Annotated in this window: 39 protein-coding genes and 2 pseudogenes; 25 read left to right on the top strand and 16 right to left on the bottom strand. The window is 61.9% G+C overall.

All coding sequences use genetic code 11. The features are described from left to right. Positions 1 to 302: 302 nt before the first annotated feature. Positions 303 to 620, top strand: a complete 318-nt coding sequence (locus ACPCUW_RS33420; RefSeq protein ID WP_423429295.1) for a hypothetical protein — start codon at positions 303 to 305, stop codon at positions 618 to 620. 393 nt (positions 621 to 1,013) lie between these two features. Here ACPCUW_RS33420 and ACPCUW_RS33425 read toward each other — a convergent pair whose 3' ends face one another. Next, on the bottom strand, positions 1,014 to 1,442 hold the full coding sequence (locus tag ACPCUW_RS33425) for a DoxX family protein (protein ID WP_423429296.1): 429 nt from the start codon (positions 1,440 to 1,442) through the stop codon (positions 1,014 to 1,016). A gap of 908 nt (positions 1,443 to 2,350) precedes the next feature. Between ACPCUW_RS33425 and ACPCUW_RS33430 the strand changes: the two genes are divergently transcribed. The 8 genes from ACPCUW_RS33430 (at position 2,351) to hisS (ending at position 10,839) form a co-directional block, all read left to right on the top strand. Further along, positions 2,351 to 3,376: a tyrosine-type recombinase/integrase gene (locus tag ACPCUW_RS33430; RefSeq protein ID WP_423429298.1), complete on the top strand. Its 1,026-nt coding sequence runs from the start codon at positions 2,351 to 2,353 to the stop codon at positions 3,374 to 3,376. A gap of 396 nt (positions 3,377 to 3,772) precedes the next feature. Continuing rightward, a complete protein-coding gene (locus ACPCUW_RS33435) occupies positions 3,773 to 4,243 on the top strand; it encodes a PqqD family protein (RefSeq protein ID WP_423429300.1) in 471 nt (156 codons plus the stop codon). Beyond that, on the top strand, positions 4,243 to 5,409 hold the full coding sequence (locus ACPCUW_RS33440; protein WP_423429301.1) for a radical SAM/SPASM domain-containing protein: 1,167 nt from the start codon (positions 4,243 to 4,245) through the stop codon (positions 5,407 to 5,409). Before ACPCUW_RS33435 ends, ACPCUW_RS33440 begins: the two co-directional genes overlap by 1 nt. An 11-nt stretch (positions 5,410 to 5,420) precedes the next feature. Then, positions 5,421 to 6,800 (top strand): B12-binding domain-containing radical SAM protein, encoded by a 1,380-nt coding sequence (locus ACPCUW_RS33445; protein ID WP_423429303.1) that lies wholly within the window; start codon positions 5,421 to 5,423, stop codon positions 6,798 to 6,800. Beyond that, entirely contained in the window at positions 6,797 to 7,813 is a 1,017-nt protein-coding gene (locus ACPCUW_RS33450; protein WP_423429344.1) for a Gfo/Idh/MocA family protein, read from the top strand. Before ACPCUW_RS33445 ends, ACPCUW_RS33450 begins: the two co-directional genes overlap by 4 nt. Before the next feature lie 19 nt (positions 7,814 to 7,832). After that, the gene (locus ACPCUW_RS33455; RefSeq protein ID WP_423429305.1) at positions 7,833 to 8,546 is read left to right on the top strand and encodes a 2OG-Fe(II) oxygenase; all 714 of its coding nucleotides are present in this window, start codon (positions 7,833 to 7,835) and stop codon (positions 8,544 to 8,546) included. Next, a complete protein-coding gene (locus ACPCUW_RS33460; RefSeq protein ID WP_423429307.1) occupies positions 8,543 to 9,433 on the top strand; it encodes a phytanoyl-CoA dioxygenase family protein in 891 nt (296 codons plus the stop codon). Before ACPCUW_RS33455 ends, ACPCUW_RS33460 begins: the two co-directional genes overlap by 4 nt. 122 nt (positions 9,434 to 9,555) lie before the next feature. Continuing rightward, the gene (gene hisS, locus ACPCUW_RS33465) at positions 9,556 to 10,839 is read left to right on the top strand and encodes a histidine--tRNA ligase (protein ID WP_423429309.1); all 1,284 of its coding nucleotides are present in this window, start codon (positions 9,556 to 9,558) and stop codon (positions 10,837 to 10,839) included. A 13-nt stretch (positions 10,840 to 10,852) separates the two neighbouring features. On the opposite strand, the gene ACPCUW_RS33470 is transcribed toward hisS, so the two are convergent. From ACPCUW_RS33470 to ACPCUW_RS33480, 3 genes are read right to left on the bottom strand one after another with little or no spacing between them, the layout of a single operon-like run. Continuing rightward, on the bottom strand, positions 10,853 to 12,256 hold the full coding sequence (locus ACPCUW_RS33470; RefSeq protein WP_423429310.1) for a helix-turn-helix domain-containing protein: 1,404 nt from the start codon (positions 12,254 to 12,256) through the stop codon (positions 10,853 to 10,855). A gap of 42 nt (positions 12,257 to 12,298) precedes the next feature. Continuing rightward, positions 12,299 to 12,757: a PPC domain-containing DNA-binding protein gene (locus tag ACPCUW_RS33475; protein ID WP_423429311.1), complete on the bottom strand. Its 459-nt coding sequence runs from the start codon at positions 12,755 to 12,757 to the stop codon at positions 12,299 to 12,301. Then, positions 12,757 to 13,803 (bottom strand): asparaginase, encoded by a 1,047-nt coding sequence (locus ACPCUW_RS33480; RefSeq protein WP_423429312.1) that lies wholly within the window; start codon positions 13,801 to 13,803, stop codon positions 12,757 to 12,759. Before ACPCUW_RS33480 ends, ACPCUW_RS33475 begins: the two co-directional genes overlap by 1 nt. A 700-nt stretch (positions 13,804 to 14,503) precedes the next feature. Between ACPCUW_RS33480 and queC the strand changes: the two genes are divergently transcribed. The 8 genes from queC to dbpB (ACPCUW_RS33520) are packed head-to-tail and all read left to right on the top strand — an operon-like array spanning position 14,504 to position 21,525. Continuing rightward, on the top strand, positions 14,504 to 15,259 hold the full coding sequence (gene queC / locus ACPCUW_RS33485) for a 7-cyano-7-deazaguanine synthase QueC (RefSeq protein ID WP_423429314.1): 756 nt from the start codon (positions 14,504 to 14,506) through the stop codon (positions 15,257 to 15,259). 8 nt (positions 15,260 to 15,267) lie between these two features. Beyond that, positions 15,268 to 15,906, top strand: a complete 639-nt coding sequence (gene queE, locus ACPCUW_RS33490; RefSeq protein ID WP_423429315.1) for a 7-carboxy-7-deazaguanine synthase — start codon at positions 15,268 to 15,270, stop codon at positions 15,904 to 15,906. Further along, a complete protein-coding gene (gene queD / locus ACPCUW_RS33495; protein WP_423429345.1) occupies positions 15,906 to 16,262 on the top strand; it encodes a 6-carboxytetrahydropterin synthase QueD in 357 nt (118 codons plus the stop codon). Before queE ends, queD begins: the two co-directional genes overlap by 1 nt. After that, the gene (folE2, locus tag ACPCUW_RS33500; protein ID WP_423429317.1) at positions 16,262 to 17,059 is read left to right on the top strand and encodes a GTP cyclohydrolase FolE2; all 798 of its coding nucleotides are present in this window, start codon (positions 16,262 to 16,264) and stop codon (positions 17,057 to 17,059) included. The genes queD and folE2 overlap by 1 nt, the downstream gene beginning before the upstream one ends. 2 nt (positions 17,060 to 17,061) lie before the next feature. Next, on the top strand, positions 17,062 to 18,021 hold the full coding sequence (locus tag ACPCUW_RS33505) for a hypothetical protein (protein WP_423429318.1): 960 nt from the start codon (positions 17,062 to 17,064) through the stop codon (positions 18,019 to 18,021). Beyond that, positions 18,021 to 19,169, top strand: coding sequence for a DGQHR domain-containing protein DpdB (dbpB, locus tag ACPCUW_RS33510; protein WP_423429319.1), 1,149 nt, complete (start codon positions 18,021 to 18,023; stop codon positions 19,167 to 19,169). Before ACPCUW_RS33505 ends, dbpB (ACPCUW_RS33510) begins: the two co-directional genes overlap by 1 nt. Then, a complete protein-coding gene (dpdA, locus tag ACPCUW_RS33515) occupies positions 19,166 to 20,401 on the top strand; it encodes a tRNA-guanine transglycosylase DpdA (RefSeq protein ID WP_423429320.1) in 1,236 nt (411 codons plus the stop codon). Before dbpB (ACPCUW_RS33510) ends, dpdA begins: the two co-directional genes overlap by 4 nt. Continuing rightward, a complete protein-coding gene (gene dbpB, locus ACPCUW_RS33520; RefSeq protein WP_423429321.1) occupies positions 20,401 to 21,525 on the top strand; it encodes a DGQHR domain-containing protein DpdB in 1,125 nt (374 codons plus the stop codon). Before dpdA ends, dbpB (ACPCUW_RS33520) begins: the two co-directional genes overlap by 1 nt. Positions 21,526 to 21,598: 73 nt before the next feature. Here dbpB (ACPCUW_RS33520) and dpdD read toward each other — a convergent pair whose 3' ends face one another. The 8 genes from dpdD to dpdE are packed head-to-tail and all read right to left on the bottom strand — an operon-like array spanning position 21,599 to position 39,102. Continuing rightward, positions 21,599 to 23,629 carry a protein DpdD gene (dpdD, locus tag ACPCUW_RS33525; protein ID WP_423429322.1) on the bottom strand — a complete coding sequence of 677 codons (2,031 nt, stop codon included), beginning with the start codon at positions 23,627 to 23,629 and terminating at the stop codon, positions 21,599 to 21,601. Then, positions 23,626 to 24,153 carry a phospholipase D-like domain-containing protein DpdK gene (gene dpdK, locus ACPCUW_RS33530; protein ID WP_423429323.1) on the bottom strand — a complete coding sequence of 176 codons (528 nt, stop codon included), beginning with the start codon at positions 24,151 to 24,153 and terminating at the stop codon, positions 23,626 to 23,628. The genes dpdD and dpdK overlap by 4 nt, the downstream gene beginning before the upstream one ends. Next, positions 24,150 to 28,625, bottom strand: coding sequence for a protein DpdJ (gene dpdJ / locus ACPCUW_RS33535; protein WP_423429324.1), 4,476 nt, complete (start codon positions 28,623 to 28,625; stop codon positions 24,150 to 24,152). The genes dpdK and dpdJ overlap by 4 nt, the downstream gene beginning before the upstream one ends. Beyond that, complete coding sequence (locus ACPCUW_RS33540; protein ID WP_423429325.1) at positions 28,622 to 29,284, bottom strand: hypothetical protein; 663 nt, start codon at positions 29,282 to 29,284, stop codon at positions 28,622 to 28,624. The genes dpdJ and ACPCUW_RS33540 overlap by 4 nt, the downstream gene beginning before the upstream one ends. Before the next feature lie 7 nt (positions 29,285 to 29,291). Further along, positions 29,292 to 32,396, bottom strand: a complete 3,105-nt coding sequence (gene dpdH, locus ACPCUW_RS33545) for a protein DpdH (RefSeq protein WP_423429327.1) — start codon at positions 32,394 to 32,396, stop codon at positions 29,292 to 29,294. Then, the gene (dpdG, locus tag ACPCUW_RS33550; RefSeq protein ID WP_423429329.1) at positions 32,326 to 33,231 is read right to left on the bottom strand and encodes a protein DpdG; all 906 of its coding nucleotides are present in this window, start codon (positions 33,229 to 33,231) and stop codon (positions 32,326 to 32,328) included. The genes dpdH and dpdG overlap by 71 nt, the downstream gene beginning before the upstream one ends. After that, positions 33,231 to 35,831 (bottom strand): protein DpdF, encoded by a 2,601-nt coding sequence (dpdF, locus tag ACPCUW_RS33555; RefSeq protein WP_423429330.1) that lies wholly within the window; start codon positions 35,829 to 35,831, stop codon positions 33,231 to 33,233. The genes dpdG and dpdF overlap by 1 nt, the downstream gene beginning before the upstream one ends. After that, positions 35,818 to 39,102 (bottom strand): protein DpdE, encoded by a 3,285-nt coding sequence (dpdE, locus tag ACPCUW_RS33560; RefSeq protein WP_423429332.1) that lies wholly within the window; start codon positions 39,100 to 39,102, stop codon positions 35,818 to 35,820. Before dpdE ends, dpdF begins: the two co-directional genes overlap by 14 nt. Before the next feature lie 888 nt (positions 39,103 to 39,990). Between dpdE and ACPCUW_RS33565 the strand changes: the two genes are divergently transcribed. Continuing rightward, the gene (locus ACPCUW_RS33565) at positions 39,991 to 40,173 is read left to right on the top strand and encodes a hypothetical protein (RefSeq protein WP_423429333.1); all 183 of its coding nucleotides are present in this window, start codon (positions 39,991 to 39,993) and stop codon (positions 40,171 to 40,173) included. Positions 40,174 to 40,339: 166 nt separating this feature from the next. Here ACPCUW_RS33565 and ACPCUW_RS33570 read toward each other — a convergent pair whose 3' ends face one another. Beyond that, positions 40,340 to 40,531: a hypothetical protein gene (locus tag ACPCUW_RS33570; RefSeq protein WP_423429334.1), complete on the bottom strand. Its 192-nt coding sequence runs from the start codon at positions 40,529 to 40,531 to the stop codon at positions 40,340 to 40,342. Between the two features lie 651 nt (positions 40,532 to 41,182). Continuing rightward, complete coding sequence (locus tag ACPCUW_RS33575) at positions 41,183 to 41,584, bottom strand: DUF732 domain-containing protein (protein ID WP_423429336.1); 402 nt, start codon at positions 41,582 to 41,584, stop codon at positions 41,183 to 41,185. 299 nt (positions 41,585 to 41,883) lie between these two features. Between ACPCUW_RS33575 and ACPCUW_RS33580 the strand changes: the two genes are divergently transcribed. Genes ACPCUW_RS33580 through ACPCUW_RS33595 form a run of 4 tightly spaced genes read left to right on the top strand, consistent with a single transcriptional unit; the run spans position 41,884 to position 44,349 of the window. Further along, entirely contained in the window at positions 41,884 to 42,237 is a 354-nt protein-coding gene (locus tag ACPCUW_RS33580; RefSeq protein WP_423429337.1) for a WXG100 family type VII secretion target, read from the top strand. Between the two features lie 31 nt (positions 42,238 to 42,268). Continuing rightward, positions 42,269 to 42,565, top strand: a complete 297-nt coding sequence (locus ACPCUW_RS33585; protein WP_423429338.1) for a WXG100 family type VII secretion target — start codon at positions 42,269 to 42,271, stop codon at positions 42,563 to 42,565. 1 nt (position 42,566) lies between these two features. Then, on the top strand, positions 42,567 to 44,072 hold the full coding sequence (locus ACPCUW_RS33590; protein ID WP_423429340.1) for an ADP-ribosyltransferase: 1,506 nt from the start codon (positions 42,567 to 42,569) through the stop codon (positions 44,070 to 44,072). 22 nt (positions 44,073 to 44,094) lie between these two features. After that, the gene (locus tag ACPCUW_RS33595; protein ID WP_423429342.1) at positions 44,095 to 44,349 is read left to right on the top strand and encodes a hypothetical protein; all 255 of its coding nucleotides are present in this window, start codon (positions 44,095 to 44,097) and stop codon (positions 44,347 to 44,349) included. A gap of 106 nt (positions 44,350 to 44,455) precedes the next feature. Here ACPCUW_RS33595 and ACPCUW_RS33600 read toward each other — a convergent pair whose 3' ends face one another. Then, positions 44,456 to 46,534 carry a hypothetical protein gene (locus ACPCUW_RS33600; protein WP_423429347.1) on the bottom strand — a complete coding sequence of 693 codons (2,079 nt, stop codon included), beginning with the start codon at positions 46,532 to 46,534 and terminating at the stop codon, positions 44,456 to 44,458. 111 nt (positions 46,535 to 46,645) lie between these two features. After that, positions 46,646 to 46,792, bottom strand: a pseudogene (locus ACPCUW_RS33605) (DUF4236 domain-containing protein); the annotation flags it as partial. 668 nt (positions 46,793 to 47,460) lie between these two features. Here ACPCUW_RS33605 and ACPCUW_RS33610 point away from each other — a divergent pair. The 3 genes and pseudogenes from ACPCUW_RS33610 to ACPCUW_RS33620 all read left to right on the top strand — a co-directional run. Next, positions 47,461 to 47,703 (top strand): annotated as a pseudogene (locus ACPCUW_RS33610) (amphi-Trp domain-containing protein); the annotation flags it as partial. Between the two features lie 1,495 nt (positions 47,704 to 49,198). Continuing rightward, on the top strand, positions 49,199 to 49,960 hold the full coding sequence (locus tag ACPCUW_RS33615) for a class I SAM-dependent methyltransferase (protein WP_423429348.1): 762 nt from the start codon (positions 49,199 to 49,201) through the stop codon (positions 49,958 to 49,960). Positions 49,961 to 50,015: 55 nt separating this feature from the next. Further along, the coding region (locus tag ACPCUW_RS33620) for an amino acid adenylation domain-containing protein (RefSeq protein ID WP_423429343.1) at positions 50,016 to 54,437 on the top strand (4,422 nt) is incomplete at its 3' end.

A 54,437-nucleotide genomic window follows, 5' to 3' on the forward strand; every position in this document is an offset into this window, starting at 1 on the left:
GTCAGTCTTCAGGCGGAAGCGACAAACGGCTCGGTACAAGAACCACGCTGATGGAGTCCGAGCACTATGGAAGTCGAATTTCCATGTACTTAACGCTCTTCGCGAGGGCGACTATGACGGGTTGGGGCCTCTTCGCAGCCAACTCATACGGGTCCAGGCTTGGCTTCTGAACCAACCTTCGGCGACATCGGAGCGGCTGTGCCGCGCCGATCCGACCGGAGTCGACCCTTGCCTATCCGACGATGCATGACGGTCGTTACTTCACAGCACGCCTTGGACCGCAGCGTTGCCGTAGTCACCCAGTGCTCGCCGACACGACCCGGCCCCTGAGTGACCGACTCCTCGACGCGTTCGACGAGTGGACCGGTCGCTATATCGGCGCGATGAGCCGCGAAGCGACCACCGTCGCGAGGAATACGCCGACCTGCTCGTACCCGCCATCGCCGAGTTCACCGGTGCTACTTGACGCCGCCCTACCCGAGTCACCGAACACGGCGCGCCGATCGGCGGGCGATCACGCAGACCTTGATCAGCACGTCCTCCTGAATGAAACACAGGTCTCGACCCGCGCAGCCTTCCTGGAGCGCCTGGTTATCACCGTCGACCTGATCATCGACTGACCGCACCCGCCAGCAGTCGGCAGCCAGCGCAACGTCAACACGAATGGCCCCAACGCACTCAATTGCCGCATATCGTCCGAACGGGGCGCGAGATCGACTGCCGCGCTGAACATCCTGTACCAGCTCCCATGACCGTGCCGGACGAGCGAAAAGAGGACTCGCCCGCGCACGGCTCAGGCCCGCGCGTATGGGCTGGGGCACCACACACCGCCCGCCGCGAAACAACAACTGTCATCACATGGTTCGGAGGGTCGCGGGGCGGGCGGCCCGGCCCCGGGCCCCGCGACTCCGATGGGACGGCCCGACCAACCCGACCGGACCGCCCCCGTAACGCACAACGCGGCTACCGGCGGCTGGGTGCCGACGGTAGCCGGGCGGGCGTTTATGCGCGGGTCATCGCTTGATCAGCGCGCCCAAGGCGGTGATCGAGCCCCGGCGTTCGTAGGCGATCCAGGCGAAGATCGCGGTGAGCACCAGCGGGAACGGGGCCAATTCCGGCGTGCCGGCCAGGAACGCGTTGAAGCCGGCGGCGAGGAAGGTGACGATCGCCAGACCGATCGCGGCAGCCGCGGTCAGCCGGGGCACCATGAGCCCGATCCCGCCCGCGACCTCGGCGAGACCGATGAACACCAGCAGCGCCAACGGAATCGAGAAAGCGGTGGCGTTGTTTTCCATCAGAGTCTGCGGGATCACGAGCTTCGGGCCGCCGGAGGCGATCATGAAGAACAGACCGAGCACGACCTGCAGAGTCCACAGAACGCGGTTGCGGATCTTGCCGGGGCGGACGGCGGCCGTGGTCCGGGTGGCGGTGATGGCGGTCATTTCTTGTTCCTTCTGGGTCGGTCGCGCCGGGTTGGTAGCGCGTTCAGCAGTACGGACGGGGGCGGTCCGGAAAACTCATCGCGGCGGTCGAAAGAATCTTCACCGCGCCGTCGGGACCGGATGTGCGCTGTGTTTCCGGCCAGAGCTGCCCCTCGGATTCGAACGATCCCGATCAGGACGCACCAAATGCCGCATACCGGTAGCCCTGAACCGCAGCATTCGCCTCGACGGCGCGGACCCGGCTGGTTGAAGGTTGACCGAAAGATAGTGGCACGGCAGGAAGGCCTCCATCGGTGATGAGGTTCCCGCATAAAGAGGCCAGGTCAGTCAAGATCGCGCATACCACTTTCTCTGCCGCTGTGAAAGTGTCACAATTAACCAGAGCTGGCGCACGCGAGGACTCGATCACTGGAATCTGAATCGAGGCTCATTGTGGCGCATACTCCAAGTTTCGACGGCGGGCAGCGACTGGCCGGTCTCGACATCTCGGCCACCCAGACGAATCACGTCACCCACCAAGCTCAAGGGCTACCTCTCCCGTCCCTGAGGCAATCACCCGTCGATCATCGGCTGGGGCCGTATATCGCGGTGTCGAAAGTCAGCCCCGGCGGCAGACTGGCCATTGCGGGCCCAGTTCGCCATCTGGAATGGACACCAGGGCAGCGGCTTTCGACAACGCTGAATGATGATTACATCGAGATTCGAACAGCAAGCGATGAGGAAGTCGCCCTTCGAGTAGATCGAAGCCTCCACCTCTACCTGCCGGCGTCCCTGCGACACGCGGCGGGTATTCGGTCAGGCGACACAGTGCTCGCGGCCGTGCTCGGCCCTGGCCGCCTCAGGATTTACCCATCGATGAAGCTTCAAGCCTTGCTAGTTTTAGGCGCAGAGCACAATCAAGCGCAGCGATGAAGGAAACCGATGTCGAGGCCGCTCGAATCGTGCTGCAACACCTCGGCGTTCGTCCCGAGGACCTCGTGAACGGCGGCGCAACCTCGACAACCATACCCACCTTCGGCGACTACATCCCGCGACTCCGCACCGCGGTACCAGCCGGAACATCGCGGGCCTACGCGAGTTACTGGACGCGCATCGAAATCCTCTGGTCCGACCGCCGGCTCGACGAACCGACCGCCTCCGAACTCAAACAGTTGGTCGAGACCGCCAGAACTCAGGCGATCGTGCGACGCAATTCCCGGGGCGGCCGCTCCGCTGCCGAGCACATGGTCGCCGCCATCCGCTGCCTCTACCGCCACGCCCACGACGATGGCTATCTCGCTTCAACTGACAGCCCAGCAACAACATTGGCCAAACCGCGACGGGCACCGAGCCCGCGCGGCGCCCTCACCGACCAACAACTCTCACAAATCATCCGGATCGCTGAAACCACCGGCAATGACCCAGAACTCGACGCCCTCATCCTGCGCCTGCACATCGAAACAGCCTGTCGCCGCGGAGGCGCACTCGCTTTGCGCCACAGAGACATCGACCCCGACCACTGTCTGCTCTGGCTACGCGAAAAAGACCAATCCGACCGCTGGCAACCCATCTCCCCCACCCTCACCAACGCATTACTGGCCCACTCCACCCGTGGCACTGATCCCGAAGACCAACTATTGCGCTACCGCACCGGCAAACCAATCACCGGAAGACGATACGACCACCTCTGGAACCGCATCGGACGACACCTACCCTGGGTACGCACGCAACAAATCACCGCCCACTGGCTCCGCCACACCACACTCACCTGGGTCGAACGCAACTTCGGCTACGCCATCGCCCGCGCATACGCCGGCCATTTCGGAGAAGCGGGGAACGCCGGCACAACAATCACCTACATTCGCGCCACACTTGCCGAAACAGCCATGGCCTTATCTACGTTGACCGGCGAACCGCACCCCCTTGTCTCGGACGGACAGATGTCCGAAAGTTGAGGGTTGCTCAAGCGTGGTTAAGTCTTAGCGGATTACGCCAGAGCCGTGAGTCCCCCATCTACGCGAGCATCGACTACCGGACATGAGCTGGGTTCGAGCACCACCGGTCAACACAGTTGAACTGATGGGTTCGGACGGATTCGACCGGGCCATGGCGCTATACAGACGACTGATCCAGGACTACTGCCGCGCCTCCTGTGGCTTCGTCGAAGCTTTCGTGACTCTGCGGACATTTCTCCCGCAGACATGTAGACGCAAGGCTTCGCTTGTGATCGATCATGCGGACAGCACGGTTGTCCGCATGGCGGCGTCCAGATCCCGTTGACCGCAGAGCCTATGCGCTGGAACCTGAATTGTGTTGTGCAGCAACGCACAACGCGATGGGCGGAAGGGAGGTTGACCGATGGCTCAATCGAAGCGCCCGTGGCGCCGGCCGCAGTGGCGGGCTCGGAACGTCCGGACTCACTGCTGATTCCGGCCAGTAGGCCGGTGCCCAGTCGGCGACGCGAATGGACACCGGCTTCGGCGGTCCACCATTTCCAATCTGTCAGTCGGACGAGAAGGCATGCGATGAATACGAGAAATGACGAAACGGTGGTTGTTGCGCTCTTGCCGCATGCGGTCGCCCGGGTGACGAATTCGAGCCTGACAATGCTGTTCGACCGCGCGAAGGGTGTGATGTACGAGCTGAACGAGACCGCGTCCGAGGTGGTGAAACTATTGGCGGAAAAGGCACTTCCACTGCCGAAGATCGTGGATCACCTGTGCGGGGAGTTCGACGGACCACGTGACGAGATCGAGGCGGATGTCATGAGCTTCGTCGAGGACTTCCGCGAGGCGGGCCTGCTCACAATCGGGCGGCCGTGATGCAGTACAACCAGATACTCGTCCGACCGGAAGACTTCCAACTGCCGGAGCATCCGATCCCGATCCTGGTGCAGCTGGGACTGACGTACCGCTGCAACCTCAAGTGCAGCCACTGCTACGCCCTATACCGACGGGACCGCGACGAATTCACGCTGCCGGAGGTCGAGGCCCTCGCGGACCAACTCTACCGCGCCGGTAGCGCCAGCCTGGTGTACTCCCACGGGGAGAACATGATTCGCCGCGACTTCCACGATGCAGCGGGACTGTTCCGGGACCGCGACTTCTACCAAACCCTCATGCTGAACGGCTTCTACATCCGCTCAGCCGTGGATGCCCGACGGCTGGTCGACGCGGGTATCAATCGGACGATGGTGTCCATCGACAGCATCGACCCTGAGACGCACGACAAGGTCCGCGGCAAGGCCGGCGCGTTCGACGTCGCAGTCAGCGCACTGCGGCGGCTGAAGGACCAGGGAATGACTACGGTCGGGTTCTCCACGACCATCGACACACACAACTACGACCAGGTCGAGCGAATCGTCGACTTCGCGTTGAGCATCGGTGTCGACGCGATCAGCTTCATGCAGAACCGGTACAACATCCACGGAGTCTTCGACCGCTCCGTCTGGCCGGTCTACCGCGAGACCTCGCGACGGTTGTATCAGCTGATCCTCGATCACCAAGGCGCTCTGGACATCTACACCCACGACCCGTTCATGCTGACCTTGCTCGACGATCGGCTGACCGACCGAAGCACCCGGGAGACATTCATCGGTTCGAACCTGTGCAACGTCGGCACGAGCATGGTGTCGATCGACCCGGTCGGCAACGTATCCGGTTGCAACTTCATCGAGGAGTCCATCGGCAACGTTCGGCAGGAGCCTTTCGCCGCCATCTGGGACAGCCTCGTCGCCCGCTACAGCGACCGTACCGACCCACCATCAGGGCCATGCGGTTCGTGCTCCGCCCTCGCCGGATGCATGGGCGGCTGCAAGGCGTTCCACTACAACGGCAAGTACGACGAGCGGTGCGGTGCGCAACGGTTCACCGACTCGGACCCTCATCACCTCGGTACCGAACACCGGACGATCCCCGCCGTCGAACCCAACCGTGAGCCAGGCGTTTTCGTAGGCCTTCCCCGGCTGCGAGCGGAGGTTCGACCGTGAAGGTGCTCTTCGTGAACCCCCATTACACCCACGACCCGCAGACCCTGCTGCTGCATCCTCCACTCGGCTACGCCTACATGTCCCGCGCGTTGAAGCGCGCCGGCCACGAGGTGGTCCACCTGGATCTGCCGTTCGAGGGCAACAGCCCCGCCGCGCTGATTCCGCGTCTGGACGAGCTGCGGCCGGATCTTGTGGGTGTCACCTCGGTAGCCCAGAGCTATTTCCACGCTCTGGAAATCGCCCGCACGGTACGTGCCTGGAATCCCACCACCCCGGTGGTATTCGGCGGGCCCCACGTGTCTTTCATCTCCAGCGAGTGCCTGACCCGGCACGACTGCGTCGACTACGTGCTCCTGTTCGACGCCGAGGACAGTATCGTCGGTCTCGCCGCCGCGGTCGAGGCGGGAGCGGACACCGCGGGGTTGGCGAAAGTGCCCGGTCTGGCGTTTCGTGACGGGACCCGTGTCCGAGTGACGCCACCCGAACCTCCAGAGATGGAACTGGACCGGTACGGACTTCCGGACCGGGACATCTTCGACATGCGCAACTACCTCGATTACGACTACGAGACGGTGGTGATGACCGCCCGTGGTTGCCCCAGCCGGTGCACCTTCTGCTCGACGACGATCGCGGGACGTGCGGCGAGATGGAACAGTCCGGCTCACGTCGTCGACGAGATGGAAATTGTTGCCAGGATGGGGTTTTCGTCAATCTTCTTCGGAGACGACACCTTCTCCGGCGATCCGCGCCGCGCGGTGGCGATCTGCGAGGAGATTCAACGCCGGGGGGTGTCGATTCCGTGGACCAGCAACATGCGAGCCCAGGACGCCCGCCCCCAGGTCATCGACGCGATGCGCAAGGCCGGCGCGTACCGGGTCTTCGTCGGCTTCGAGTCGATTCAGGAGCAGACGCTGCGGCTGGTGAAGAAGGGTACGTCGCCGGCCCGGTTGTACAAGACCGCCGCCCGGATCATGGATTCCGGCCTCGAGCTGCATGCGTCGTTCATAGTGGGCGCTCCAGGCGACACTCCTGAGACCCTCTCGGCCACTATGGATTTCGTCCGCCTGGTCAACCCAACCGTCGCGACCTTCAACGTCATGGAACCACGGCCCGGCACCGACGTATTCAGCAACCCGAGCAAGTACGGGATCACGATCCCGGACCGCTACTGGTACGAGACGACCAGCTGGCTCGACATGCCGGTCTGCCACAACGACGAGATGTCGGCACGCGACATCCGCGACTGGGTGTCGCGCTGCTACGACGAGTTCTGCAGCCCCGACTTCCGCTCTACCTCTCACCTGCGCCGACTGACACCGGTGAAGGAACAGTGGGACGACGCCGCCGAGCAGGTCCAACGTCACCTTCCGCTGATCAGGACCGCGTCATGACCCTACGAATCGGACTTGTCGGGGCCGGGCTCGCCGCGCATTCCCACGCCCTCGACATCGTCACCAACCCCGAGATGGAGCTGGTCGGCGTCACGTCGGGCGGAACCAAGTCAGCGGAGGCCTTGGCCGACACCTTCGGCAGCACCGTGTACGCCGACCTCGCCACCTTGCTCGCCGTCGCGCGTCTCGACGCACTGGTCGTGGCGGTGCCGCACCGACTGACCCTCGACATCGCCGAGCAGGTGCCGCCACAGCTGGCGTGCCTGACCGAGAAGCCGATCGCGACCACCAGAGCGGACATCCGCCGGCTTGCCGCGCTGGAGAAGTCACGGTCGAGGATGTTGGCCCCCTTCAACCGCCGATACCAGCCCCATGCCAGGTGGCTGGCCGATGCCCTGTCACACGAGGCGATCGGCACACTCGACCGCGTCGACGCCATCTGGTCCGGCCCCTTCGGAGCCCGGTACGCGGAATCAGCCCAGACCTTCCGGTCCACGGCCAGCCGACGTGAGGGTGTCCTGGTCGATAACGCCAGCCACGCACTGGATCTCGTCGCGATGGTGGTTCCCCGTTCGGTCTCGGCCGGTCTCGACCACCCCACCCAGATGAAGTCCATTATCGAATTCAATCCGCGTGGCGCCGAAGTAAAGGCTGATCTGGCCTTCCGAGTCGGTCAAGTGGCCGTTGATCTGAAAGTCTCGGATCAAGCCGACCACCCCGATTGCGGTTCGTGGCGAGTCGAATTCCACGGCGACCGTGGCACAGCATCCATCGACGAGACGAGCGCGATCCTCCAACCACTGAACGGCGAGCCGATATCCGAGCTCGCGGGTGAGATGGCCCGTCCCGTCGCTGACCTGATTCGGCTGGTCGAAGGCCGACCGCCTTGGGGAGCCTCGCTTACTTCCGCCGTTGCGGTGAGCAAGGTGGTCGTCGCGGCCCACGACGCCGCAACACCTCCCTGGAAGCGGCCCCGCGGCAAGGCGCTCGGCCGACTCAACGGATCTTGCTGATTGGAAAGGGAGATTTACGATGATTTTCGCCAATCCCGAGCTCCGCAACCTACCGCCAGGTGCTGGTCAATGGTCGATCGAGCACACGCTCCGGCTCGGCGGAGAATTCGCCGCGGTGCGGATCCTCAACTTCCTGCCTAGCGAGCACGCACGGTCATTGGCAGACCACCTGACCGCCGACATCGTGTACGAGCGCGATGAGATCGGCGACACCAAACGCGCCAACCGCGCTTCGCGGTCCGGGGAGATGCCCAACAGCCCGCTCGTCACGACATCTCCGGCATCGCCTCCCGCCCTCGCCGGACTGAACTTTCTGACCAGCCCCGACTGGCTCGAACGATTGAGCAGGTGGTTCGGCGAGCCGATACAGGTACTGCGCCCACCGACGCCATACCGGCTCGACGCAGGAGACTATGTCGATCCTCACGATGACTGCCCGGCACCGGAATACACACTGTCGGTGAGCCTGAACCTCACCAACGGCTGGCGTCCGTCCGACGGCGGCGAGACCCTCGTCGGCCTGGTCGACCGTGTCGAGGAATACGACCATCCCGAGTGGTTCATGCCGCTGAACCGGTGGCATATCAGTGACGAGCGGCACGTGGTAGCGCCGACATTCAACTCCGCACTGCTGCTGCCGCTTTCGCCGCGCCGCGCCCACGCGGTGCGAACCGTCACCCACAGGCCCCGGTACTCGATCACCACCCTCTACGGTTCGGTGGCCAGCCGATGATCACCGACCTGCTGACCGAGACTGAGCGCGAGCAGTGGAACAGTCAGGGCTACTTGCACATTCGCCAAGCGCTCAGCTCCGCAGAGGTGATCGGGCTGCGGTCGGCGTTGACCGACGTGCGGTCACAGTTTTCCAGCGGGAAGGTCTCCAACTGGAGCGACGTCTTCGACGCCGGTAACGACCGGGACCTCAGCATCGCCAACAGCTTGAAATGGTGCGCCGACCTGGATCCTCTGGTCGACCATCCAGGGGTGTTCGGGAAGATCCTCGGCCTCATGGGCCCGTATCTACAGCTGCTGGGATCGGAGATCTTCTTCCGCTACCCCCACGGCGACCCGTTGGTGGCGTTCCACACCGACCAGGGGCCATCGCTGCGGCATGCGATGCCTGTCGACCGCGAGATCCAAATCAAAGCCCAGTTCTTCCTCACCGACCTCCATGAGCCGGACTCCGGCAACTTCGCGGTCGTTCCGGGGTCGCAAGATCGTCGATTTCCCGGAAAGATCGAATACCGCGACGTGCGGGACAGCGTGCAGATCATCGCTGCTGCGGGTGACGTCGTGCTGTTCCCGCTGTCACTCGGCCACGGCGTCGCCCCCAACATCACCAGCGACACACGCATCAGCGTGGTGCTGCGCTATGGCCAACTCTTCTGCCGCCCGGTCGACTACTGGACTTCGCCGGACTCCATAATCCTCGACCGCCAAACGCCGCGCCGCCGACGACTACTCGGCGACCTCGGGGCCCGCAGCCGGCCAGGCGACGTCTACGGCGTGGTCCCGGATCAGCTCGACTTGGTCTACGGCAACGAATGGAGGCACAGCGACGAAGCACGTGCCGAATTCGAGGCCGCGCGGCGAGCTCAACGCGCCTATGAGGTCTTCTGAGCCCTATAGCGCCACGGCAACACCGAAAGCCACGGCGGAGCCTATGGCCTTTAGCATGGTCCTGTCGTCATCGGCGGCCTCTGCCGCTTCTCATCCGATACCTACCGTGAAGGAATCCCCTCGTGAAGGCCGACAACAGCCCCGCCCGCGGAATGCGTGACCTGCTCCCCCAAGAGGTCGCGACCCGGGACCATGTGCTGTCGGCGATCACCGAGATCTACCGGAACTTCGGGTACCGCCGAATCGAGACTCCAGCGCTAGAGGACATCACCCGTCTGCAGGGTGGACAAGGCGGGGAGAACGAGAAACTCATCTACCAAGTCCTGCGGCGCGGCCTGCCATTGGAAGTCGGCGCCGGTCCAGTTGCCGATTTGGTGGACCTCGGCCTCCGGTTCGACCTCACTGTGCCGCTGACCCGCTTCTACGGCAACAATCACGCCCAGCTGCCGACACCGTTCCGCTCCCTGCAGGTCGGACCCGTATGGCGCGCCGAGCGCCCCCAGAAGGGCCGTTACCGGCAGTTCTATCAGTGCGACATCGACATGATCGGCGAGCCAACAGTTTTGGCCGAGGCTGAGCTGATCGAAGCCACCACCGCGGCGCTGAATGCCGTCGGGCTCGACAACATGACCGTCCGACTGTCGGACCGCCGGTTCCTGTCCGCGCTGGCTGACGATGCGAAGCTCCCCGAAGCCAGCCGGGACCGGTTCTTCATCACCCTGGACAAACTGGACAAGATCGGATGGGAGGGTGTCCGCGGGGAACTCGCGGAGCTCGGGTTGCCGCAGCTCGCGATTTCCCGGGCGCTGGACGTGATCGACCGTCTACAGGACGTCGAGGCCGGGAAACTCGTCGACACCCTCGCCGACGCGCTTCCGGGCCTCGCTGAACATGTCCTCGAGGACATGGCGGCGACGGCCGGCAGTCTGGACAGCCTGTCGCTCGTGCGATCGGTCGAATGGCGATTCGACCCGACCCTCGTCCGTGGCATGGGGTACTACACCGGCCAGATCTTCGAGATTTCCCACGCCGGCATGTCGAGTTCCGTGGCCGGCGGCGGCCGATACGACAAGCTGATCGGCCGGACACTCGGCAAGGATGTTCCCGCGTGTGGCTTCTCAATCGGTTTTGAACGCATCATCGGTCTCGTCGGAAGCCGTGATTCCCGTGACGCACTCGCTGTCCTCTACGACGCCGACGTATCGGTCGCTGACGCCTTGGCCGTGGCTCGCGACATTCGTTCCGCCGGAAGGCGCGTCGAAGTCATTCCTCGCAGCGGAAAACTCGGTGCTCAACTGAAGCGCCTAGAGAGCGCCGACTTCGGTTCGTTCGTCGGCGTCCGGAAGGAATCAGGAGCCACCGTGCGCGACGACGAACGGGCCCTGCGAGGTCCAACAGGCGAATAGAGCCGAGCGCCGATCACTTACCGCAATAGGCGATGAACTGACATGCCCGATCCGCGCCGGCCAAGGACAACAGGCGGCTCCGAGGGCGGATGAACGGTGTCAGACCCACCTGTGCGAGCGCGCCGCACCGGGAAACCAGCCACAGCCAGTCGATCGACAGGAACTCCGAGAGCGTGCGCAAACGCTGTCGGGGGTCCAGAGCGCGGAGGATGCTGTGATGGCTGGAATCCCTTATTACTGAACTGAATTCGCCGACTGCCCCACCTTCCCGCATGATGTCGACATGCCAGAGCTCGTCGCCACGGACCCAGTTCGCGACAATCGCGTGATCGTCTCGGTCGAGCACGAAGCCGGGAACGACCGCGAACTCGGCGTCGGTGGTGACTTCGACGCGGATGCCGAACGACTCCATCAACGCGACGGTCAGCAGCAGCAGGACGCGGTCCGGCATCGAGTCCGTGATCGGGGTGGGCAGACAGAAGGTTCGTGACGGCGCGGCCGCTCCTGTTACCAACACCGATGTCCGCTGCAGGTAGGCGAACTTGTGGGCGAACAGTAGCCAGCCACTGGTTTCCTCGCCGCTTCGCTCGGCAGTCCAATACTGCGGCGTGCTCGAGAGGACGCCCGCGTTGCGCAGAATATGGCTCGCGCAGAAGCTGGAGCCCAACCACATCTGCGAGACCGCCGACAGCTCCGAGCCTGCGTCTCGGACCGCGACTGTGCCCGACCGAGTGCCCACGGTGTCGGCGAGCACACTGTCGTCCTCGAGCAGCGCATCGTCGAGATTTGTGATCGCCCACAATAATCCGAGTGTCAGATCGTCGAGTTCGTATGCGATGGGCACGCGAACAGGGTCCGCCTGCGCGAACGGAGGCAGCCGGCGCCGAGTCGTGTCCACGCCGAAGAATCGCGGTCGATCCGGGCCATGCACAGCTGTGACGATCAGTCGGCGTGCCAGCCGCCCTACCGACTGCGGCCGTGTGCCAATGATCTCGGTCGCAACTACCTGACCGTCGACCAGTTGAGCCGGAAGAACGACCGCCGGGGTCATCGCGCCGTCGAAGTATCGGCCCGCGGGCGTCTCGATGACGATTTCCTGGCTCGCACGCGATACTTCACGCGCCCATCGCACGGCCGTCAGCGATGCCTTCGCCATTGTCTCCGGCGCTCTCAACAACTCGGCCAAACGAACCAGATCTCCGTGCGCGCAGAGAATCACGTCAAGTCGCGCGACCAAGTCGAGCGCCGGACTCCGTTCGGCCTTCTCAATCTTGCCGATGAGGTCACCGCTGACGTGAACAGCCCTGCCCAACGCGGCCAGCGACAGGCCACGATCGTTACGAGCGTCTCGCAACCGGGACCCGAACATCGCCGCTGGCGACGTCGTCGGATCGAGCTTCTTAGGAGCCTGCCCCACGGTTACGATTATCGACCACTCGCGCCACAGCGGCCAACGCGATCATCGGAAGCGAAGCAGCGGAACGTTGTACAGCTCGGGATCCGAAACCCGCTCCATGGCAGGCTGTTTCACCTCGATGACCAGCATCTCGGTCAGGAACAGGACACGGGCGCCGAGCAAATGGCTGGTGTAACCGACCGCCGCCTGCTCCTTCAGACCAACAGCGACATGAATATGCGGCTTGACCACCCCCGCGTCGGGATCCCAGGCCAGCGTGCCGCCACCGAATGCCTCGACATTGCGCAGATGGACCTTCGTCCATACGGGCGCCAGTGGGTCGTCGAGACGGTCACACGCCCCGACCAAATCAACCTCGGCGAATCCGGCGATGAACGAAGGAATGTACCCGGCGCGTACGTCGTTTTCTCGGCAGAAGTCAGCGAGGGCCCCGAAGAAGTCATCTCCGTGGTCGAAGGCGACTCCGAAAGTCCGGCCGAGTTGAAGTTGTTGTGCCCGCATCAGCTTCCCTCCTCGGACGTCACAGGCCATGGCCACATCTCGGCGTCCTCGTAACCGCCCGCGACCGCGAACGCCCGACGGATCGCCTCCATGTCGTGTCCGCCGGCCACCAGTGTGGCCAACAAGATCCGGGCTTTGAGTGGGTCAAGGAAGCCAGCGGGAATCAAGCCGCGGCTGATCAGATCGCGTTCGGAGCCCTGGAAGCCGTAGGTGGATCGCAGGACCGGACCGCTCCCGGTCCGTGACGTCAGGACCACAGGTATCCGGGCGGCCAAGCCGTCAAGTGCCGCAGCAATGTTCATCGGAACATGCCCTACACCCATTCCCGCCACGATCAGCCCGGCGGCGCCTTCGGACACTGCGCGCAGGCTGACATCGTCGTCGCCGAGGGTGGCTGTGTACAGCGGGATCCGAAGACCGTCCGCGAGCTTGGTCGGCACGACCAAGCGCCGCCCAGCGGAGTTGACCACTCGGGGCTGCCCTTCGACCACGTATCCCACTGGGCCACTGTGGATCGATACGAACGTCGATGTTGCGGTGGAATGTGTTTTACGCACCTGGCGGGCCGAATGGATCGTGTCATCCATGGCGACCAAACAGCCCAGACCGCGCACTGTTGGCGCGGCGGCGGTCTGGACCGCGGCCAGAAGGTTCGCTGGCCCGTCCGCGCCCGCCAACGTCGGGTTTCGCATGGCTCCGGTGACCACAACCGGCCGGTCACCGGCGTACAGCAGGTCCAGCAGGTAAGCCGTCTCCTCGATCGTGTCAGTGCCTTGGGTGACGACGAAACCCGACATCCACTCCGGTTGGGATGAGATCTCATCCGACAGTGCTTGGACATCGGTGAAACTCAACGACGCCCCGGGCAACTGCCGGAACTGGACCACATCGACCACGATTCCGGTGGCGTCGAGCCCCGGAACCGCCGCGACGAGATCCTCAGCCGTCAGCGACGGCGCTACGCCCCCGGCGTCTGTCGCGGTCATCGCGATCGTGCCGCCGAGAGCGAACACGGCAACGCGCTGGTTTGGAGTGGCTGTTGACACAAGCTCACGATATCGACTGGCAGGCAGGAAGACCGCAGGGATGCCGCCCGGTGCCCCGCCGAGGCCCGAATTCTGACAATGCGCATGTCAGGGCAGCAAGTCCGGGAAACGGAGTCCGAAACGATAGACCCGGACGAGCTTGGATTGACTCCAACAACTGGAGGTTGATGGTCGTCATCACAAATGGCCGAGTGTGCGGTCGGCGAGATGTCATCGGTCGAGGTCGGCGCCAAGCGCGACGCCGCTTCCACCCCGGTCGCGGACATCCGAGTCGTCGCCCCGGAGTACCAGCCGGCAGTCCGAAGGTTCAGGATGCGCCGTCCCAGCTAACATCAATTGCGTTGACATAGAACACGTCTCCTTGTGTCTATGTCGATCGCCGGCGCCACCCGACGAGACTTTCTCCCGAATCGCCGCACATCACCGGAAGTCTTGGTCGATCAAGCAGCCTTGCCCTCTTGCCGTGGCTAGAAACTGCTCCTATCCACCAAGCAAGTTTGCGCGCAGTTTCTGGAGACACGTGCACCGCATCGCTGTTCTGTACAAGTAGAACCCAGGTCAAGCGCCTGACGGCTTCGAGTTCAGCGAGACGGTGAGCCAGTCTGGGCGGGATGCGTACGGCTACGCTAGCCAGCCTTTCGAGGAGCTCAAGGCCGCGGCAATGTTGCAGCGACTGTTCTGGAAAACTACGCTCACCAGGTTGGCGAATGACGAAGCAGTTTCCTCTAGTTACAAGCGATGGGAAGACGCGGTGACCACAGATAAGCGCAAGGCGGTCGTTCTGCTCAGTGGTGGGCTCGATTCGACGACGGTCCTCGCGATAGCTCAGCAGCAGGGGTTCGAGACCTACGCACTTAGCTTCCGGTACGGGCAGCGGCACACCGAGGAACTCGAGGCCGCGAAGCTCGTTGCCGCGAAACTGGGCGCTGCACAGCACGTGATAGCCGATATTAACCTGGCCATCTTCGGCGGCTCTGCGTTGACTGACCGTGCCCTTGACGTACCGCACTACGACCACGTCGACGACATGGGCTCTGGCATCCCGATTACCTATGTGCCAGCGCGCAATACGGTCTTTCTCTCATTTGCCCTCGCCTGGGCCGAGACCCTGGGATCCTCTGACGTTTTCATCGGTGTGAACGCACTCGACTACAGCGGCTACCCCGACTGTCGGCCCGAGTACATCGAGGCCTACGAGCGCATGGCCAACCTGGCCACAAAGGCGGGCGTTGAGGGCACGCAACGGCTCAAGATCCACACACCGCTGATCGACCTGACGAAAGCTCAGACGATCGAGCGAGGGCTTGAACTGGGCGTGGACTACGCCTGGACTCACAGTTGCTACGACCCGGTCGATGGGCGCGCCTGCGAGACCTGCGACTCGTGCCTGCTGCGGGGCCGTGGCTTCGCTGAACTCGGCATGGTTGATCCCTCCTTCACTTCTCACAAGGCCTGATCCCGCATATGTATCGGGTGAAGGAGATTTTCTACACGCTTCAAGGCGAAGGAAGCCACGCGGGGCGACCGTCCGTGTTTTGTCGATTCACGAGCTGCAATCTGTGGACTGGACTGGAGAAGGATCGCCATCGAGCGATCTGCCAATTCTGCGACACCGACTTCGTCGGCACGGATGGGCCTGGCGGAGGACGATTCCGGACTGCGCAAGACCTCGCGGCGGCAGTAGCGAAGACCTGGGAGGGGCGCCCCCATCCGCGCAGCCGCCCCTATGTCGTCTGCACCGGCGGCGAGCCCTTGCTGCAGTTGGACCAGGCGGCGGTGGACGCTCTCCACGCAGAGGGATTCCAAGTCGCGATCGAGACGAACGGCACTCGCAAAGCCCCTGCCGGAATCGACTGGGTGTGCGTGAGCCCCAAAGCGGGCGCCGAGGTCGTGTTGACCTCGGGCGACGACCTCAAGTTGGTCTACCCACAAAAGGATGCGCAGCCAGAACAGTTCGAACACCTCGACTTCACGCGCTTCCTGCTACAGCCGATGGATGGCCCAGACGTGCTGTCCAACACGCAGGCAGCGATTGGCTATTGCCTCGAACACCCGCAGTGGCAACTGAGCGTCCAGACGCACAAGACATTGGGGATCCGTTGATCGAGATTTTCCGCGAGTTCACGTTCGAAGCGGCACACCGGCTTCCGAACGTGCCCGAGGGCCACAAGTGCGCCCGCCTGCACGGTCACAGCTACCGCGTCCAGGTTCATCTCCAGGGGGACATCGACCCTGATTCGGGCTGGTTCATGGACTTCGGCGACCTCAAAGCCGCCTTCAAGCCGATCGAGGAACAACTCGATCACTACTACCTCAACGACATCGAGGGGCTGGAGAACCCCACCAGCGAGGTACTCGCGAGGTGGATCTGGACGCGCCTGGTCGACCAATTGCCTTTGGCCGCAATCCAAGTGCGCGAGACATGCACCTCTGGTTGCATCTACCGCGGGGAGGACTAATGCTCCAGGACGTACAGGCTGCTCCCGATGTGCGAGGCATCCCACTCGATGAAGTAGGTATCGAGGGCCTTCGATACCCGGTACTGATCTCGAACGGGCAGGGCGACAAGCGCGAGACCGTGGCCACCGCGAACATGTCGGTGAGCCTTGAATCCGGGGTCAAAGGCGCACATCTCAGCCGCTTCATCGAGGTGCTCCACAGTTGGCGTGAGCAACTGGGCTCGTCGAGCGCCATCGGAATCGCCGACGACCTTCGGCAACGCATGGGAAGCGCTCGTGCTCGTGTGCACATGGACTTTCCCTACTTCCTCGAGCGATCGGCTCCTGTTACCGGTGCGCCGGCTTTCGTCGAATACAACTGTGCCGTATCGGCGGTCAGCGAACCCGAAAGCACCAGCCTCACGATGCAGGTCGTGGTCCCGGTCACGAGCGTGTGTCCGTGCAGTAAGGCGATCAGCGATCGGGGCGCGCACAACCAGCGAGGCTGGATCACCATCGATGTCCGCCCAGCCCAGTATCCGACCGACCTGTGGTTCGATGAACTCATCGACATCGCCGAGGGCGCTGGCTCATCGCCGGTGTATGCGCTGCTGAAACGGCCTGACGAGCGCCACGTGACGATCGCAGGATATGACAACCCCGTCTTCGTCGAAGACATGGTCCGCAATGTTGCCCAGTCGCTCGCAAACTCGGATCGTATCGGGGACTACCGTGTGCGAGCTGTCAATGACGAGAGCATTCACAATCACGCCGCTTTCGCCGAACTTGCCTGGACCAGCCCCGCAGGCAGCCTCTAGACATGGACAACCTCGCAGTCCCCCGGGACCGGACCGTTCACATCGTGGTGACGTGCGCCAACCGTAAACGCCAGGTTGTACCGCAACGCCTACGACTTCAGAATCTGCACGTCGAAGGACCGGAGGAGCGTTGCACTGCGTGGCTCGAGCGGCTCTCTGCAGGTTCACCGACGACTTCCGCGACAGATATGTATGCAGGTGAGCATTGGCAGGTGGCCAGGAATCTGCCCGAAGCTGTTGGCCCATCTGCCAATCTCTGGGTCAGTTCGGCCGGCTATGGCTTAATCCCAGCTGCCGCTCCGATCCATGCCTACGCAGCGACCTTCGCCAGCGGCCAGCCCGATTCGGTAGCAACAACTTCCGACGCCGCGCGGCGTTGGTGGCTTAATCTGTCGAACTGGGAAGGACCGTGCGCCGGTGAACCGCGGTCCTTCGTAGCACTCGCCGAGCGCAACCCCAACTCGGTAATCATCGCAGTTATGTCGGACGCGTATCTGCGTGCGTGTTCTCATGACCTCGTGAACGCGGCGTCGCGGTTGACGGACGCCGAGAACATCTCGGTATTCGGGCCGCCCGGAAACTGCTCGGAGATCGACGACCTGATTGTTCCGGTAACTGCGGCTCTACGGCCAGCAGTTGGCGGTAGCCTGCAGGCTCTGAATGTGCGCGCTGCCGACCTTGTTCTCCGAACAGCACGTAAGACCGGCGCCTCGTTACGTCGATCGTTGCTCGTCAAGCTGATCTCGGATGCCACCGCAGCAGCGCCTGAAGATGCAGGACGTCGCCCGGCCGGCATGAGGCTCGTCGATGAAGATGTTCGAGTTTTCATACGAGAGCACATCGCCGGCGGACCGATATCGGCGACGAAACTGCTGCGGCTGCTTAGGGATTCGGGCCTGTCATGTGAGCAGACTCGTTTCAAGACTCTCTATACCGAAGTGTCCAGTGAGGTGCTGTTCTGATGGCGTCGCCCAGAGTGACCCCCACACGAGAAGTCCGCGCGCTCCGGATCGTTCAGGCCAAGGACTATCCACTGTACATCTTCATGCTCCGAGCGAAAGAGATCTTGGACTTCGCTGACATCTCGCGCGTCAGTCGTGATGAGGCAGGGAAGCTAATCGGCTATCAGCGACCGCAGGTACGCAAGCATATCCAGGAAATTGTGGAGTATCTGGATAGTGACGTTCCGATCTTCCCTAACCCGATCATCATGGCGTTGTCCCCTGGTGTGGTATTCAGGAGTACCCGGGGCGGCAACCGCCATGCTGACGACGGGATCTCCGATACCGGCAGGTTAACCATCCCACTGCCGGAAGTGGGCAAGGTCAAACCAGCTTGGATCGTCGATGGCCAGCAGCGGGCCTTGGCCCTTTCCCACGCCCAGCGTAAGGATTTCCCTGTTCCAATTACGGCGTTCATCGCTGACACCGTCAATCTCCAGCGCGACCAGTTCGTCCGCATCAACAATACGAAGCCTCTCCCCCGAGGACTGGTCACCGAACTACTGCCGGAAGTCGATAGTCCGCTCCCGGCCCGTCTCGCAATCCGGCAGGCACCCTCAAAGCTTTGCGATGTCCTGAACACGGACAAGTCCTCACCTTTCCTGGGCATGATCAAGCGTGCCTCGATGTCTGGGAACAAGCCGACTCATGCCGTTGTCACCGACACCGGGATCGTGGAAATGATTCAGGAGAGCCTTACATCATCGTCGGGGTGCTTGTACCCGTATAGAGATATCGGTCGAGGCGAAACCGACTTCGACAGCATCATCAAAGCGCTGATCATCTATTGGTCAGCCGTTCGCGACGCCTTTCCGGAGGCATGGGGAAAGCCTCCGGAGAAGAGCCGGCTCATGCACGGGGCCGGGATCCGCGCGATGGGACGTCTCATGGACCGAATCCTGGGAACCGTAGATCCACTGCGAGAGGATGCCCCGGAACGGATCCGCCAGCACCTTGCTCTCGTCGTTCCCTATTGCCACTGGACCACAGGTACCTGGAACGACCTCGGGCACAACTGGAACGAGATCGAGAACGTACCGAAACATGTTCAAGAACTCTCCAACTTTCTGATTCGCACCTATCACTCGACACGTAGGGAACTCATGTGAAGTTCTTCTTTCCTGACAGTCAGGACATGGTCAGCCCAACTTATGACTTCATCAACGATGAGTACTCTCCTTTCCGGGTGCGTCAGCGGGACGATAAATATGCCCACGAGGTGCTGAGTCCGGCACCCTACGATGGGATATTGGTCAGCAAGGCCATCGTCGACGGCTCCATGAAAGGTGCCGGAAAATATTCGTTGCCTCAGCGGGAACGACTATACCGACTCGGCATAAAGAAATATTTCCGCTTGCCCGACGGCGTCAAGTCTCTCGGCGACTGCGGAGCCTTCAACTATATTGACGAGGAAATTCCTCCGTACACTGTGGACGAAGTCCTGGATTTCTATGAAGGCTGCGGATTCGACGCCGGGATCAGCGTAGATCACATCATCTTCGGCTACGACGCCGATATTTCCGATGCCGATGTGAACCCGGCGTGGGTTGAACGCCGGCAGATATCTCTCAGTTACGCCGAGAAATTCCTAGCAGCCGTCGAGTCGCGGGGGCGAAATATCGAGCCGGTCGGATCCGCGCAGGGCTGGAGCCCAGCAAGCTACGCCGACAGTGTGCAGCGCCTCCAGCAGATGGGCTATCAGAGGATTGCCCTGGGAGGCATGGTGCCTTTAAAGACCGATGAGATCCTTGCCTGCCTCGAGGAGATCGATGGAGTTCGTGACCCAGGGACCGAGTTCCACTTGTTAGGAATAACACGGGTGACGTCGATGGAAAAATTCGCCCGGCTTGGCGTGACGAGTTTCGACAGCACGTCACCGTTCAAACAAGCGTTCATGGATGACCGGGACAACTACCACACAGCGTACGACACCTTCCCGGCCATTCGCGTCCAGCAGTCGGACGGAAATCCTGCGCTCAAGCGGCGAATACTCTCCGGCGCCGTCTGCCAGAACACGGTGAAGGCTGCTGAACGCGAGTGCCTCAAGCAATTGCGCGCCTTCGACAAGGATGCCGCATCCGTGGAGGAGGTCTTGTCGGCACTCGCCGAATACGAGCCTCTTGTCGACCCGAAGAAGAAGTCACGACTGCCGGGATATCGGCGAACACTAGAAGCCAAGCCGTGGAAATCCTGTCGATGCACACTTTGCCAAAAACATGGGATAGAGATTGTCATTTTCCGCGGTACCGAGCGTAACAAGAGTCGCGGATTTCACAACTTGTCGGTGCTCAGTGAGAGAATGCACAACATAGCCGTCCGACCGTCCGTCAAGGAGAGATAATGGCCGACCGCTACACGCTTCGCCTTCCTGCGCTGGAGGTCCGGCAGGGGAATCGCCGCATCTACTGCTTTGCGGTAGACGGAAAACGGCTTCACGAATTCGCCGCAGTTTCCCGTATTCGCCGCGGTGCAGAGGAAGCTCTTCACGGGTATCAGCGTCCCGAGGTCGCGAGTCATATTCGAGCGATCAAACGTTATCTTGAGTCGGATGAGGCGATGCTTCCGAACGCGGTGGTCCTCGCGTTCGACAAGCGAGTCAGTTTCGAGCCCTCGACAGGTTCGTCGCCGGCTGTCCACTACTCCACTCCTGGCGAGTTGGTGGTCCCGATCGACGAGACGCTCGCCGAACAGGACAAGCCGGCGTGGCTGGTGGACGGCCAGCAGCGCAGTGCGGCGATCCGGGATGCCGATATCGGCGAGTTTCCCGTAGCCGCGGTGGCGTTCATTGCCGATGACGAGGCTGAGCAGCGTTCGCAGTTCATTCTCGTGAACAACACTAAGCCGCTTCCCAAAGGCTTGGTCAACGAGCTGCTGCCCGACACCACGGGCCATCTTCCCCCTGTCTACGCTCGACGGCGGCTGCCTGCCGAGATCATGACCCGGCTCAACGGCACGATCAGGGGCCCGTTCTATCGGATCATCGCTACGCCGACTGCTCCCGACGGGTACATCAAGGACAACAGCGTTCTGAAGATGATCGAGCACAGCTTGTATGAGGGCGCTCTCTATCAGTATCGCAATCCTGCAGACGGGACAGGCGATATCGACAAGATGCTCGCGCACCTCAACACCTTCTGGGGTTTGGTTCGAGACACGTTCCCCGAGGCGTGGAGGCTCGACCCCCGTAATTCCCGGCTCACGCACGGTGTGGGCATCCAGTCCATGGGTTTCGTCATGGATCACCTCACCGAGCATCTGGCCTACGACGAAGTCGACTCAGAAGTCGTCTGCGGCGCCATGAAGCGGATCGAAAGTATAGCCAGTTGGACCAAGGGTGTCTGGGCCTTCAGCGAGAGCGGCGAGAGGAAATGGAACGGCCTGCAGAACACGCCGAGTGATATTCGCCTGCTGACGAACTACCTGCTACAGGTTGTCGACAACCAAGTGCCGGTACCGCTCTACTGAACCATTATCGCGGCCGGTGGCGGACTCCGGCGCCGCACGCATTCCATGCGGCGCCGAAGTCGATACCCCACGGCTATCTGAGTTTGCCCAGGCTCAGAAGTCCTGCCACCGCGGCGCGCAGTAGTGAGGCGGATCCACTCCCATCCGCGTAAGCGATCTCTGAGTCCTTGGCATTCTCGGTGATGAACCCGGTGGCCGCGTGCTTCGCACATCGAGTCGCGAGGACCACGACATCGGCGTTTCGCGACTTCTCTCGGAGCGCTGCGCTCCCCACTCTGTCGTGGGACAGCGATATGCGCAAATCCGGAATCATTCGCTTCAACTCTGCGGAGGTTCGCGAGAGAACAGCTTCATCGAGCGAATACAACAATACATGAACGTCTGAAAGCGACTCGAATGGATGGCCGTTCTCGGGGTCTTCCTCCTGGACCCATTCGAGCGGCACATCGAGTTCCCGAGAGAGTTGACGGGCAAAGGAGAATACCGCTGGCTCAAGTCTGCGTTGATAGCGATTAAGCGGTTCCAGCAATGCAATAGCAAGGCTCAGTCTTGCGTTTTCGTCTGGACATGCGGCGAGTACGAGACGATCCGCGAAGTCCAACACTGCGACTGCGTTTTCCGGAGATACCCATTGAGTACTGGACTCTCGCAGTTCGTCCAATACGGCGCGGTAAATACTTGGAACTGGGGAGGATCGGAAGAGTATCTCTATCAACGCATGGATGGTGATTAAATCGCCCGGGAATAGCTTGTCAGAAGCAAGAGCGTAGGTGATGAATTCCCGGACGGTCAATGGCGCAGACTGTCCATACCCCACGGCATCGATTATCGTCCCGACTAGTTCCCACACCTGGCGCCAAGAATTATCATCGAGATTGTCAAGTATCCGCGACAGAGCTATATCGGACTCGGCTGGCGAGGGCCAGGACCGCCAACTTTCATCACGAAGTACCGCAGCAGCGAGTTGAGTGCCTTGGACCGCGCCTTCGAACAACTCAACCCAAGACTCAGGTGCTCGCAGGGGCGTTGAGTCCGATATGGGCTCTCCATCGACATCGCCGTTGCCAGGCGGCAGCGGTTCCGTTTCGAAACCGGAAGTTTCGGACGGTGCCGATAACTCCATCGCCCCTCGCAGCAAAATATCAGGTATTGCATCCGTTCGCGCATCCACCTCCAAGTCCGAGAGAATTCTGTCGATGCTTTGTGTATCGCGCCGACCAACCGCTGCAGTAAGTAAGGCAATCACAGCCTCATTTCCAAGAGGACGGATGTCGCTGAAGGTCGGTAGAGGTATCCCGGAATTGCATAGCTGATCTATCGCACCCTGCAAGTCGCCCCTGCTTAGGGATTCCGCGAGGAGTGCCGCGTGAACGGCATTGAGCACCGCTTCTTTGACAGGGAGTGGAGGATCCTGTCGCAGCACATTATTCAAGCCCGCGAAGGAAATTAGTTCCTGGCTCATACCAAGTCGGTCGAGGCGCTTGATCCGCAAATGGGCAAGGTTCGTGGCTGTAATTCTACCCTGGGAAGCTATCTGATCGAGGATTGTTTTAGACGACCCAGCGCCGCCTGCCGCTAATGATGCATCAAATTCTGCAATCAAGCGCCCGAGGGGCCTGACACCATTCCAAATCCTCACATTTCGACGTGCGAGGGTCTGCTGCATCAGGCCGAGTGCCTTTCGCAAGTTCGCGCGATGTATTCTATTTGAACTTGTATGAAGAATAAATGTAGTGTCGGCTCCGCCGAAATCGATGACCGCCGCGTCGATTGGGTCAGCCGGATCCAGGCTGGCTGGAACCGAGTCGCCTCTGGTGCAGTAGGTTGGCCCGACGAAGGCTCCGATGAGTTCTCGGATTTGAGTTGCCTGTGTCGGTGACTCAGCGATCACGTACATCGCGAATGTGTCGGCATTCTGCGAGAAGCGGGGCAATATGACCGGCGAATCGTCGCCCCTGCGAAGGCTATCCAGGAATGGCATCACGATACTGGCGTATCGCGGATCACCTGCGTCATTGCCATTGCTCAGGAACGCCTGGATGAAGCCTTCAATACGAGCGGCCTCGGTTATGCGTTCGGTGGCGGTCTTGTCGCCGACAGTCACGCCGGTTCCTTCCATCGTTCCGTGAAGTCCAGGTGGGCTTGGGCTATCTCGGGATCGTCGATCTTGTAGGTGACGGACTCCTCGTTGTCACCCAGTCCGCTGATGGTGAAGTTCATCGAGCCTGTGAGCATCCAGTTGCGGCCGCACAGTGTCTTCTCGTGGATCTTGTCGTCGAAGTGGAGGTCGAGTTGGCGCTCGGGATCCGTCAAAGCGCGCTCCAGGTGCGCAGCGAAGATCCGATTGTGAGCGTTGTCTCTAGTGACGACATGGATACGTGCGCCAGCGTCGGCGATGAGGCTCAGTATCTGAGATAGCCGACAGACAGCGGGTGGATTGTCGCCGAGCAGTGTGTCGAAGGCGCCCTGGGTGTTGTCGATTACTTCGATATCGGTGATCCATCCCGATACGAGCCAAACTGAGTCGCCAGGGTGCGCCAACTCAACGAGGAGAGCAGTACTGAGCATCGAGTCGGCTCGCAAGCGCATCCGATTGCCGGTCCGGACCGTACGTGTAAGGCCGGTCACTGAATTGCCTCCCGCAGTTCAACCTTCACCCTGTACTCGTGTCCGAACCGTGCAACCGCTCCAATCTCGCCGTAGATGCGCAGCACGTCGCGATCTATCGGTAGAACCGGAATACGACCGATCGCATCGCTGAGGCTACGCCGGTCACTGACAGGGCAGGTCAACTCGATCGCACCGGTTTCGGCCAGTATCTGCTGGTACCTCTTCTCCCAACCAACCTCGGTGACATCGATGGCCGGCAGGTTTTCATCATGTGCGGCCGCTACCAAGAGACGGTCGATCATGGGTGGACGTTCGTAGCCGATATACGGCTGATAGTGCTCCAAGTGATGGCCGCGTGCTTGCGCCCCCCTCGGCCACATCATGCTGAAAGCCTGATCTGCCGTCAGGGCCTTTCCAGTGAGTTGAAGCTTGCCTATTCCTACGGCGTAGGCGACGACACGGGCATCGACTTCGAATCCGAGACGTTCTTCGAGTGCTTTCCACTCCTCTAGTAGGCTCAAGGTTGCGGCGTCAGTTTTAGGGTTGCTGCCTGGCCGCAGTAGCCGTGTCGAGACTGCAGCGACAGCTCCATGTCTGGGCGGACCATCCAACTCGGCCCACGCCGTACGGAGTTGATAGAGGGCCAGGCGAGCATCTTCGGCGGACTCGGCTGCGCGCAACGCTTCCATCGCCTGAGCGGGTTTCCCAGCGGGCCGGTCGACGACGATGTCCCGCAGTAGTCGCGTGATGGTCGAGTCGATGTACTCGTATTCGTTGGGTTGCAGCGCGCCGGAAACGAGGGACCAGAAGCGCCGCGGGTCCGCGGTGTAGAAGCTGACGACCTGCTCAATGACGCCAAGACCGCCAATGGTGGTCTCGGACAGCCACACGGTGTCGAACTGTTCGTCATCGAGCCCAGGCACCACGTCGATGATCAGATCTGCCTCCTGAGCATCTGGGCAGGCCCGAAGGGTCGCCGCGAGGATGGCTGCTGCGAGCGAATCCCGATATGCCCGCCGAGCCAAGTCTTGAGTTCGCAAGGCGACGTGCGGATCGGTAAGGAGCCGGCCCGCCCGGTCAAGTGCCTCGACTACGTTCTCATGGTGGCTGAGTTCGCTCAGCTTTGTGACAAGGCGCCTGGTTGTTTGGGTGTCTGCCGATTCGTCTCGATACAGAACCTGCAGGATCGTCTCCAGGTCGCGGCTCCAGGAGCCGTGCCGGAGCGCTGTCCACACTTGTTCAGGAGATTTCGTTCCATCCAGTCCGGCGAGCGAGAACGCAGTGATGTAAATAAGGGCCAGCCAGTTGCGCTGGAATGAGTTGCTGACCTCCGCGAGCCTAGGATCCTCCGACACTGCACGGAAGAATGCTTGGGAACGCCACTGCGGCGACGACAAATAGCTCTGTATGGCTGAAGACTCCAGGTCGAGCGGCGCCAAATCGACACGCATTGCATCCACCGTCAGTTGGAAGCCCATCGCGGCTGGGCTACCCCCATAGGTGTATCGCACTCTCCGTTGTTCACTCGGGACACGAGGAGAGCTGAAGGAGATATCGCAATCGGCGCCATACGTCATTCGTCGAACATCGACGGGATTCCCCGCAGCATGGGTGTTGAAGCTCAATCCTATTATTCGGTGTCGCCATGATGACGGGTCCGGGATATCCGCATCATTTCGCAAACCGCTCGGCGCGACGATCTGGGTTCCCCAAAGAGGCACGCCTTGGGAGCGATCGCTGATCCTCCTATCAGGTTCTTGGAGGTTCAGTCGATAGGGCCGAAGCACCACATAGTCACCCGGGGAAGTGGCGGACAGTTTCCAGGTGCCCTCGAGATGTGCCTCAGGTATCAGATCCTCGCTCAGTTCCAATAGATCGCTGTCATCGGGTAGCGCGATCCATGTTCGATGTTCATCGCGTTCGTACCCATAACGCTTGCTCACTCGGCCAGGGACAGCTTCGCGCAGAGCTCGTGCGATAGGCATGCGCGTTTCATCATTCCGCCTAGTCTCGAACGGTAGTTCGAATGTCACCTCCGGGACATTCAAGGGTTCGAAAAGCGTGCCGGTCACAAACTCAGGAAGCATCGTGCGCGGTGTCGCGCCGGGATCGGTCCGGAGTGGTTGCCATTCGGAGCGGAGACGGCGCAGGGCCGTAGGAATAACCGCCAGGAGAATCGATCGCGGCTGCTCCCACATCAACGCCTGTACCTCGTCAGAATCGATCTGGAGTGCCGATTGCAGATGCCGGCGCAAGGAGTCTTGAAGTTGTGTACTGCTGAGCAATTCTTCGAGCCGGTCGGCGAGCCAACGAGAAGCATCGGGGTTCAATGGCCTTCCCCCGTCATTTGGGGCAGTCAATAGATCATGACGCAAGTCGACCCCATGATGCACACGTTGCAGGTCGCGCGCGATCCAGTCCAACACCGCCTGGGCGGCTTGGATTTTCAGCACGTACCGATTGTGGATTGGCAAATTCTGAGCGGTGATCTCCGGTGAGAACAGGGAGTCATAGCCTTGGTAGCTCAGCCGATCGCGCCCATAGTCAGACAGCGTCACGATCGTGATGGGGCGGGTTCCACGCACACGTCCTGCTCGGCCGCGGCGCTGAATGAAGGCTGCGGCGTTATGGGGCGACCTGTGCTGGAGCACTAGACCCACCCGAGGGTCATTGACTCCGACTTCGAGCGAGGCCGTGGCCACGGTGAGATCTGCACGTCGATCGACGCCGGCGTCCTGCGACGAGGTGCGGCCGATTCGAAGCGCACCCATTCTTAGACGCGGATCCAAATATCGTCCGATCTTGTCGGACATATCCCACGATTGGCCATCCTCGTAACGCTCGTCATGCTGTGGCAGGTCTCGTGAGCGGAGGCCTGCCAGGACCGGCCCGCGCACCTGACCAGCCCGGGTCTGCTTGCCTTCAGCATCTCGGAGGTTGTCGTAGAAACGGTTGGTCACATCGAGATCGTCAGTGAACAGGAACCCTGTGGAGCCAAAGAGGGGCTGTTCGGTGTTGTTCGTATCGAGTACTCGGCCGAACAGCATGGCCGTCTGGATCGAGGTTGAGAGAAGACTCGCCCCAGACACTGGGTCGCCGCGGAGGGCGATGGCGTACTCCCTGCCGTCCTCTTCCATGTCAGCGGGACTTGGCTCGATATACTCGACTGTTCGACGCGGCAAACCGGTCAGTTGAGCGAAGAACCGAGTGGCGTCCTTCAAGGTCGCGCTGAGACCAACGAATGTGACAGGTTTTCGAACAGCGTGCCTCCAGCGACGAAGCAGCAGAGCGACCTGCGCACCGTGAGTTCCGGTGTAGGAGTGGGTTTCATCGAGGAGGACCACGGCAGGGGCGTCCGATCCGGACCACCCGAGAAGGCGAGCCAGCCATGGATTCGTGCTGTTCCGGTTGAGGCTTTCAGTTGTAGTGAAGAGGAGGTCAGGAGGATTTGTCTGAAGCGAACTGCGAGTCAGACCAAATCGCCCATCCGGAATGACAGTTTTGCAGTTCAAGCAAGTGAGCCTCTCCGAACCGGCCTTACGGTCCGCGCGAGACCACAGCAGTTCGCCATCTGAGCACTTCGGACAGGTAGTGAAAGGGCACACCACCCCATCGCCCAGTTGTCGCCAGGCGTTGCTGGCGGCACTTCTCTGGTCGAGGGCACCAGGGGTGAAGGGCGTATCACCGTAAAGTGCGCCGATACGCAGTGGCCGTTCACCTCTTGGTGTCAGTCCACGCTCAATACTCGATAGCGCTTCGCGGACTTGATCACGGAGCAATTCCTTACGTGGATAGAGCGCCAGCGTGTGGACTTGCGATCGCGTCGCCCCGGTACGCCCTGCCATGGCAGCGAAGGCTGGAAGATAGAAGGCCATAGTCTTTCCGCTGCCGGTTCCAGCGCCAACGATTACACCAGCGGATTGACCTTTGCTCAACGATCCAAAGATCGAGCGGGTCGCTTCGACCTGGAAGCGGGCGAGCTTCCGCGTACCAATCAGCGCTTCGGCTACTCGGTTCTGGGCCGGTCCCCATCCCGGAGTACTACTCAAGTCCTGAAGCGCATCGGATACTGGGATGTCTCGTGCCGGATAACGCCGCAAAGGGGCATCCAGCCGGTAATCCGCAACAAGGCGGGGACTCGCCTGCCAGTAGTTGAGCGGAAGCGGCACCCGACGGTCTTGTGGCGCAAAGATCTGTCGCAGATTGCTGGCTAACCGCAACGCCTCACCGAGACGGGTTCGATACCGCCTCGGTGAGGATGGCCGGATCCTGAGAAGAAGCGCCCGATCCTGAAGTTCTTCCAGGACATCTTCGGCCGCAGAGCGTGGAGGAGCCTGTGGATGAGTAGCGAGAGCCACGGCGATTTTCTCCAGGACTTCGGACTCGGAAAGCGCGCCATCTGTGACTCCCCAGGACAGTAGCGGGAGTTCGAGATCCTCCAACATGTCGAGCAGATGACCCGAGAACTCCCGGCTCAGATCCAATGTCACAGATACTTCCTTCGTACTTCGATCTCAAGGTCCATTGCGTACTGCCGGAGGAGTGCGATCTCTTCGTCGGTGATGTCGCGAAGAGTGAGCGCTCCGGCGCCTAATCGTTCGAGTAGTGCTGACAGTGCGACCGGCGTATCTGGTGTCCCACCGAGCTCCTGCTCGACACGCTGATAACGCTCCATAAAGGTCGCGACGCTCGCTGATGTCGGCAGTGTCCCCGCGGCTGCCTTCAGATTCTTTACTTCTGATCGGACTACTATTTGCCGCGCCGGGTCCAGCATCGCGATTCGGCTCTGGGGAAGAGCTTCCAGTTGGCCTGTAGCCCAGTCCTGCCATTGGCTGGCGATCGCATCCGAGAGGTTGCCTACCGCCTCGTCGATTTTCCTCCGGGCCGTGTTGAATGCCTGGTTTCCAGGCAAACCGTCGGCTGCTTTTCGAGCGAACTCGTCCCTACCCCGGTCGATGCCTGCAATGCCGACCTTGCGGCCAGTCGCGTTTTCCACTGCTCGGGCAAGCTGGACTTGCACTCGGAGTTCGTTCAGTGCGCCACGCAGGCTCTCGACACGCTCAAGCACGCGTCGCGCTTCTTGCTCGTCTTTACGCCCAAGATCCAGCCTTCGCGCTGCGCTCTGCAGCCGCTGGGCTTTACTCAGCACCGAACCATCAGACACTTCCGTTGACCCCCAGTCCGGAAAACGCAGCCCATTCGTCCTGAACAGATTGCAGTTGCTGCACGGCCGAGTCGCCCATACTGTCGCTACGGGCGGCGGCATTCTCCAAAGCATCGGTCAGCCATTCGTCAGCCAGGACAAGGCAATCGCGAATGAGCTCAAGGGATCCACCACGATCCCGGGCCGCCGCCCTGACCTTAGCCAAGATCGACGACTCGGCATCCTCGGCCGAGGAGATCTTCTCGAGGTCGTCCTCCAGCATCGTGATCGTGCGCCACTCCGCGGTGTCCGAGCGAGACAGCAAGTCATTGAGTCGGGTCTTCTTGTCCCGATCGGGTAGCAGCCCAACCTTTTCCGACTCCTTCAGCGCCGCACGCACCGCCTCAACGGTTTCGCGGTAGCCGACACCGCGGGGAAGGCGTTGCCGCACGCTACTCAGACTCGCGCGAAGCACTCCGACCTGCTCATCGAAACACGTATCCAATCCAGCGAACCCCGCGACGGCATCCTTGACCCAACTTGGGGGTGGCTGATGGCCACTCCATGTCCAAGTCTGGGCAGCTAGGCGGACCAGCGGAAGCGCTCGGGCCGCATCGACCATCCGGACCGCACCAGTACCCTGAGAAAGCCCGACACTATTGCGGAGCTTGTCGACCAATGGAGCCCGATTCTCCAAATGTCGGACGAGAACCTGCTGCCAACTCGGGGTGCGGAGTTGCTGATCGCTGCGGCTCCACTCGCGCCCGTCATCCAGAGCCGCCGCAAGCAACTCGTCATCGGCCATGCCCGGCCATGCCCGGCCGGCCAGCGCTGCTCCGAGCAGAGAAGCGCGAAATCCCGCGACCAACTCCGCGTTTGAGATTTCGAAATGCCGCTCGAGTGCAGCAGTCAACGCGTTGGATTTCGACTCAGCGATCCTTGCGAGCCTTCTGAGATCTTCGGCACGAGTTCCCCCGACGCCCGCCTTGGCGCGGAGCAGACTCTGGAAGAACTGGCTGTTCCGCGCGGTACGTTCGAACGTGATTGGAGCATTCTCTACTCCGACCAAATTTTCACCTGCAGCTCCGCTGATGGAGACCACTGTCGACTTTGCCGGCCACGCCTTGTTGACCTCGTCCGCGGTCATCTCCTTGATCAGCGGCAATGACCACGAATAGCGGCGGACAACCGTCTCGCTGACTATCTTGCGAATATCGTTGGCAACGTCCTGTGGAAGTGGTTGATCGCGGGCAACCCAGTTCTCAACGCTCTTGATCCGTCGGCTCAGCGATTCAGGAATCGCATCGGCTTGTGCGGGGGGATGGCCGGGGGTTCTCGTGCGTGCACTGGAGCGCTTCGGATTTTCGACCTGCTCAGTCTCACCGGGAATGGACCGCAGACCGAACGCATCGAGCAAGCCAGCGTCCACATGGGCCGGATCGGCGGGTGCGTCGCACCAAAACTCAAGCATTAGCTTGTGGCGTTCGGCGGTGTGGGGGTCGTAGGTGTTGACTGCCTCCGCTACAGCAGTAGACAGTGGTTCATCGATAAGTGCAGTGCGGAACCGTTCCTTGAAAGCGCGGGAAGGGAACGAACCCTCCCTGATCTCGACGGAACTGTCGACCAGAATCGGACGAACAACACTGCTGAGTACCGATCGCGGCACGAATGCCCACTCCTGATCGGCGGGGGCGACCGAATGCACCATCCGCACCAGTGCTGACCTATTGAACGGGTACAGGCCGAAGCCCTCGTCGGTATGACCGAAGGACTCGTGACACTGCGGCTTCAGAGGGCAAGTGTCACAACGATTCGGGACCGGCCGATCACCAAGACTGTCGAGTTCCTCGTCACCGACCCGCGCGGCGTTGAGATAGCGACCAACAAACGAAGCGATCTGGTCTGTACCGTCGTCCTCAGGGCTGAAGACCAAGTCAAGGTCGTATACATAGCCCGTGGTGGCAGCCGACACCCGGCTCATCACCGTCTCCGGTAGATCTCTGAAGTAGCCTGTGGTCACGGCCATGAGGGTGCGCATTGGTGCGTAACGCAACTGACCTTCACGAGTCGCGGCTTCGGTCAGCGCCTCAAGCAATTCTCGTTGCACACCCTGGATGAGGGCGAAGTCCTCGACCAAAAGAATGATCTCTTTGCCTTGGCGTGCGAACACCTCCCGAACCTGCAGCATCGCCTCGTGCAAACGGCCAGAACCCACCTTGGATGCGCTCTGCACGGCAGTCTCCAAGTGCTGGTTGAGCAGGTCGGCAGCTGCGCTCCTCAGACCAGGGGTGGACAACAGTTTTTGCAGGATCCCTTGCGAGATCTTCGCGGCCTGCTTGATGTCTTGCACCTTCAACGGAAGATCGTCGGTCGTGAACCCTGCCGGACGTTCGGGAGCATTGAGGTCCCTGTCATGGAGAAGTTGATAGGCCAACTGCGGCACGAACTTTCCAGGTGCAAGCATGTACTCCTGGATGTAGGGATCCTGGAGGATCACGGCCAAGCCTTTGGGGCCAGCCAGAACTCGAGCGTCTCCTGAGAGATCCTTAGCGGTCGTGGTGGCAAGAGCCTCATTGAGCGCGTTGATCAGTCTTCGGGCGAGTCCGATATCATCCAAACTGGCGCTGAATGAGCGAACATCAGATCGCAACTGTGCGAGAGAATCATCTTCGACTCCCTCGAGCAGGGCAGTTACGACCGCTTTAAGACTCGTCTGCGACTTCTCGAGGTAGATCACCTGGTAGTTGTCGCGCTGCGGAATATTCTCCCGAACCCAACGGACGAGATGCGATTTGCCGGAACCGGAGTCACCTACGATGGGCATCAGCAATGTACCGGTATCGGACTTGCGATTCAGAAAGTCGTCGAGGACTACTCGTTCCGTGACGGCGCTGTCCATGGGGACCAATGAACGTCCCTGGATGCGAGCTTTGTGAATACGCAATGGTGCATGGGTGGCCAAGAAGACTGCTGGCGAAGGTTTGACTGCCTCGGTGTGTACCGTCCTACCGGCAGTGTCTGGGTCCCAGCACAAGTGGCCGCGAAGTTCAGGCATGAAGGTCCTCACCGATCTTGGCGGAACTGTACGAGCGTGGGAAGTTCGGATTATCGGGGTCATAAACGCTCAGGACCTGCTTCGCGTCCGCGAAACGTTGCAGTTCCAACCAGCCCTCGTCGACACCGCGCAGAAGTGCGTGTGATAGCGACTGGCCAGCGACGTCGTCGCCGGGATAATCAAGCCCGACCGCCAGCGAATATGCCCCACCCGGGAGCACCGGCAGGGACTTGCGCAAGTCATGAAGCAATTCGATCGCGCTCACGCTTTCGCCTGGTTTCCAGAGTGATAGAACGGTCTGTCTCACGGCTGGGGTGCAGTCGGCCACTATATGACTGGCTGTCCCTGGTTTGATGGCCAGCGCCGGTGCGCCGAAGCCGAGCGCGGTCGCCCAGGCCATGAATGGAGCCCAACGTGCATTGTTGGAGAATACGAGGCCTACTTCGGCTTTGAGCGCATTGTTTTGGAGTTGCTGGGCAGCCGCCCAATTGAGTGACTCACCAGAAGGATCCTGGGCAAGGAACCAGCACAAGGCGCGGCAGAGATCCCGAGGGCCCGCCTGACTGTCGTCATCTCCGAGGCCAGAATTCAAGTCCGCAGCGAGGACAGCTTGTCGCAATACGGAAATGAATCCGATGTAGTCGGTTTCCTCCAGACCTTTGGCCCGACCCGTCAGTTCAAGTCTCTCATCATCGGACCTTTTCGCCAGCCCTAGCGAGGTCAGCCCGTAGAGGGCGGCTTCAAATAACTTGTCGTCGGGATAGACGGTCCCTGGACTGAGCATGTTCCGCGCTTTGTCGAGCCGAACGGAACGCTTCTCCACCGCGAGAAGGCGAACTATTGCCCACATAGGGGCCGGCAGTACCGGAGTTTCTTTGTAAACGTTGATCAATGCCATTAAAGGTTCCTCAGCGCCCTCTGAATGGAAATACTGCTGGTGGACTGAATATCGATGAGGCGAACACTGGGTCTGCTCGGGTGGACCAGGCTCCGCTGGTGAACGAAGTAGGTCACGTCGGAGCTTTCGAAACGATCGGCCGCGGCGGCGCTCATCGTGTCCTGCGAGCCGTCCAGTACCCACACGATCGGCCCCCGGAAGCGTGTAAGCATGTCCTCGTCAGAATCAAAGATCAGGGGATGTGGCAAGGCACTCCGTTGGATGCGCTTACTCGTGGCACTGCTGATCCCTGGCCCTCCGACGATAATCATGCCGCGCCTGCACAGTTCGGTCAGGAGATCTGGTACCGACTCGCGGTACTCCTCATCGCGCTCCCACCAGATGCTGAGTGCAGTCTCGTCCCGTCCGCGGAAGCGTGCGAGTGGGTCACTTGGTACGTCGACCCATTTGATGGCAGGCGGGTCCGGCTGCCAGGGTGTCCGGTAAAAGCCGCCGGCCGCGGGCAACTCCTGGTACTCACGGGAATGAGGACAACCTCGGCATGCAGGCGCGGTTTCGTGGGTCCCATCGGGGCGATTGAGGACGTAGTAGTCAGCGAGCACGTCGCCGATGCATTGGTTGCCCCGAACTGCTACCCGCAGTCGGTTGAGTGCGGACCTTTGACTACTCAGGATCTGAGCCCGCGCGGGCCGGATCCTTCGCAGAAAGTGCTCTCGGTCGTTCGTTCTGCCATCAAGCAATCGGACATCGATCGTTCGGGATAGCGACGTGAAGTACTCTTGCTGCCGCCGCAGCCAAATGTCTTCAGGTTCGTCCTCCGCATGTTGCGGAGCCTCAGGTGCGCTCAACTCCACCAGCTTGGTTCGAACCATCAGATTGAGCGCTCGGATGTTCCAGAGACGGTTGTGCCCCGATTCCATGGAAAGCCTGGCGTGGTAGCTATCCAGATCGATTCGATAGATACCGTCCTGATCAGGACGTTGGCGCTGCTGGAACATCGCGTTCCAGCGGTCCCACGCAGTCTCTGGGCGAAGGATTACCTTTTCGTTCAATCTCTCTGCGATCGGGATATCCGCCTCTACGGTCGCCATATAGGCCAGCGAGGGGCTACCATCACGACCCCCACGCCCGACCTCCTGGTAGTAGCGATCCACGGTTTCCGGCATACAGGCGTGGATCACCGTCTTCACATCGGAAAGATCGATACCCAGTCCAAAGGCGGACGTTCCGACTACAGTGTCGAACTTAGTTGGAAGCGCCCCCTCGGTGCCGCGGCCTCCCCAACCTTCCATCGCCTCTCGACGATCGTCCGCACTGGACTTGCTGGTGACTGCGACAACACGGCGCATTCCCGATCTTGCCAACAATGCAGCCCACTCTGTCGCCTTCTCGACCTTGGACACATAGAGAATCGACGGTTTGGGCAGCAGAGTCAGAGCTTGCAGGACCGCGTCACGACGGGCTTCTTCATCGGGGAGAAAGTCGACGTAGTAACTGGGTTCGGTACGAAGTTGAGAAGCCCAGACGATGCCCGTTGCACCGGGGGTGCCGAACAAGCCCTCCAACGTCTCGATTTGTTGGTCGGTTAGCGTGGCACTCATTGCGATGGTCCTGGGCTCGAGCCCGACGGGGGCCCTACGAAGCCAGTTGCGGCGTAGTCCGGCCATAGTTTGGAAGTCGGGCCTGAACTCATCGCCCCACTGCTCGACCAGGTGAGCTTCGTCGATGACGAAATAGCCGAGACACCCTGCTGCGGCCGCTTCATCCAACGGCCTCTGCAAGGCTGTCGTAATGGCCTCAGGTGAAGTGAAGAGAATAGGTTGGCGCCCGTATCGAACGTCGTCGCGAAGTTGCTCTTTTACTCCTTCGGGAAGGTCGCCAGTGTAGGCATAACGCCCAGTAGAAGACTTCACGCCTTTGGATTCCAGCAAGTGACGTGTACGGCGTTCCATGTCGAGGGCCAGCACAACCGTTGGGACGACCACAATGCACATTCCCTGTGCCCGGCCGGCGAGTAGTGCCGGGGCGAGGGCGACCGGTGTCTTCCCATGTCCAGTTGGGAGGCAGATGATTGTCGTGCTTCCAGCCGGAGCCATGATGACGCTTCGTGCCGCCTGCCTCTGGCCGAGGGAATAGTAGCTGTCGTAACCAAGGGCTGTCTCCCAGAACGGATCCGCGGACACCTCGTTGAAAAGACGACGCTGCGCAAAGTCCTTGCCGAGATAGACATCCTTTAGGTCGGCTTCCGCAGCACGAGCCGCTCGACCTTCCGGAACTTGCGGGTGCCAAGGGATAGCTGAAACGCTGATTCTCCCGTCGGTAGTAGTCAGCGCTTCGCATCCGGAATTCCTCCATTGCTCGACCGTGGGCATTTCGGGAACGGCCGGAATGAGCAACGGCGATGTGTTGCCTCTTGCGCTCGCCTCGAGCAAAATCTGCCTGGTCAGCGACGTGATGTCGCGCCAACCCGCAGAGTTGCCTCGCAAACCCGTCAATGCATCAGCGAGTCGGCTGGCCGTCCCCTGTGTTCCGTCGGACGAATCTGGATTCGGCCAAGCGGAGAATAGTTGCTTGGCTTTGACCCAGTCACTTGCTGTCACGTCGCACCTCGCGTCCTGACCGAATGATGCACGTGGCGGCGATAACCTTCACCGAAGGCTGGGATAGATCTTCGATGAGCGCGCTGGTCACGGCCGTATCCGTCAACAGACTTTCTGCATCACCGACAAGGTGACCGGCCGCCTGACGAGTCTGAGCCTGGGCCATCGCAACCGCGACATGAACACGCGATTGTTCCTGTGCTTGGGTGCACCTTCGGGCGAGGTCGGTGACCTCGGAAAGATGGTCATGCGCCACCCGTGCGGCAAGATCCGCTGTCTCTCGATAACGGTCCCAACCACCGAAAACCTCCAACAGTTCAGAGGTATTGCTCATATTGAAGTTCTGGTCCCGCCTGTTGTCATAGGAATGATTGAGCCAACCAAGTGCCTGTTCGTTGGAGATCGGCGAGAACGCACCTGCTTCAATCCAAACCTTGAGGGTGAACGGGGGCAGCAACCTGTCTGCCTGACGACGAAGAGCGGTCCGCGCGTCAGGGTGATCCTTGACCAATTCAAGGGCAGTGGCCAGGTCGGCCTCGACGAGATAGTCAAAGCCGAAATACGCGATGGGATCACCCTGAAAGCCTCTGTGGACTCGCCGGAAGGCCGAGGCCTGTCCGCGGTCATCGAGGTAGATCGCCTGGGCCAAGACATCGACCAGCTGGTTGCCAGCGCGGAAGAGCCGTGTGTCGGATGCCCGCAGAGCAGCAGATCGATTGAAGGCACCCTGCACGGTGTGCAAAGTCAGTTGCGCTTTTGCCCTCTGCCACTGGCGCGGATCGAGAAGCGGTCGGGATCCCAGTGGATCGAACACGACGCGCGAAACACCCCCAACCTCGCGAACCTCGTACCGCAGTTTGATGCCACCCTTCTCTGACACATAGTCGAGCAGGGAATCCTGCATCCCGCGCCAGTCGCTCTCTATCGCCAATATCGATTCCGCGATGTCCCGGCCCTCGGTGGAGGTTTCGTGAATCGCTTCGAGCATGTCCATCTTGTCGATTTCCTGCTGTGCCGTGTGCAACTCCTTTTGGACGGCTGCGATCTTGGACTGCAAGCCTTCCGGTCCATGTTCGAGGGCTGCGATCCAGACGTCGTTGATACCGTTCGCGATTGCATCTTGGAGGGTTGAGACGGAACCGGAAAAGACAGCGAAGCCCTCGGTGAGGAGCCGAGCCCAGGCTTCGAGGAAGGAAGCTCCCGAGTCCGGGTCGGCGAGTCTGTACTGACGTGCTGGAGTACTGAGACCGAATTGAGGCGGTTGGTAGCGGTCGACTCGCCCCAATCGCTGCTCGAGTTGGTTCGGTGACCAAGGCAGACGAACGTGGATAATGGCGTCCGCGATCTGAAGATTGAGTCCGTCTTCGGCGGAATCATCAGTTACCAGCACTTGATTCGATGCCTGGGCGGTAGCCGACCAGGCTGAAACAGCCTCGTCCGATGCGTCCATATCACGGCGTCGAGTGTGTTCGTGGACGGCCAGACTCTTGAACCGCTGCGCTAAACGGTCGACAAGGCTGCCTGCAAGAGTGCCAGGCCCACAAAAGAGTACGACTCGGCGATTGCGCCGGAGCGCCGGCAACATCGCGTTGATCAGATCATCCAGGTGATTGGCTGAGGCGACAACGACGCCGGGCTGTGAACGGAGATCATCGAGGATCGCGCGCTCGAAATCGAAAACCTCCGGTTCCGTAAGCAGTATGCGCTCGCTCTCGCTGAGATGAGTGCGCCTAGCGGCATCTTCATCCCTCTCGACTCGCCACGCCAGGGCGTCCAGAAGATCGCCGGCAAGTGCACTTCCGCGGGAAACCAGGATGCCGAGGACCATCCCGTAGGCAGGCTTGAGCATTTCCAAACCATTGTCCAAGAGGTGATCCCACATCTGAGCACGCCAGTCGGCGAGCGCTGATTGTGCGAAGTCGTGCGCCTCACTTTCGATGAGGATCGGTTCCGGGTCTTGCCGACCGCGAACATCGTACGGCAGGAATTCAGCGTCAGGATCATCGTGCAGCACGGTTTGGCGGCGATGCCGGATAACCCGTCGGTGGAGCCGGTACGCCTCACTGATGTGCGCTCGCAGAGCCTCGGTGCGCGCTTTGAGTTCTGAGGCATCAGTACCCGCTAGCAGTTCATCATCATCGTCCAGCAGATCGAGGACATGTCGACTGAGATCCGTGAAACGCTCGTCCGTCGCAGGCAGCAGGTCCCTGATCCTGGCGATCGCCGAGGGCAAAAGGTAGGTGTACTCGCTGTCCAGGGCGAACACGGAGTCGGCCAACTCCGAACGCAGTCGATACTTCTCCTCGAACGCATCGCGCTCGGTCCACCGGTAGAGGTCGGGCGCTAACAAATGGAGCATTCCCAGTTGAGTGAGGTAATGCGACATGATGGGGGTGGCGGACAAAAGCAGAAGACGTGTCGAGGAGTGCGCTAAACCTGCGAGCTCCCGATACGGGGATTCGTCGGGGCCGTCGACGTGGACAAGGCGATGCGCCTCGTCCACCACGACGAGATCGCTGTAATGATGCTTTGCCCAGCGCTCTGGATGCTCGTGCGCAACGAAGCTGATCTGGGCGGGCGGACAAAAGTCATCAATGAAGAACTTAAGTCGGAGTTCCCGAATCCATTGCCTTCGAAGGAGGTCGGGCGCCACGATGCAGATCCGTGCATCGTGTTTATCGATCAATGTCTGCCGGATGATAAAGCCGGCCTCTACCGTCTTTCCCAGGCCCACCTCGTCAGCCAGCAGGTATCGCTGTACTGGGTCGGCTAGGACTGTCAGAGCGGCGCGGATCTGATGAGGGAACAGTTCGACTGCCGAGGACAGCAAAGCTGGGATATTTGCGCTCGCAGCTCGCTGGGCTACGAGGTTTCGAAGGAAGGGGATACGGGCGTCATGAAAGTAGGCTGATTCGTGGCCACCCGCGGTCAATACCGTGATCGGATCGGCCACGGGACGGTCCCACCGCACGCGAAGTTGGTCTTCGGGTATCGGAAAGTGGTACTGATGGTTGGGGAACCGTACGTAATAGGTACCGCCAACGCGCGTATGGATGCGGCCCGCGAGCCAGTCGCCAGTGTCGGGATTCCGCCGGTAGACCCGGGTGTCGGTGCCAAGGATGACGCGCCGCAACTTCGCTATCGGTACCTGATCGGAGTAGGCCAGAGGTTCGGCGACAGATTCGAAGAAGTCGACGCGGGCCTCACCATCGGCGATCTTGCCGATCCTCCCAATCCCCGCCGAACCCGCATACTCGACCAACTGTCCCACTGCCCATCGAGCCGTCACAGTTGAACCCCCTCTAGCGATCCCCACGTTGAGAACTCCATGCATATACCTACATCGGAGCAGCGACAAAATCGGACCAGCTGAAGCGCTCGCCGGACAACAAGTTTCAGTCGGCGTGCCGGGTGGTGCTGGCCAGGTACAGCTCCGCGCGATGGTGGCGGACCTGATGGCGGCAGTGGACACGGGTCTGCCGCTCTCGGCTGAGACGGGTCATCGCTCGTACAAGGGGCGGACAGGTTTCGTCGATACCTCAAGATGGATCCGGCCGTGGAATGCGAGTGGGCCACGGCGGACTTCGACTCTGTCACCACTATCCCGTGGACGAACGTGGCTACGAGGACGGTGTCACGCACTGGGTGCCTCAGTTCTTCCCTCAACCTCGGTAAGAGGAACGCATTGAGATTAGCTCGTTCAACGTCGAGAAGGTCGCCTATTCGTTCCTGCTCGGTCGGGTGTAGCGACTTGGGCTTGTAGTCGTGCGCCGTGAGCAGCGAGGGCGCCCGAATACGTTGGGTGCCTTCGACGTATCCTCCGGACCGAACCTGCGCATTGCCGCGGTGGCGACAACAATCATTGCCATGTGGGGGATCGGTGCGAGGAGTTGGATCCGGGGAGCCATCCGTGCAAGGCTCCCTGCGACCACGGAAGCGGCGATGATCAACAAGAAGACCTCCAAATACGACAATGGGCCCCCGGCGAAGTACCGGAGGCCCTGAGTTGCGGGCATAAAAAAAGCTCCAGCCGATTGGCTGAAGCCTGGGTGCCTGATTGATGAAAAGTATAGAGCAACAATAAGATCCAGTCAACCGTCGGCTCCGGCCACCGCTCATACTCAGATCCCCACCACGGTTTCGCCCGCGGTCATTCACGGTGCACCGACGCTTATCGTCGCCGCCGAAACCGCGCTCCCCGCAATCCAGCCAGTTCCACGCCAGCAAGGTCGCAGTCGCCTCGTTCTTCGCCAACTCCCCACTCCCCTACGTCACCACCGAACTGGCAGTGGCCTGGGGCACGGACGCGACCGTCACGGATCTCAACGAGGCCGGATCCTGACCCTGGCAATTCGTGCGCATCGCACCGCTAGTGCACGAATCCAGAACAGAGAAGTGCTACTACCCGACCTGTTGAAGCAACATCGACAGATGCGCTCAATCACGCGACCGGCCCAGCTGTGGCGCTGCGGGGCGATGAAATCCCTGCACTCCTAGACGAGATCACTTCACCCCTTGCCAGCAGGTCGACGTCCCAAACCGGTGATGTGGTCGGTCCACAGGCCCTGGAGATCGTCGACGAGATCCGGCTTCACCAAGACTCCGCCGCCCTGGGGTCGCCAATGCTGGCCGGGCACTCGGACCTGCAGGATCTCCGTTGCCAGCGCGTCCTCTGGACCGACGACGACGTCCCATTTCACCCCGACGTAGTTAGCGAGTCGGCCGGAGCCGTCCCAATGTGCGCCCTGCTCGATCTCGCTGGTCAGCCAACCGCTGGCTACGATGCCGCGCCCTCGATTGCCTTGACGGAGTAGAAAAGCCCGATCCCCGGGGAAAACCCACCCGTCCTGGTACCTGTCGACCAGCTGTCAGGTACAACGCGACCAGTTGCTGTTTGGTCGATCGCGGCGTCGTAATCGCCACGCCAATCCCACTTTTCAGGATTCCACGTCATCAACATCACCCGGTCGTGCATGGCTCGATGATTACACGCCGCTTGACCGAGCGGATGCCGGAATTCGCGGGTTTGGGCTGAGGCGACGGAAACCGTTGCACACGAACGGCTCCCCGGCGCGACCGGTGCCGGCACGTGGGGGCCAGATTCGAGATATCCTGCGCTAAGCAAGTAGCCGTGGCGTCTGAATCCCGTTCCGGGAGGCATGGTTCGAGCCGTTCAACGAGCGGATCAGGCCCTGGGACGGTTGCATGGCGGGCTGTGCCAAACCGCGTAGCGTGACTTTTCACGGATCTGCACTCACACCCCGTGTCGGAGTGGGTGTAACCCCAGAGGAACGCCAGCCGGAGAGTAGCCAAGGAAGAGACGGGACGATGCGAGTGACCGCAGCGGTTCGTCATGGCACTTCGTCGAGGCTGTCCTGCCCAATGTATTTCGCTGCTGGCGGGCACAAGTACTTCACGCTCGCTGCTTCGACGAGTTCCATGGTGTGGTAGTCACTAGGGCGGGTGTGAGGGAGAGCTGAGCCACTGATGTCGCCGCGCCCGCTGTAGACCTGTTGGCAAATCAGGTGACCTTTGACCACCAGGTCTGGGTCACTCATACCGCTTCGATCGATACCCATGATGTTGATGGCGTTCAAGAAGCCGGCAACGTCCTCGGTTTGCGCGTCAATCTGACCCTGAATCCACGGGTCCGGCCGCGGAGCAGGGTCGGCGTGTACCGATCCGGCAGGGACAACGAGCAACAAGCTGGCACCGACCGCCAGCAGAGAAGTGACAAGCCAGGGTCGATGCATGGGAGTTCTCCCTCGAACAGGCAGCGGGCGGAAGTCGATAGTAGGACGAATCTATTTGGGGGGAACAGCAATTAGAGATGCTACGGTCGCCGGCGGTGTGATGTCTTCTCGCCGCCCAGGGCTTCGGTCTAGTCCAGCCGGAATGGTCATCCAGCGCGGCGTGCACCGAGTGTGCGGGGTCCGGGTCCGGTGGCCGTCAGTCAGAACCAGAACCGGCCAGGCACAATCTCATTCGGTGGTGCGCCACGGCCTGGGGTTCATGCACACCACGACCGAACGTCGGATAACAGGGAGCACTCATGGCAGACACGCCGCCGGGCGCCGCGTTCTCGGTGGTTCCCGCCGAGGTGCGCGATGCCGGGAAGTTCGTCCAGATGACCGCCACCGCGCTGGTGAACGGAATCCGGTCCGCCGATAGCGAGATAAACGGACTCATGACCACATGGAAGGGCACTGCGGCGGATTCCTACCTATCGGGATGGGAGGAGACCAAGAAGGGCGCCCTGGAGGTTCTGGACTCCCTGGCAACGATGGCTGATCTACTGGGAGTGGTCGCGGTGTCCTACGCCGATGTCGATGACCGCGCCGCCGGCAGCATCGGCGGCGCGCTGAACATGGATCCCGACACATTCCACACCACGCCGACCGCATGACTGCTCTCATTCCGATCAAGGGGGAAACCGCATGACCATCGACGGGTATCGCGTCGACCTGGACCACCTCGATGCCGTCACCAGCGCGATCGCCGGCCTGCAAGGGTTCCTCGCCGACAGCCTGGCGGGGCTGGATGCCCGGATCTCGGCCGCGCACCAGACATGGACCGGGTCCGGCGCGGACAAACACCTTGCTGCACACCAGACCTGGATGAAGGCCGCCAGCGAAGTGCACGACGGAATCGAAGCCATGCGTGCCGCCGCCGCGGCGGCGCACGGTCACTACACCGACGCCGTGGCAGCCAATTTGCGCCTGCTGGGGCGGTGAGGTGGCCACAACGATCGCGGTCCAGCCGCAAGTGTTCTACGACGCGGCCGCGGCCTTGCACACCGCTGCGGAAAACCTGTTCACCGTCGTCGACGGCAAATGGGATGCGCTAGCCGACTGTGAGCACATGGCCGGCACCTACGACGAAGCGCAGAAGTGGGCCGCCAGCTACGACCAGCACGCCTACGACGCGATGAACACCGCGGTGCACGCCGCCGAAGCCATCGACAACTATGCCGGTGTATTGCGCGAGATGGGCTACAACCACGCCCTCGCCGACTACAACGCGACCATAGGCGACAAGGGATCTCCGCCGGAGAAGCCGGCTGCACCGACTCCAGCGGTGTACTCGTGCCGGGTGCCGTTGCCCTCGGCGGGTGGCCCGAGCAACGGCCTCGAGGACGGCGGGGTCAAACTCGCAGAGAAGATCGGCATCACCGTGCCCAACGGCGACACCGGCAAACTCGGCAAGATCTCCACCGCGTGGGCCCAACTGGCCGCAGCTGAAGCGGTGGCGAATCTGCCTGCCGAAATCGAGCGTGTGCACGGCATGTTCTCGGTAATCCGATCGCCGGAAACCGATTTCATCAGCACCGATCTGGAGCAACTCAAGTCCGCCGCCACGACCGTCGCCGGTGCGTTCGGCGCGCTCAGCGCCGCGTGCGCGCAGCATCACGACGCGCTGAACACGCTGCGGGAAGATCTGAAAACCCAGCTCGAAGAACTGGGCCAGGAACTACTGAAAGAACTGGCGATCACCGCGGCTATCGGCGTAGTCACCAGCTTTGTCACGTTCGGCATCGGCGCGGCGGTTGCCTCGGCGAAAGTGGCTGAAATCGCGGCCCGCTTCGCGGCACCGATACGGGGGATCATCGATGCCTGGAAAGCAGGTCATAAACTCGAAAAAGGCATCAAACTCGAACAGGACCTCGCGAAAAGCACCAAGGAGCTGCAAGATCTGTCGAAGCTCGGCGAGGAAATAAAGAAACCGCCTACCATCGAAAAGGCGCCCGCGCCGGCGCGGGTCGACCCCGCCGGATGGACCGGCAAAGACAATGACGCCCTGCTGGACTACACCACATCCGGCGGACGCGAACTGAATGCTGCACTCCGCGACGGCCGGGTCGAAGGCAGCGACGCGCTCAAATTCAGGGTGGACAACGTGAATGAAGCGCTTGGGAAGCTGCCGGATTACAAGGGCGTGGTAACCCGGCGCGTGGACTCCAAGGAGATGCCACCGGACGTACTGGCACGCTACCAACCAGGAAAAACCGTCACCGAAGACGGGTTCACCTCGACCTCACGAGCCCCCGAAGGAACACCGTTCCCAGGAGATGTGGAGTTTCAGATATTCTCGAAATCAGGCAAGGACATCACCGAATATGCGCAACCGGAGTATCGGCGCGAACAAGAGGTGTTGTTCCGCAGCGGCACACCGTTCGATGTGACCGAAAGGTTCACCGATCCTGCCACTGGGCACACCGTCATCCGCATGGTCGAACACTGATCCACCAGGAAGGACACTGGAAATGACCGACGACGACACATCATCAGACCGCGTGCACATCGGCGGAAAGACATTCGAAACCACCCGCGAGACCCGCACCACTCCCGAAGAGATGGCCGAAATTAATGCTGCTTTCGCCGCATTCGAGCAGGCTCGCGCCAACGTTCCCGAAGAGAAGAAATTTCGCTTGTCCGACCGATTCGGAGGTCACGACTTCGACGGCACCGAATACGAGGAATGGGTGAACCAACAGCGGCAAAAACGCAACCCGGACTGACCCCGCACCGAGCACGGGCGCGGCCGCTTTGTAGCGTTCCCCAACCGGCGACCCACCGACTGCAAGCCCATTCCGTCGTTTGGGTGTACCCACCCACTCCCAGTACTCAGGTCTCTGTGGCCCGCGTCCACCAGTGTTCGGCCTGCACCGGATCAGCCTGTTCGAGCAGATCCCCGAGACTGCACATAGCGTCGATGTCGCCGGCGTCGGCGGCCTTCCGATACCACGCCACAGCCTGCACCGGATCACCCAGCCGCTCGAACAGGAGGCCGAGACTACCCAGCACAACGGTGTCACCGGCTTCGGCGGCCCGCCTCCACCAGTGCTCGGCCTGCACCAGGTCATCCCGCTGACGGAACAGGTCCCCGAGACTACCCAGCACAACGGTGTCACCGGCTTCGGCGGCCCGCCTCCACCAGTGCTCGGCCTGCACCAGGTCATCCCGCTGCCGGAACAGCAGGCCAAGACTTACCATCGCAAGGGTGTCGCCGGCGTCGGCGGCCCGCCTCCACCAGTGTTCGGCCTGCACCGGATCACTCTCCCGCAGGTCGTACCCACGAGCGACCATCGCACTGATCTCGCGGGCCTGCGCGGCCTTCCGATACCAGTGATCGGCCTGCGCCAGGTCACCCCGCTCCTTGAACAGGTCCCCGAGACTTCGCATCGCATCGCGGTCGCCGGCGTCGGCGGCCTTCCGATACCAGTGTTCGGCTTGCACCGGATCATCCCGCTCCTCGAACAGGTCCCCGAGAATGCTCAGCACATCGGTGTCACCGGCTTCGGAGGCCCTCCGATACCAATGTTCGGCCTGCACCAGGTCACCCCGCTGACGGAACAGGTCCCCGAGACCACCCAGCACAACGGTGTCACCGGCTTCGGCGGCCCGCCTCCACCAGTGCTCGGCCTGCACCAGGTCACCCCGCTGACGGAACAGCAGGCCAAGACCTACCATCGCACGGATGTCACCGGCTCCGGCGGCCCGCCTCCACCAGTGTTCGGCCTGCACCGGATCACTCTCCCGCAGGTCGTGCCCACGAGAGACCATCGCACTGATCTCGCGGGCCTGCGCGGCCTTCCGATACCAGTGATCGGCCTGTGCGGGATCACCCTGTTCGAACAGGTCCCCGAGACTGCTCGTCGCCTCGATGTCGCTGGCACCAGCGGCCTTCCGGTACTTGGCCTCGGCCGGCAGTTGCCGCGCCGACGTGGCAGGATTCTTCTCCACCCTCCGTATCTCGGGGGCAATAGGTTGGATCGGTTGAGGCTCGACGGGGGTCGGTTCTGGCTGCACCTCCGCCGGTAGCGGCGCGAGGGCACCGCGTCGATCCCGAGCAGTTGGCTCCGGCAGCCCTGTGGGCGGTGGTGCGGTGACTTCGAGAGCGGGTGGGCGGCGCAACACAGCAGCGAGTTGCTTGGCCGAATCCGGCCTGGAACAGTCGACGAGCCAACTCAAGCCTTCGCCACTGGACAACGTCAACCTGTCGTATGCCATCACCGGAATCTGCCGGTTGTTCTTGAACCTGCGATCAGGGCCGCCGCCGATGTTCGCGTACTGCCATGTCGTATCGACTTGTTTGCCATCCCGGGGAACCCGACCACTCTCGATGAACCGCGACACTGACCAGTCGATGTCGAGTCGACTGTAAGTGACATCGCTGAACGTACGTTGGGTGCGGACGAGGATACGGTCAGGAAGCAGATACAGTGCGTCGCGGCCGCAAACGAAGGTCGGTACCACAACGTTCGTTACCAGGTGTTTCGGTTTTTCGAACTGCAGCCTGACAGGTGACCGGTTGATGAGACTTCTCGCCAGCGCGTTGACCTTGCGTTGATGAGTGCCCGTGAGCTGTCTGCTCGCTTCTATCCGCCATAGCATGTGCGACTGCGCCAAGGCTTGCGCATTTGTGACGACGGTGTCGTACCACGCGGCGGGGTCGCCGGTGACGTCGTAGAACACAACAACGTTGCGGCGCCCTTGGTCCCATTGCCGCAACCACCAGACCGCAGGCAAAGCGACCACCGCAACCAAGCCGAACGGGAAAGCGGCAATCACGAGAACGATAAGGGCAATCGTCAGGACCAGTGCCCAATTCCAGCGGCGGGCTGCGTCATTGAGTTGTCGAACGAGATCATCGCCACCGGTGGAGACAAGTGATTCGGCTGATACGCCGGTCAAGTCCGTCATCGACGCGTAGGGCGGTGGTGAAGAGAACCCGGCTGGCCGATCGGTACGACTCACGCTGACCCCCGAGCGCGTACGGGAGGCCGGCAGTCCGATCGCAGTGCGGTATCGGATCCCCCCGGCGCCGACGGAAACATAGTTCCCACGAGGCCCGGTTCCGACTCGGAACCCCGGAACACCCGCGCTGACCCCAATACCCGAGGTACTCAGGTTGAAGCGAAACGGTCCGGCTCGCAGCGACTTTCCTAGATAGAACCCCATCGACGAATCTCTGCCTCTCCAGTGCTCATGCCTTGCAACGACTTGTCGTTGCCAGCGGTCCAGCGTTACCACGCAGTGCGAGCGCACAGGCAGGCGCGGCTCGGCCCCGGTCAGGCGACTCAGCGAAGATGCGATGCTTCTCCCGACCAGGACGGTTCTCCGTCGAGAATTCGCCCCAGGACGCCCTCGCCCACGCACCCCGGCCACCAACACGAATACGAGACTTGCTACGATCTGGACCCGTTGGAAGCAGCATCAACAGATGCGCTCATGCACGCGACGGATCCAGTCGTGTCGCAGCGGGGCGACGAAATCCCCCCTCGCGCACCGTTTCGTGTCACCGGTGACACCTCCGGACGTCCGCGTGTTCGAGCGCACTCACCCATGCAGTGGACGACAAATGACGCCCCCTCTGTCACCTGGGCACTTTCCGCCGAGATGTCGGACTCGATGCCACCGTTGAAAATTCCGCACCCTGCGCGCCCGCCGCTGAGGTGCACTCGCCCTGCGCCCCACAGATACGTCCGACCGTGCCTGTCGTGGCCGCGCACAATGCCGACAACCTCGCCGAAACCGGCACAGTCGAGCTTCCCGGTTCGCTCCGACGCCGCCCTCGCACCAGCTATTGTTCAGTTATCGATCTGTCCCGCATCGAGGCAGGAGTTGTCGTGCCGAAGCTGGAGATCAACAGGAAGTCCGAACTGTCGCGTGAAGAAGTGGCCGAGCGGCTCATCGCGATCGGGCAGGCGCTTGCCGGTGGCTCCGAGGTGAAGCTGGGATCCGGCGGGGACACGATCGACATCGTCGTCCCCGAGCGCGTCCATGTGGAGCTCGAAATCGAGGTCGACGGTGACGAGACCGAAATAGAAATCGAGATCAGCTGGCGTGACGAGGCTACCGGTGATTCGACGATTTGAACCCGGCATGCCTGCTGTTCGTGCTTGCTGAACAGGACGAAGCGTCGACGGGCAACGTTCTCGCCGAGGAGGACGACGGCGAGTTGCGGCAGGGAGCGCTATGAGCAAACTCGGACAGCGAGCCATCGTCTGCGGGGCGAGTATGACCGGGCTGCTCGCCGCCCGGGTGTTGTCGGACTTCTACGAGGTGGTCACGCTCGTCGAGCGGGATCCGCTGCCGGACGGTCCTGAGCAGCGGCGAGGTGTGCCCCAGGCACGGCATTTTCATGCTCTGCTGAGTAGGGGATCGAACGTCCTGGATGAGCTGTTTCCCGGCGTGCTCGACGAACTCGTCGCTGCAGGCGCGAAAGTCTTGTCCAATGAGCCATCGCGGGTATATGTCCGGTTGGGCCGGCATGAGCTCGATGTCGCGGACAAGTTTGCCGACCCGGCATCGCTGGTCGTCTATCAACCCAGCCGACCATTCTTGGACTCCCATGTCAGGCGGCGAGTCCGCGCCATCGAGAACGTGAGGATTCTGGACAGCCATGCTGTCGTCGAGCCCACAACCGACCGCGACCGTCGGGTTACGGGCGCCCGGGTGGTCAACCGCTACACGGGTGAGAAATCCGTGCTGGATGCCGACTTGGTGGTGGATGCGATGGGCCGCTCGGGGCATACGCCGGCGTTCCTCGGCAATCTCGGCTGCGAGCGACCGATCGAGCAGAGCTACCCGGTGCATCTGAACTATGCCAGCCAATTTCTGCGGGTCCCCGCGGGCACGATCGGCGAGAAACTGGGTTTCTCGGTCAGTCCGCTGCCCGAACGACCGGCCGGGGTGGTGGCTGTGGCCTACGAGGGCGACACCTGGATCCTGACCTTGTTCGGCGTAGGCGGGTACAAACTTCCCCGTGACCTGTCGGGCGTAATCGAATGTGCCGCGCAGTTCGCGCCACCTACTCTGATCGACGCGCTGCGGTCCGCTGAGCCGCTCGGCGGGGTGTCTGCGCAGCACTACCCGGCCAGCACGTGGAGACGCTATGACAAGATGCGTCGATTCCCCCCGGGGCTGCTGGTGATGGGCGATGCGATCTGCAGCTTCAACCCCGTATATATGCAGGGCATGACCATGGCCGCGCTGCAGGCCGTCGCGCTGCGCGACTGCCTGGCCGATCGCGACGGAGATGTGAGCCGGCGATTCTTCAAAGCGACCGCCAAACAGATCGGCCCGGTGTGGCGGGGAAATCGGTTCACCGATTTCACCGTGTCCCAGGGAGGTGGTTGGCGACGGGTGCCGAGACACTTGGTGAACTGGCCCATAGACAAGGCGCAGGCCGCCGCCGCGAACGATCCGGCCGTCGCCGAAGCGGTCCTTCGAGTGATGCACTTCGTCGACCCGCCGGCCCGGCTCGCGCGGCCCTCGTTCCTGATGCGGCTGGTCGCAGCCAACCGCCGAGCCGGAATGGCCACATCCACCGATAACGGTTCCCGCAGCGCGGGGGTGAACGCTATGACCACGGAGACCTTCGACATCAACCGCATGCCGCGCGGCGGACCGGATGCGTCGTGGCTGGACCGGCGGTTGGAAACCGATCGTCTGGAGTACCTCGACCGCGACGACGTCGATGATCGCAAGCGCAAGATAATTCGTTCTCTGGACCGCGGCGAACGGTTTTTCGGGATACATCGGAAGCTCGCGCGCATCGTGCTCGACGAGGTCACCGACGTGCGCGAGCCCAAGATCCTGGAACTCGGCTCCGGCCACGGTGGGCTGTCGCGCGCGCTGCTGGAGATGCATCCCACCGCCGACGTCACGGTCACCGACATCGAACCCGCCTCTGTCGCGGCGATCGCTGCGGGTGATTTGGGCAGTCATCCGCGGGCCACCGTGCGCGAGATGGACGCGACCGCCATCGACTCGCCCGACGGGTACTACGACCTCGCCGTGTTCGTGCAGTCCCTGCACCATCTGCCACCACCGCTGGCTGCCCGGGTGTTCGCGGAAGGCACCCGCGCCGCCGCGAAACTGCTGATCATCGACTTGTCGCGTCCGCCTTCGTTACTGCACCTCGTCATGCTGGCGCCGGCGCTGCCGTTGGTGATCTTTCCGTACTGGCACGACGCGTTGATCAGCTCGTTGCGCGCCTACGGCCCGTCGGCGCTGCGCGCGTTGGCCCGGTACGCCGACCCGGCGATCACCCTCGAGTTGCGCAGGCAGGCAGCCGCTCTCCCCGGAAGCCCGCAGATCGCGGTGGCCAGTTCTGCCCGATGAACATTCGATTGAACCGATCGGCATCGGCGCTCGTGACCACGGCTATGGGTGCATAGTGCGCCATCGCGATCACCGCTACAACCGGCATGCGATCACCGAATCGGTCGTCTGGTTGCCGGAATTCGACGCTTCGAAGACTTACACGGAAGTCGTCATCATGCTCAACTACGGTGTCCATCCGGAGGTGCTGGGGTCCTTAACCGCCGCTCAGAGGTCGATATGGGCTGCCCAGCAACTCCGGCCCGAAGTCCCCTACAACGTTGCCGTTTTCCTGGCGATCGATCACGATGTCGACGCCGAGAGGCTCATGGTTGCGTGCGAATCGGCGGCAACGCGATTCGGCACACCGTGCGCGCGGCTATCCCTCGACGACGGCGAACCGGTTTTCATAGTCGATCGCTCGTTTCCGCGGACCATTCGCTGTATCGATCTGCGCGCCGAGCGCGACCCGGTATCCGCTGCGCGCGGCTGGATGGACAACGACTACCGCCGGCCGATCGATCTGGTCCGTGACCGACTCACCGAGTTTGCGCTGCTGCGCATCACCGACGATCTGTCGTATTTCTACCTGCGCACACACCACGTTCTCTTGGACGGGTACGGCGCCCACACCATGGTCCGGCACATCGCGGCCGTCTATTCGGGAGCAGCGCCCGAGACCGGCGAAGTCGACTTCTCCGAATTCGACCTGATCCGCAACGCGGATCAGAAGTATCAGCAGTCTTCGCGCAGTCGTGTCGATGCCGAGTACTGGAAAAACGTCGTGCGTGAACCTTCGGACATCACCGACCTGGGCGGGACGCGCAGGCCGGTGGCACCACGCCACCCGTTGGTTCGCGAACTGGTGTACACGCATCGATTCGAGGAGAACCGGCCTGTCCGACTCGATGTCGCAAGGGTTGTCGCGACAGTAGCGGTGTTCATCGCGAAAACCACAGGACAGCAAGATGTTTCGTTGTCTCTGCCGGTGTCGGCACGCACGACTGCGGCACTGAAAAAATGTACGGGCATGGTCTCGAACATGGTGCCGCTGCTCATTCGAGTCCATGACGGCGACACCATCGGCGCACTGACCGATCGGGTAGCCGAGTCCCTAGTCGGCGCGCTGCGGCACCAACAATTCCGGCGCTGGCCGGACCTGATCGCCCAGGCAACCCGACCCGACATGAACATCGAATTCGGCCCGGCGGTCAACATCCTCGACTTCGCCACCCCGTTGCATTTCGGTTCTTCCGAAGTGACGTACAACGTATTGACCACCTATCCCATACAAGACTGCGCAATCAACATCTATCCCCAATTGGGTGATGGCACGCCGCGAATTCAGTTCATGTGGAATCCGGATCGGTACGCCGCCGACGACATCGCCAGGCACATGACCCGTTTGGAAATGCTTCTCGACCGCCTCGTGGTGGCGGACTCGTCGGTGACGGTGGGAGAGGTGTCGTTGCTGGCCACCGGTGAACGCGATCTGGTGCTGTCGGTGTGGTCCGGTGCCCGAGTGGCGGCGCCGGTCGGGTTGGCGCCGCAGTTACTGGCGGCGGCGGTGGCGGCCGGCCCGGACGCGCCGGCAGTCGTCGACGGTGCCCGGGAGGTGTCGTATCGCGAGCTCGATCGGTGGTCGACGAGGGTGGCGCGGGTGCTGATCGAGGAGGGCGTCGGCCCGGAGCGCGCGGTGGGTGTGGCGATGGATCGCCGTGTGGAGTTGGTGGTGGCATGGTGGGCGGTGGTCAAGGCCGGCGGGGTGTATGTGCCGCTGGATCCCGCCCATCCGGCCGAGCGAATCACCACGGTGCTGGACGCGGTGGGGGCGGTGTGCGTATTGACCTACGGGTCCGACACGGTAGCCGGGGCCGCGGCGCGTCCGATAGTGCGCATCGACGCTCCGGATGTGTCCGGGCGGTCCGCGGAGGCGATCACGGACGCCGATCGGCCGGCTGGGCTGAGGGTGGACAACACCGCGTATGCGATGTTCACCTCGGGATCCACCGGCGCCCCCAAGGGAGTCGCGGTCAGCCATGCCGGTCTGCTGGGGTTGGCCGCGGCGCAGCGGGCGGTGTTCGGGCTGGGCGCAGGTGCACGGATTTCGATGGTGGCCGCGCCGAGTTTCGATGCGTCGATCTTCGATATGTTGTGGGCAGCCGGGTCGGCCGCGGCGCTGGTGGTGGCACCACCGCACGTGTATGCCGGGGAGGCGTTGACCGCTTTCCTGCAGGACCAGCAGGTCAGCGCGGCGGTGTTCACCCCGACGGTGCTGTCGTCGCTGGATCGGGCCCGGCTGGACCGGGTGGGCACACTGGTCACCACCGGGGAGGCCTGCCCGGAGGAGTTGGTGGCCGCCTGGGCTCCGGGACGGCAGATGTTCAACGGCTACGGCCCCACCGAGACCACCATCGGCGCCACCCTTGCGCCCCTGTCGTCGAGGCAGCCGGTCAGCATCGGCACCCCGATTCCAGGGATATGCGCGCTCGTGCTCGACGCGCGGCTGCACCCGACCCCGGTCGGGGTGGTGGGCGAGCTGTATCTGGGCGGGCCCGCGCTGGCGCGCGGCTATGTGGGCCGGCCGGACTTGACCGCGGAACGGTTCGTGGCCAACCCCTACGGGGACGCCGGGACGCGTGTGTATCGCACCGGTGACCTGGTGCGCTGGACCTCCACCGGCACCCTGATGTACGTGGGCCGCGCCGACACCCAGATCAAGCTGCGCGGGCAACGCATCGAACTCGCCGAAATCGAGAACACGCTGCTGGCCTGCCCCCAGGTCACCCAGGCCGCCGCGACCATGCACCGGAGCAGCACCGGCGCCCACCTCATCGCCTACGTCACCCTCGATCACACCGCCACCGATCACGATGCCGACATCGTCGGACAGTGGCGGCATATGAACAACGAGCTGTACGACGCCGAGGTGGCGTCGTCGGAGTTCGGCATGGATTTCCGGGGCTGGAACAGCAGCTACACCGATGATCCGATTCCGCTCGAGGAGATGCTGGAGTGGCGTGCGGCCACGGTGGATCGCATCCTCGCGCTGCGGCCGCGGCGGGTGTTGGAGATCGGTGCGGGCTCCGGACTGGTGTTGTCACAGATCGCTCCGCGGTGTGAGCGCTATGTTGCCACCGACGTGTCAGCGGTGGCGATCGACAATCTCGCGCACTCGCTCGAGCAGTCGCGGATCCCGTGGCGTGACCGAGTCCAGCTGCTGACCCAGCCGGCGCACGTCACCGAGGCATTGCCGCGAGGCTACTTCGACACGATCATTCTCAACTCGGTCGTCCAGTACTTCCCCACCAAGGATTATCTGACCGAGGTGAGCGATGCCGCTATGGATCTGCTGGCCCCCGGTGGGGCGATGTTCATCGGCGACGTCCGTAATCACACCCTGCAGGCAGCGTTTCGCACAGCGGTCGCGCTGGCCCGCACCGCCACCACCGACGCCGCCGAGATCCGCCGGCAAGTCCGGCTCGCCGTGCTCAGCGAACCCGAATTGCTACTGGCCCCCGAGTTCTTCACCGGCTGGGCCGCCGGTCGTCCGTCGGTGGCCGGAATCGACATACAGGTCAAACGCGGATCGGCCGACAACGAACTCAACAGGTACCGGTACGACGTCATCGTCCACAAAACGCCCACTCCGGTCCGCTCACTGGCAACAGCACCCTCTTGGGCATGGACTCGATTCGCAGGGCTGCGCGGGCTGCATACCGAGCTGATCTCCCGACATCCCGCCACCGTGCGCATTACCGGCATCCCCCGTACCGGACTGATCACCGATGTCCGCATCGAACACGCCCTCGCAGACGGCTTACCCGTGGCCGACGCACTCGCCCGGGCCGCCGCGACTTCCGACACCACTACACCCGAACAGTTGCACCGCTTGGGCGAAACCACCGGATACCACGTAGCCGTCACCTGGGGCGCCCAGCCCGGCACCCTCGATGCCGTTTTCATCACCCCCACCGACCCCGACCGCCGGCACGCCCCACCGCTGACCGAGGTCTACCTGCCCACCACCGGAGACCATCGAATCACCACCCACGCCAATAACCCCCACACCAACACCGAGATCAACGCCGTCCGGCAGCGGTTGAGCGCGTGGTTGCCCGAGTACATGGTGCCGGCGCAGATTGTGGTGCTCGACGAGTTCCCGCTGACCTCCTCGGGCAAAATCGACCGTAACGCCTTGCCTGCACCGATGTTTGCCGCCACGCCCTTCCGGGCGCCGCAGACTCGGGTCGAGAAGATCGTCGCCGAGGTGTTCGCGGAGGTATTGGGTCGGGACCGAGCGGGGCTCGATGACGATTTCTTCGCCCTGGGTGGAAACTCGTTGACTGCTACCCGGGTGAGCGCGCGGCTGCAGTTCGCGCTGGGCCGAGAAGTGCCGGTGCGATATCTGTTCGACGCGTCCACGGTCGAGGGTCTCGCCGACTATCTGCACTCGCATCGTGGCGAGCCCGCTCGCTCGCCGCTGCAGGCCATGCCG

The sequence above is a fragment of the Nocardia sp. AB354 genome, assembly GCF_049538315.1.
Classification (GTDB): domain Bacteria; phylum Actinomycetota; class Actinomycetes; order Mycobacteriales; family Mycobacteriaceae; genus Nocardia; species Nocardia nova.

Excerpts from the sequence above, each read along its gene's own strand:
- ACPCUW_RS33615 (WP_423429348.1), top strand. The coding sequence starts at position 49,199 with ATGACCACGGAGACCTTCGACATCAACCGCATGCCGCGCGGCGGACCG.
- ACPCUW_RS33505 (WP_423429318.1), top strand. The coding sequence starts at position 17,062 with ATGGACAACCTCGCAGTCCCCCGGGACCGGACCGTTCACATCGTGGTG.
- ACPCUW_RS33585 (WP_423429338.1), top strand. The coding sequence starts at position 42,269 with ATGACCATCGACGGGTATCGCGTCGACCTGGACCACCTCGATGCCGTC.
- ACPCUW_RS33430 (WP_423429298.1), top strand. The coding sequence starts at position 2,351 with ATGAAGGAAACCGATGTCGAGGCCGCTCGAATCGTGCTGCAACACCTC.
- dbpB (WP_423429321.1), top strand. The coding sequence starts at position 20,401 with ATGGCCGACCGCTACACGCTTCGCCTTCCTGCGCTGGAGGTCCGGCAG.
- folE2 (WP_423429317.1), top strand. The coding sequence starts at position 16,262 with ATGCTCCAGGACGTACAGGCTGCTCCCGATGTGCGAGGCATCCCACTC.
- ACPCUW_RS33575 (WP_423429336.1), bottom strand. The coding sequence starts at position 41,584 with ATGCATCGACCCTGGCTTGTCACTTCTCTGCTGGCGGTCGGTGCCAGC.
- ACPCUW_RS33580 (WP_423429337.1), top strand. The coding sequence starts at position 41,884 with ATGGCAGACACGCCGCCGGGCGCCGCGTTCTCGGTGGTTCCCGCCGAG.
- ACPCUW_RS33600 (WP_423429347.1), bottom strand. The coding sequence starts at position 46,534 with ATGACGGACTTGACCGGCGTATCAGCCGAATCACTTGTCTCCACCGGT.
- ACPCUW_RS33460 (WP_423429307.1), top strand. The coding sequence starts at position 8,543 with ATGATCACCGACCTGCTGACCGAGACTGAGCGCGAGCAGTGGAACAGT.
- dbpB (WP_423429319.1), top strand. The coding sequence starts at position 18,021 with ATGGCGTCGCCCAGAGTGACCCCCACACGAGAAGTCCGCGCGCTCCGG.
- dpdH (WP_423429327.1), bottom strand. The coding sequence starts at position 32,396 with ATGACCCCGATAATCCGAACTTCCCACGCTCGTACAGTTCCGCCAAGA.
- ACPCUW_RS33425 (WP_423429296.1), bottom strand. The coding sequence starts at position 1,442 with ATGACCGCCATCACCGCCACCCGGACCACGGCCGCCGTCCGCCCCGGC.
- ACPCUW_RS33475 (WP_423429311.1), bottom strand. The coding sequence starts at position 12,757 with ATGCGGGCACAACAACTTCAACTCGGCCGGACTTTCGGAGTCGCCTTC.
- queE (WP_423429315.1), top strand. The coding sequence starts at position 15,268 with ATGTATCGGGTGAAGGAGATTTTCTACACGCTTCAAGGCGAAGGAAGC.
- dpdG (WP_423429329.1), bottom strand. The coding sequence starts at position 33,231 with ATGGCATTGATCAACGTTTACAAAGAAACTCCGGTACTGCCGGCCCCT.
- ACPCUW_RS33440 (WP_423429301.1), top strand. The coding sequence starts at position 4,243 with ATGCAGTACAACCAGATACTCGTCCGACCGGAAGACTTCCAACTGCCG.
- ACPCUW_RS33595 (WP_423429342.1), top strand. The coding sequence starts at position 44,095 with ATGACCGACGACGACACATCATCAGACCGCGTGCACATCGGCGGAAAG.
- ACPCUW_RS33455 (WP_423429305.1), top strand. The coding sequence starts at position 7,833 with ATGATTTTCGCCAATCCCGAGCTCCGCAACCTACCGCCAGGTGCTGGT.
- ACPCUW_RS33450 (WP_423429344.1), top strand. The coding sequence starts at position 6,797 with ATGACCCTACGAATCGGACTTGTCGGGGCCGGGCTCGCCGCGCATTCC.